This window comes from Limnohabitans sp. Bal53, from assembly GCF_003063355.1.
Classification (GTDB): Bacteria; Pseudomonadota; Gammaproteobacteria; order Burkholderiales; family Burkholderiaceae_C; genus Limnohabitans_A.
Genome location: NZ_NESH01000007.1, coordinates 1 through 57152, shown reverse-complemented (window position 1 = coordinate 57152; position 57152 = coordinate 1). Strand labels below are relative to the sequence as shown.

The 57152-nt window shown below is 60.8% G+C and carries 45 protein-coding genes, 1 pseudogene and 1 riboswitch (1 of these 47 running past the window's edge); of the genes and pseudogenes, 23 read left to right on the top strand and 23 right to left on the bottom strand.

Features of this window, described 5'->3' with window-relative positions:
• From B9Z50_RS15950 to B9Z50_RS15935, 4 genes are all read left to right on the top strand, one after another.
• A protein-coding gene (locus tag B9Z50_RS15950) for a DUF4212 domain-containing protein (RefSeq protein ID WP_108365743.1) crosses the window boundary here: on the top strand, nt 1-122 show its end. The gene continues 139 nt to the left of window position 1, outside the view; the window shows 122 of its 261 coding nt (coding positions 140-261); its start codon lies beyond the left edge, outside the window; the stop codon is at nt 120-122.
• 13 nt (nt 123-135) lie between these two features.
• Nucleotides 136-1941 carry a sodium:solute symporter family protein gene (locus B9Z50_RS15945; RefSeq protein ID WP_108365742.1) on the top strand — a complete coding sequence of 602 codons (1806 nt, stop codon included), beginning with the start codon at nt 136-138 and terminating at the stop codon, nt 1939-1941.
• A 118-nt stretch (nt 1942-2059) separates the two neighbouring features.
• Nucleotides 2060-2491: a hypothetical protein gene (locus tag B9Z50_RS15940; protein WP_108365823.1), complete on the top strand. Its 432-nt coding sequence runs from the start codon at nt 2060-2062 to the stop codon at nt 2489-2491.
• Between the two features lie 43 nt (nt 2492-2534).
• Nucleotides 2535-4715, top strand: a complete 2181-nt coding sequence (locus tag B9Z50_RS15935) for an exonuclease domain-containing protein (protein WP_108365741.1) — start codon at nt 2535-2537, stop codon at nt 4713-4715.
• Nucleotides 4716-4727: 12 nt separating this feature from the next.
• On the opposite strand, the gene B9Z50_RS15930 is transcribed toward B9Z50_RS15935, so the two are convergent.
• Nucleotides 4728-6590: a DUF294 nucleotidyltransferase-like domain-containing protein gene (locus tag B9Z50_RS15930; protein WP_108365740.1), complete on the bottom strand. Its 1863-nt coding sequence runs from the start codon at nt 6588-6590 to the stop codon at nt 4728-4730.
• Nucleotides 6591-6773: 183 nt separating this feature from the next.
• Here B9Z50_RS15930 and B9Z50_RS15925 point away from each other — a divergent pair, with 183 nt between their 5' ends.
• A complete protein-coding gene (locus tag B9Z50_RS15925) occupies nt 6774-13343 on the top strand; it encodes an excinuclease ABC subunit UvrA (RefSeq protein ID WP_108365739.1) in 6570 nt (2189 codons plus the stop codon).
• A 116-nt stretch (nt 13344-13459) separates the two neighbouring features.
• Here B9Z50_RS15925 and B9Z50_RS15920 read toward each other — a convergent pair whose 3' ends face one another.
• From B9Z50_RS15920 to B9Z50_RS15890, 7 genes are all read right to left on the bottom strand, one after another.
• Nucleotides 13460-14626 (bottom strand): class I SAM-dependent methyltransferase, encoded by a 1167-nt coding sequence (locus B9Z50_RS15920; RefSeq protein ID WP_108365822.1) that lies wholly within the window; start codon nt 14624-14626, stop codon nt 13460-13462.
• 69 nt (nt 14627-14695) lie between these two features.
• Complete coding sequence (locus tag B9Z50_RS15915; protein WP_108365738.1) at nt 14696-15484, bottom strand: HAD family hydrolase; 789 nt, start codon at nt 15482-15484, stop codon at nt 14696-14698.
• Nucleotides 15485-15493: 9 nt separating this feature from the next.
• A complete protein-coding gene (gene metF, locus B9Z50_RS15910; protein ID WP_108365821.1) occupies nt 15494-16339 on the bottom strand; it encodes a methylenetetrahydrofolate reductase [NAD(P)H] in 846 nt (281 codons plus the stop codon).
• Nucleotides 16340-16357: 18 nt separating this feature from the next.
• Nucleotides 16358-17206 (bottom strand): TlyA family RNA methyltransferase, encoded by an 849-nt coding sequence (locus B9Z50_RS15905; RefSeq protein ID WP_108365737.1) that lies wholly within the window; start codon nt 17204-17206, stop codon nt 16358-16360.
• Nucleotides 17207-17214: 8 nt separating this feature from the next.
• A complete protein-coding gene (gene ahcY / locus B9Z50_RS15900) occupies nt 17215-18648 on the bottom strand; it encodes an adenosylhomocysteinase (protein WP_108365736.1) in 1434 nt (477 codons plus the stop codon).
• Nucleotides 18649-18730: 82 nt separating this feature from the next.
• A riboswitch (S-adenosyl-L-homocysteine riboswitch) is annotated at nt 18731-18822 on the bottom strand.
• A gap of 75 nt (nt 18823-18897) precedes the next feature.
• Complete coding sequence (locus B9Z50_RS15895) at nt 18898-19611, bottom strand: 16S rRNA (uracil(1498)-N(3))-methyltransferase (protein WP_108365735.1); 714 nt, start codon at nt 19609-19611, stop codon at nt 18898-18900.
• A gap of 2 nt (nt 19612-19613) precedes the next feature.
• Nucleotides 19614-20729, bottom strand: a complete 1116-nt coding sequence (locus B9Z50_RS15890; protein WP_108365734.1) for an aminoglycoside phosphotransferase family protein — start codon at nt 20727-20729, stop codon at nt 19614-19616.
• A 77-nt stretch (nt 20730-20806) separates the two neighbouring features.
• On the opposite strand from B9Z50_RS15890, the gene B9Z50_RS15885 reads away from it, so the two are divergent.
• The 3 genes from B9Z50_RS15885 to rsmA are packed head-to-tail and all read left to right on the top strand — an operon-like array spanning nt 20807 to nt 25402.
• Entirely contained in the window at nt 20807-23272 is a 2466-nt protein-coding gene (locus B9Z50_RS15885) for an LPS-assembly protein LptD (RefSeq protein WP_233249912.1), read from the top strand.
• Nucleotides 23265-24626: a peptidylprolyl isomerase gene (locus B9Z50_RS15880; protein ID WP_108365733.1), complete on the top strand. Its 1362-nt coding sequence runs from the start codon at nt 23265-23267 to the stop codon at nt 24624-24626. The genes B9Z50_RS15885 and B9Z50_RS15880 overlap by 8 nt, the downstream gene beginning before the upstream one ends.
• Nucleotides 24623-25402, top strand: a complete 780-nt coding sequence (gene rsmA / locus B9Z50_RS15875; RefSeq protein WP_108365732.1) for a 16S rRNA (adenine(1518)-N(6)/adenine(1519)-N(6))-dimethyltransferase RsmA — start codon at nt 24623-24625, stop codon at nt 25400-25402. Before B9Z50_RS15880 ends, rsmA begins: the two co-directional genes overlap by 4 nt.
• A 268-nt stretch (nt 25403-25670) precedes the next feature.
• Here rsmA and B9Z50_RS15870 read toward each other — a convergent pair whose 3' ends face one another.
• The 6 genes from B9Z50_RS15870 to B9Z50_RS15845 all read right to left on the bottom strand — a co-directional run bounded on the left by B9Z50_RS15870 (nt 25671) and on the right by B9Z50_RS15845 (nt 32001).
• Entirely contained in the window at nt 25671-26096 is a 426-nt protein-coding gene (locus B9Z50_RS15870) for a barstar family protein (RefSeq protein WP_108365731.1), read from the bottom strand.
• A 28-nt stretch (nt 26097-26124) separates the two neighbouring features.
• Nucleotides 26125-26487 (bottom strand): ribonuclease domain-containing protein, encoded by a 363-nt coding sequence (locus B9Z50_RS15865; RefSeq protein WP_370463093.1) that lies wholly within the window; start codon nt 26485-26487, stop codon nt 26125-26127.
• Between the two features lie 206 nt (nt 26488-26693).
• Complete coding sequence (locus tag B9Z50_RS15860) at nt 26694-29063, bottom strand: NADP-dependent malic enzyme (protein WP_370463092.1); 2370 nt, start codon at nt 29061-29063, stop codon at nt 26694-26696.
• 109 nt (nt 29064-29172) lie between these two features.
• Nucleotides 29173-29799: an MOSC domain-containing protein gene (locus B9Z50_RS15855; RefSeq protein ID WP_108365729.1), complete on the bottom strand. Its 627-nt coding sequence runs from the start codon at nt 29797-29799 to the stop codon at nt 29173-29175.
• Between the two features lie 7 nt (nt 29800-29806).
• Complete coding sequence (locus tag B9Z50_RS15850) at nt 29807-31198, bottom strand: aminopeptidase P N-terminal domain-containing protein (protein WP_108365728.1); 1392 nt, start codon at nt 31196-31198, stop codon at nt 29807-29809.
• A gap of 83 nt (nt 31199-31281) precedes the next feature.
• Nucleotides 31282-32001 carry a nucleotidyltransferase family protein gene (locus B9Z50_RS15845; protein WP_108365818.1) on the bottom strand — a complete coding sequence of 240 codons (720 nt, stop codon included), beginning with the start codon at nt 31999-32001 and terminating at the stop codon, nt 31282-31284.
• A gap of 189 nt (nt 32002-32190) precedes the next feature.
• On the opposite strand from B9Z50_RS15845, the gene B9Z50_RS15840 reads away from it, so the two are divergent.
• A complete protein-coding gene (locus B9Z50_RS15840; protein ID WP_108365817.1) occupies nt 32191-33297 on the top strand; it encodes an aromatic ring-hydroxylating dioxygenase subunit alpha in 1107 nt (368 codons plus the stop codon).
• 2 nt (nt 33298-33299) lie between these two features.
• Here B9Z50_RS15840 and asd read toward each other — a convergent pair whose 3' ends face one another.
• Complete coding sequence (gene asd / locus B9Z50_RS15835; protein WP_108365727.1) at nt 33300-34175, bottom strand: archaetidylserine decarboxylase; 876 nt, start codon at nt 34173-34175, stop codon at nt 33300-33302.
• A gap of 93 nt (nt 34176-34268) precedes the next feature.
• On the opposite strand from asd, the gene B9Z50_RS15830 reads away from it, so the two are divergent.
• Together B9Z50_RS15830 and B9Z50_RS15825 are read left to right on the top strand one after the other, a co-directional pair.
• Entirely contained in the window at nt 34269-35198 is a 930-nt protein-coding gene (locus B9Z50_RS15830) for an ATP-binding cassette domain-containing protein (RefSeq protein WP_108365726.1), read from the top strand.
• Between the two features lie 2 nt (nt 35199-35200).
• Entirely contained in the window at nt 35201-36007 is an 807-nt protein-coding gene (locus tag B9Z50_RS15825) for an ABC transporter permease (protein WP_108365816.1), read from the top strand.
• 79 nt (nt 36008-36086) lie between these two features.
• Here B9Z50_RS15825 and B9Z50_RS15820 read toward each other — a convergent pair whose 3' ends face one another.
• Nucleotides 36087-37331 (bottom strand): glycosyltransferase family 4 protein, encoded by a 1245-nt coding sequence (locus B9Z50_RS15820; RefSeq protein ID WP_108365815.1) that lies wholly within the window; start codon nt 37329-37331, stop codon nt 36087-36089.
• Nucleotides 37332-37459: 128 nt separating this feature from the next.
• Between B9Z50_RS15820 and B9Z50_RS15815 the strand changes: the two genes are divergently transcribed.
• The 3 genes from B9Z50_RS15815 to B9Z50_RS15805 all read left to right on the top strand — a co-directional run bounded on the left by B9Z50_RS15815 (nt 37460) and on the right by B9Z50_RS15805 (nt 40256).
• On the top strand, nt 37460-38308 hold the full coding sequence (locus B9Z50_RS15815; protein WP_108365725.1) for a 3-hydroxybutyryl-CoA dehydrogenase: 849 nt from the start codon (nt 37460-37462) through the stop codon (nt 38306-38308).
• 94 nt (nt 38309-38402) lie between these two features.
• Nucleotides 38403-39209, top strand: a complete 807-nt coding sequence (locus B9Z50_RS15810; protein ID WP_108365724.1) for a crotonase/enoyl-CoA hydratase family protein — start codon at nt 38403-38405, stop codon at nt 39207-39209.
• A gap of 27 nt (nt 39210-39236) precedes the next feature.
• On the top strand, nt 39237-40256 hold the full coding sequence (locus tag B9Z50_RS15805; protein ID WP_108365723.1) for a serine/threonine protein kinase: 1020 nt from the start codon (nt 39237-39239) through the stop codon (nt 40254-40256).
• A gap of 2 nt (nt 40257-40258) precedes the next feature.
• Here B9Z50_RS15805 and B9Z50_RS15800 read toward each other — a convergent pair whose 3' ends face one another.
• From B9Z50_RS15800 to B9Z50_RS15775, 6 genes are all read right to left on the bottom strand, one after another.
• Nucleotides 40259-41242: a glucokinase gene (locus B9Z50_RS15800; RefSeq protein WP_108365814.1), complete on the bottom strand. Its 984-nt coding sequence runs from the start codon at nt 41240-41242 to the stop codon at nt 40259-40261.
• 79 nt (nt 41243-41321) lie between these two features.
• Nucleotides 41322-41525, bottom strand: coding sequence for an ATP-binding protein (locus B9Z50_RS15795; protein WP_233249910.1), 204 nt, complete (start codon nt 41523-41525; stop codon nt 41322-41324).
• 117 nt (nt 41526-41642) lie between these two features.
• On the bottom strand, nt 41643-41987 hold the full coding sequence (locus tag B9Z50_RS15790; RefSeq protein ID WP_146183229.1) for a hypothetical protein: 345 nt from the start codon (nt 41985-41987) through the stop codon (nt 41643-41645).
• A gap of 116 nt (nt 41988-42103) precedes the next feature.
• The gene (htpG, locus tag B9Z50_RS15785; RefSeq protein ID WP_108365720.1) at nt 42104-44071 is read right to left on the bottom strand and encodes a molecular chaperone HtpG; all 1968 of its coding nucleotides are present in this window, start codon (nt 44069-44071) and stop codon (nt 42104-42106) included.
• A 73-nt stretch (nt 44072-44144) separates the two neighbouring features.
• Complete coding sequence (locus B9Z50_RS15780) at nt 44145-45053, bottom strand: pseudouridine synthase (RefSeq protein WP_108365719.1); 909 nt, start codon at nt 45051-45053, stop codon at nt 44145-44147.
• Nucleotides 45054-45116: 63 nt separating this feature from the next.
• A complete protein-coding gene (locus B9Z50_RS15775) occupies nt 45117-45824 on the bottom strand; it encodes a Crp/Fnr family transcriptional regulator (protein WP_108365718.1) in 708 nt (235 codons plus the stop codon).
• A 156-nt stretch (nt 45825-45980) separates the two neighbouring features.
• On the opposite strand from B9Z50_RS15775, the gene B9Z50_RS15770 reads away from it, so the two are divergent.
• From B9Z50_RS15770 to B9Z50_RS15730, 9 genes and pseudogenes are all read left to right on the top strand, one after another.
• The gene (locus B9Z50_RS15770; RefSeq protein WP_108365717.1) at nt 45981-47927 is read left to right on the top strand and encodes a long-chain fatty acid--CoA ligase; all 1947 of its coding nucleotides are present in this window, start codon (nt 45981-45983) and stop codon (nt 47925-47927) included.
• Complete coding sequence (locus B9Z50_RS15765) at nt 47924-48706, top strand: ABC transporter ATP-binding protein (RefSeq protein WP_108365716.1); 783 nt, start codon at nt 47924-47926, stop codon at nt 48704-48706. The genes B9Z50_RS15770 and B9Z50_RS15765 overlap by 4 nt, the downstream gene beginning before the upstream one ends.
• A gap of 12 nt (nt 48707-48718) precedes the next feature.
• A complete protein-coding gene (locus tag B9Z50_RS15760) occupies nt 48719-49648 on the top strand; it encodes a branched-chain amino acid ABC transporter permease (RefSeq protein ID WP_108365715.1) in 930 nt (309 codons plus the stop codon).
• 11 nt (nt 49649-49659) lie between these two features.
• The gene (locus B9Z50_RS15755; protein WP_108365714.1) at nt 49660-50736 is read left to right on the top strand and encodes a branched-chain amino acid ABC transporter permease; all 1077 of its coding nucleotides are present in this window, start codon (nt 49660-49662) and stop codon (nt 50734-50736) included.
• 65 nt (nt 50737-50801) lie between these two features.
• Entirely contained in the window at nt 50802-52139 is a 1338-nt protein-coding gene (locus B9Z50_RS15750; RefSeq protein WP_108365713.1) for an ABC transporter substrate-binding protein, read from the top strand.
• A 134-nt stretch (nt 52140-52273) separates the two neighbouring features.
• The gene (locus B9Z50_RS15745; RefSeq protein ID WP_108365712.1) at nt 52274-53083 is read left to right on the top strand and encodes an ABC transporter ATP-binding protein; all 810 of its coding nucleotides are present in this window, start codon (nt 52274-52276) and stop codon (nt 53081-53083) included.
• Between the two features lie 54 nt (nt 53084-53137).
• Nucleotides 53138-54400 carry a phenylacetate--CoA ligase family protein gene (locus tag B9Z50_RS15740; RefSeq protein ID WP_108365711.1) on the top strand — a complete coding sequence of 421 codons (1263 nt, stop codon included), beginning with the start codon at nt 53138-53140 and terminating at the stop codon, nt 54398-54400.
• Between the two features lie 188 nt (nt 54401-54588).
• Entirely contained in the window at nt 54589-55575 is a 987-nt protein-coding gene (locus tag B9Z50_RS15735) for a tripartite tricarboxylate transporter substrate-binding protein (RefSeq protein ID WP_108365710.1), read from the top strand.
• Nucleotides 55576-55682: 107 nt separating this feature from the next.
• Nucleotides 55683-55871: pseudogene (locus tag B9Z50_RS15730) on the top strand (IS3 family transposase); the annotation flags it as partial.
• 188 nt (nt 55872-56059) lie between these two features.
• On the opposite strand, the gene B9Z50_RS15725 reads toward B9Z50_RS15730, so the two are convergent.
• A complete protein-coding gene (locus B9Z50_RS15725; protein ID WP_108365709.1) occupies nt 56060-57019 on the bottom strand; it encodes a glucokinase in 960 nt (319 codons plus the stop codon).
• Nucleotides 57020-57152 lie beyond the last annotated feature (133 nt).

The window sequence follows — 57152 nt, the reverse complement described above, 5'->3', positions numbered from 1 at the left end:
GTTATCCCCTGGGTTTCTGGTTTGCTCAACAAGGCTCGATTTACATCTTTATCGCTTTGATCTTCTGGTACGCCAAGAAGATGGGCGAGATCGATCGTCAATTCGGCATGCAAGAAGACTAAAAGGAAGACCAACATGGAACTCCAAACCACCATTTATCTGTTCGTGGGTTTGAGCTTTGCGCTCTACCTCGGCATCGCCTTCTGGGCACGCGCGGGCAGCACGTCCGAGTTTTACGTTGCTGGCGGCGGTGTTCACCCCATCACCAACGGTATGGCCACGGCCGCTGACTGGATGTCGGCTGCTTCGTTCATCTCCATGGCCGGTCTGATCTCCAACATGGGCTACGGCGGCGCCGTGTTCTTGATGGGCTGGACCGGCGGTTACGTGTTGCTGGCCATGTTGCTCGCACCGTACCTGCGCAAGTTCGGCAAGTTCACCGTGCCCGAGTTCATTGGCGACCGCTTCTACTCGAAGACCGCCCGTAACATCGCCGTGCTGTGCTTGTTGGTCGCTTCGCTGACCTACATCATTGGCCAAATGACCGGCGTGGGCGTGACCTTCGCTCGTTTCTTGGGCGTGACCAGCGAGCAAGGCATCTACATCGGCATGGCCATTGTGTTTGCTTACGCGGTGTTCGGCGGCATGAAGGGCATCACCTACACCCAAGTGGCTCAGTACTGCGTGCTGATCTCGGCTTACTTGGTGCCTGCCTTCTTCATCTCCTTGAACCTGACCGGCAACCCATTCCCTCAGCTGGGCTTGGGCTCTGACTTCATCGGCACCGACGTGTCCTTGTTGTCCAAGCTCGACCAAGTGGTGACCGATCTGGGCTTCAACCAGTACACCACCACGGCCGCAGGCTCCAAGCTGAACATGTTCGTGTACACCGTGTCCTTGATGATCGGTACCGCGGGTCTGCCCCACGTGATCGTTCGCTTCTTCACCGTGCCCAAGGTCGCTGATGCCCGCGCATCCGCTGGCTGGGCTTTGGTTTTCATCGCTTTGCTGTACACCACGGCTCCTGCGGTGGGCGCCATGGCCAAGTTCAACCTGCACGCCACTGTGAACACAGCCGCTGTGACCGGTGGTGACTTGTACGCTGCTGACGCCAGCTTGAAGTACGAAGCCCGTCCTGACTGGATGAAGCGCTGGGAAAAAACCGGTCTGCTGAAGTTTGAAGACAAGAACGGCGACGGCCGCATCCAGTACTACAACTCTGCCACCAAGAACGAAGCCGTGAAAGCCAAGGCCGACGCCGCTGGCTGGAAGGGCAACGAGTTGAGCGTGAACGCCGACATCATCGTGTTGGCCAACCCCGAAATCGCCTTGCTGCCCAACTGGGTGATCGCTTTGGTGGCCGCCGGTGGTTTGGCTGCTGCGCTGTCGACTGCTGCGGGCTTGCTCTTGGCCATCTCGTCGGCCGTGTCGCACGACCTGATCAAGGGTGCTATCAACCCCAACATCAGCGAAAAAGGCGAACTCATGGCCGGGAAGATCGCCATGGCTGCTGCCATTTTCGTGGCGGGCTGGTTGGGTCTGAACCCACCTGGCTTTGCGGCCGGTACCGTGGCCTTGGCCTTCGGTATTGCAGCTTCCACCATCTTCCCTGCGTTGATGATGGGTATTTTCAGCAAGACCATCTCCGACAAAGGCGCCAGCGCCGGTATGTTGGCTGGTTTGGCTGTGACGCTGTTCTATGTGTTCGCACACAAAGGCATCTTCTTCATCAAGGGCACCGCCTACCTGGATCTGATCGGTGGCGCCAACGCGTTCTTCACCATCACCCCCGAAGCCTTTGGCACCGTGGGCGCGATCGTGAACTTCGCTGTCGCTTACTTGGTCAGCAAGATGTCGGCACCTGTGCCACAGCACATCCAGGAATTGGTGGAGTCGGTTCGCGTGCCCAAGGGTGCGGGTTCTGCCGCCGCTGGTCACTGAGATCACGCTTCACTCAGTGCGGTAAAAGCCGCATTGATCTGAAATGCAAAAGCCCCGTCAGGCAGCTGACGGGGCTTTTTTGATGAGTGACAATACGTCACTAAACGAGGGAAATGCCATGGAAGTGTTGATTCAAGTGCCGATTTTTGATTGGTTCTTTTTACTGGCCCTGTTCCCAATCTCCTTTTTTTGGGTCAGGCGCTCGTATCGAATTTTGATCAAGCGTGATTTTTCAGAGGTGGCCCTTAAAAAAGGCATGCCACCCACGAACGCCGAGCACTATGCACCCTACGAGTTTGTGATCAACTTTGTGCCTGCCATTGTGTTGATTGGCGTGCTGGTGTCTTCGTTGTTGCCTCTGTTGTGGATGTTGGGGGATGTGAACTGGGACCTGGATGGCTTGATCTTGAGCCGCGACGACAGGCTCATGTTCGCGGGTGTGACGATCTGGCTCAAGGTGTTTGGCTCATTTGCCCTGAGCCGTCAGGCCCATGGACTGGGGCCAAAGACCAAAACCCGCAAGGGCGCGTCTTCCAAGTCCAACTACTGATGCCAATCCTTGGGCTGCCCCCATCAGCGGATGGTGCTTCGGCATGAATTGGAAGTTGCAATCAGCCCTGACGGTGGTGGTCGCTTTGGTCTTGGCCGTGTTGGGCGTCGGCCTGGTGTGGGCCGTGCTGACCCCTGAGCAGGCCGCGCAGCTGGGCAGCCTGCTGGCGGGTGTTTGGCCTGTGGCGCTGCTGGCGCTCTTGCCCGTGGTGGGGTTGTCGGTGTGGTTTTGGCGTGGGCACGATCGCCAATATGCACAAGGCCCGGACCGCTTGCTCGAAAGGGTCCAGCTGCTCAAGGCTGCGGCGCGAAGCCAAAGGATCGATGTCCGCGCGGAGTCGCCCGCGCTGCAGCGCTTGGGCGAGGCCATCAATGCATTGGCAGCAGAGCGTGACCGTTGGCGGGACGACGTGCAAACCCAAGTGGAACAGGCCAGCCAAAGCATCCAGCAAGAGCGCAACCGCCTGGCCGCGCTGATGTCCGAGCTGAACCAGAGCGTGGTGGTGTGCAACCTGGATGGCCGAATTGTGTTGTTCAACAACCGCGCGCGTTTGGCTTTCAAGCTGATGTCGGGCGCTTCTTCCGTGGCCGGCGGCGCAGAGTGGGTGGGCATTGGCCGGTCGATTTATGCCGTGCTTGACCGGCCCTTGGTGGCCCATGCGCTGGAAAACCTGCGTCAGCGCATGGCGCGTGGTGCCAGTCAGCCTTCTACACAGTTCCTGACCAGCACCACCTCTGGTCAGTTGTTGCGGGTGCACATGGCACCGGTTCGATCCGGCGAAGCCGTTGAAACCAGAGCCGAACCGGGTGGCGTGGACATCCACGGCTTTGTGTTGACACTCGACAACGTGACCCACAGTTTCGAGGAGGCTTCCCAGCGGGAACAACGGTTGCTGAGTTTGGCCGAGGCTACGCGTGCATCGCTGGCCAAGGTGCAGTCGTCCGTTGAGCTGTTGATTCTGGACAATTTGCCCCCTGAGGGGCGGCAGAAATCCCTGCATGCGGTGCGCGATGAAGTGGGTGCTATGGGCCAGCGCATCACCGACCTGGTGGCCCGCTCCACCGAAACCCTCAAGACCCGCTGGCCCCTTGAAGACATGCTGGGCGCGGACCTGGTGCTGGCCGCGCAGCAGCGCATTGCCGCGCATTGTGGGCGCGACATGGCCGATGTGGTGCTGGACACGGTGAACTCGCAGGTCTGGCTCAAGGTGGACAGCTTTGGGGTGCTGCAGGTGCTGACCTACCTGGCCAGCCGTTTGTTTGACGAGTTTGAGCTGCGTTTTGTGCAGCTGCGGCTGGCGCAGGCCGCTGACAAGGTGCACCTGGATTTGGTCTGGACCGGTCAGGCCATGAGCACAGAAACCGTGATGACCTGGGAGCTGGACCCGATGCACTTGGGGCAGGACCGCAGCCCCTTGACGGTGCGCGACGTGATGGACCGCCACGGCGGCGTGATGTGGTTCGAGCGCGAACGCACGCGCCACCAGGCCTTCTTCCGATTGGTCTTGCCCCGGGCCGGGGCGCAAGAAGGCATCGAGGCCGCGCATGTGCTGAGCCAAGACAGCCGCCCCGAGTACTACGACTTTGACCTGTTCCAGATGTCGGAGTCGCACCACAGCTTGGACGACCGCCCCCTCAAGAGCCTGAGCTACACGGTGTTCGACACCGAGACCACGGGCCTGAACCCCTCTCAAGGCGACGAGATCCTCCAGATCGGGGCCGCGCGCATCGTCAACGGCCGCTTGCTGCGCCAAGATGCGTTTGAGCAGCTGATTGACCCGGGCCGCAGCATTCCGGCTGCGTCCATCCCGATCCATGGCATCAGCCCCGCCATGGTGCAGGGCCAGCCGCGCATTGGGCAGGTGCTGCCCACTTTCCATGCCTATGCCCACGACACGGTGCTGGTGGCGCACAACGCCGCTTTTGACATGAAGTTTTTGCAGCTCAAAGAGGCCAGCACCGGCCTGCGCTTTGACCAACCGGTGCTAGACACCTTGCTGCTGTCGGCGGTTGTTCACCCCAACCAGGAGTCGCACCGCCTGGAGGCGATTGCCGAGCGCATGAACATCACCGTGTTGGGGCGGCACACCGCCTTGGGCGACGCGATGGTCACGGCCGAGGTGTTTTTGCGCATGATTCCGCTCTTGGCCGAGATGGGCATCCACACCCTGGGCCAGGCCCGCGAAGCGGCGCAAAAAACCTATTACGCACGTTTGAAATACTGAGCCACCGGGGCCTTAAAAACGCCCCGACTGGTAGCGCTGGCCCAGCACGTTTTGCAGCGACTGGATGACCGAAAACGCATCGCGCAGGTGGCCGCGCTCGAAGTTCGACAGCTCTTGCAGGTGCAGGTAGTTGTCGGGCTCCAGGCCTTGCTGCATGCGCTGGGTCTGGTGCGTGATGCGCTGGCTGGAGACGAACTCCAGCGCGTCGCGCAAGTCGCGTGAGCCTTGCTCCGACAGCTCACCCATTTGGGCGGCTTGCTCGATGCGGTCGCTGGTGTTGACCTCGTGCAGGCCTGCAGCCAGCGCGTAAATGCGCCCCAGGTCCACGATGGGCGCAATCGCCTGGTGTTTCAAGTCCACGGTGCCCGCGTGTTCTCCGCCTCGGATCAGCGAGATCTGGCCAAACAGGTTGAGCGGCGGGCGTTGCTTTTGTGCGTTGTTCACCACATGCGCCAAAAACAGGCTTTGCTTGGGTGTCTGTGCCAGCACTTCACTGCGCAAGCTGTGCAACAGTGCGTGCTGGCCGTGTACAGCACGCAGGTCAAAAAACACCGTCACCAGCATCAAGGCCTTGGGGTCTGGGGTGTGCGTCCACTTCTCAAAATACTGCCGCCAAACATGCAGCGGCTGACGCCACTGGTCGGTCATGGCCATCATCTCGCCCGGGCAGTGGATGTAGCCGCAAGCGGCCAAGCCATCACACACGCGGCGGGCCAGGGCCTTGAAATAGTCGCCGTGTTGGGCCGGGTCGTAGGCGTCATGGAGCACCATGCAGTTGTCTTGGTCCGACTTGGCGGTTTGCTCGCAACGCCCTTGTGAGCCGGCTGCCACCCACACATAGTCCACTGGCGGCGGGCCGAGTTCGGCTTCGGCCAGGTGAATCAGGCGGCTGGTCAGCGCGTCGGTGATGGTGGTGATGACGTGGCCGGTGTTGTAGGCGCTGGTGTGCGCTGCGCTCAGGTTTTGTTGCAGGGCTTTGACACGTTGGCTGATGGCCACCAACCCGTCCAGCCTATTTTGCTGGTGGATGTCGCCTGCCAAATACACCGCCGAGGTGCTTTGCTGCTGGGTCAGGTCGGTGGCGGTCACCATGCCGGCGATGCGATGGCCGTCCATGATGGGCACATGGTGGATGTTGTGCCGTGTCATCAGCAGCAGGGCCTCAAAAGCGGGGCTGCGCTGGTCCAGCGTCAAGGGTGCGAGGGTGGCGATGTCGGCGGCCGGGCGCGACAGGTCCAGCCCTTCGGCCACCACCTGGTTGCGCAAGTCGCGGTCGGTGACCAGGCCGAACAGGTGGCCCTGCTCGACCAACATGACCGAGGAAACACCGCGCTCGCGCATGGTGCGGGCCACCTCCAGCACGCTGGCCTGAGGCGGCAAGGTGATGGGCGGGTGCTTGATCAAGTCTTGCAAGCGCATGCTGAGCAAGTTGGTGTCGTTGCTGGGTGCGGTTGCAGTCGCTGGGGCGCCAGGCTGTCGGCCATCCAGGGGTATAGGCAAGAAGGGGGTGAGCGCTGGTTCGCGGGCCAGCAGGGCTTTCAGGCAGGCCTCGGGCACTTGCAGCAAGCGGGTGTCTTGGGTGCAGGTCACGTGGCAGCTTTGTTGCAGCGTCCAAGGCGTCACGCCAGCACCAAAAAACTCGCCCGACAGCAGCGTGTGGGTGCGCGCCAGTTCCGGGTCGTCCAGGTCCACACGGCCCTGCAAAATCAGCCACAAATGGGCACGCCATTGGCCCGCATGGGCCAGCCGATCGCCTGCGTGCAAATCCAGCACTTCACTTTGTGTCAACAGGTCTTGCCGGGCCGAAGCGCTGAGCAAACCCCAAACGCGGTGTTGGGCCAGGCTGTCCGAGCAGTCGGTGGGTGAGGATGACATGCGCTAAATCCGTTCTTTCGGGGGTGATGACCGAATTTCATTGTGGCAGACGCCGCGTGCGCCAGGCCACACGGGCCCGTGTTTTTCCTGATCCCGGTCAAGAAAAAGGGGCAAGCGCAGCATCCCCGAGGGACAAGGGGTGCGGCCCTAGAATGTTTGGCCTCCACCCCATAAAGCCCGTCCATGTCCCAAGGTCTCATCCGTATCCGTGGTGCCCGTCAGCACAACCTCAAAAACATCGATCTGGACATCCGCACGGGTGAGCTGACGGTGGTCACCGGGCCCAGCGGCTCGGGCAAGTCGAGTCTGGTGTTTGACACGCTGTACGCCGAAGGCCAGCGCCGTTATGTGGAGACCTTCAGCGCCTACGCCCGCCAGTTTTTGGACCGCATGGACAAACCGGCAGTGGACAAGGTCGAAGGCGTGCCCCCGGCGATTGCGATTGACCAGACCAACCCGGTGCGCAGCTCACGCTCCACCGTGGGCACCATGACCGAGCTGAACGACCACCTGAAGTTGTTGTTCGCCCGCCTGGGTCAGTTGTTTGACAAAGACACCGCGCAGCCGGTGCGCCACGACAACCCCGACACGATTTACGCCGAACTGGCCCAGCGTGCCGCGCAAGCGGGCGACCCGCGCCTGTACCTGACCTTCCCGGTCGAGCTGCCCGCCAACACCAGCGCCGAGCAGGTTGAGCAGTGGCTGTCCGCCAGCGGCTTCACCAAGGTGCAGGCTGAACGCGAAGTGGCCACACCCACCGGACCACGCAAGGTGCTGGACGTGATCGCCGATCGCTTTCGCATCGGCAACGCCGAAAAAGCCCGCGTGGTCGAAGCCATCGAAGTGGCCCTCAAACGCGGTGGCCGCCTGAATGTGTACGTGGAGAAATCGGGGTCAGATCCCAATTTGCCCTCCGCTGTGGCGAGCAGTGTCCCTTCATCCATGGATCGCTTCGTGCCTCGCGATGACGCTGGTTTTGTTTTGGAGAGCGAAGCGCGGTCATCCATAGATGCTGGTTTTGTCGTGGCGAGCGAGGCGCAGCTACCCATGGACGCGGGTCTTGTCATGGCGAGCGAAGCGCGGCCATCCATCTCTGAGCCGGCCAGCGGCTTCGACATCTGGCGCTTTTCAACTGGCCTGCATTGCCCAGACAGCGACCAGCGTTACACCGACCCGATCCCGTCGATGTTTTCGTTCAACTCCGCAGTGGGCGCGTGTGAAACCTGCCGGGGTTTTGGGCGGGTGATCGGGGTCGATTACGGCTTGGTCATTCCCAACCCCAAGCTCACGCTGCGGGCTGGGGCCATCAAGACGCTGCAAACACCGGCTTGGCAAGAAAACCAAGACGACCTGATGCGCCACGCCGAGGCCGCCGGCATTCCGCGTGACACGCCTTGGGACAAACTGACGAAGGCGCAGCAAGATTGGGTGATCAACGGTTCACCCGAGTGGAAGGGCCGCTGGAACCACCAGTGGTATGGCGTGAAGCGCTTTTTTGAGTACCTGGAGAGCAAGGCCTACAAGATGCACATCCGGGTGCTCTTGTCCAAGTACCGCAGTTATACCGAGTGCCCAACCTGCCAAGGGGCTCGTTTGAAGACCGAGAGTTTGCTCTGGCGCATCGGCAGCCACTCGGATGCGGATGGGGTTTTGCCAGTGGAAAAGCGTTTCATGCCAGCGGGGGTGAAGTGGTCGCGGGCGCAGTTGGAGTCGTTGCCGGGTTTGAGCCTGCACGACATGATGATCATGCCGCTCGATCGGTTGCGATTGTTCTTTGACCGGTTGTCGGCTTCAGGTCATTTGGGGCAGGCTGCCGTGGGCATGGCAGGGGAGGCTTCGGCCGGGGATGGGCTGGGCTCCTCATACGGCGGGGGTACACCGAAATCGTCGCCCAGCCCATCCCCGGGCGAAGCCGTAGGGGCGGGTGCACAAGCAGCAGCACAGGCATCGACAGAGACAGAGGCAGCGACAAAGACAGAGAAGGCACAGGACGATCGATCCACCACAAGGTCTGCGTCAGAGCGGGGGGCGGGCGACGATTTTGGCGTACCCCCGCCTCATGAGGAGCCCGCCCCCCGCTCTGATGCAGACCGAACCTCCGCAGAAACCACAGAGGCAACAGCACAGGGCACAACAAAAGGCCCAAGCGCCGAACAAAAAGCCCTGCAGTTGCTGCTGGAAGAAATCACCACCCGCCTCAAATACCTGTGCGACGTGGGCATTGGCTACCTCACCCTCGACCGCCAAAGCCGCACACTCAGCGGCGGCGAAGTCCAGCGCATCAACCTCACCACCGCTCTCGGCACCAGCCTCGTCAACACCCTGTTCGTGCTCGACGAGCCCAGCATCGGACTGCACCCGCGTGACATGCACCGCATCACCTTGGCCATGCACCGCCTGCGTGACGCGGGCAACACCCTGGTGGTGGTCGAGCACGACCCGGCCGTGATGATGGCTGCCGACCGCATGATCGACATGGGGCCGGGCCCCGGCGAGCGCGGTGGGCAAATCGTGTTTGACGGCACCACCGCCGACCTGCGCAATGCCGACACGCTCACGGGCGCGTACTTGGGCGGGCGCAAACAAGTGGGCCTGGGCTTCAAGCGCATGGTGAGCGACAGCACGCCGCGTTTGATTTTGGAAGGCGCACGCGAGCACAACCTGCAAAACATCAGTGTGGACTTCCCGCTGCAGCGCTTGGTCACCATCACCGGCGTGAGCGGTTCGGGCAAGTCAAGCTTGATACAAGACGTGCTGGCCCCGGCGCTCATGCGTCACTTTGGCAAAGCCACCGAAACACCCGGCGCGCACGACCGCCTGTTGGGCGCAGATCACCTGAGCGATGTGGTGTTTGTCGACCAGTCGCCGATCGGCAAAACCGCCCGTTCCAACCCGGTGAGTTATGTGGGCGCGTGGGACGCGATCCGCGAGATTTTTGCCACCGCACCACTCTCGCGCCAGCGCGGCTACACCGCGAGCAAGTTCAGCTTCAACGGCGGCGACGGCCGCTGCCCCACCTGCGGCGGCTCGGGCTTTGAGCATGTTGAGATGCAGTTCTTGAGCGACGTGTATTTGCGTTGCCCAGACTGCGACGGCAAGCGTTACCGTCCTGAAATTCTGGAGATCACCATCGAGCGCCAGGCTCTGGGTGGATCGCCACGCTTCGCTCGCGATGACGGCCAGGTTTCAAGCGACGTCACTGCGAGCGCAGCGCGGCAGTCCATCCCTGTGGGGTCTGGTGTCAGGCATCTGAACGTGGCCGATGTGCTGGACTTGACGGTGAGCGAAGCCGCCGCCTTGTTCGCGCAAGACCGCGACGTGATCCGCGCGTTGCAGCCCATCGTGGACGTGGGCCTGGAATACGTGAAGCTGGGCCAACCTGTGCCCACCTTGTCGGGCGGTGAGGCGCAGCGCCTCAAGCTCGCGGGCTTTTTGGCCGAGGCCGCCAAGAGTGCGTCCAAGAGCCGCCAGAGTCTGGCGCGCAAAGGCACCTTGTTTCTGTTTGACGAGCCGACCACCGGTTTGCACTTTGACGACATCGCCAAGCTCATGCGGGCTTTGCGCAAGTTGCTTGAAGCGGGGCACTCGCTCATCGTCATCGAGCACAACCTGGATGTGATCCGTGCCAGTGACTGGCTGATCGATTTGGGCCCCGAGGGTGGCTATGCCGGGGGCTTGATCGTGGCCGAAGGCACGCCGGAAGATGTGCGTCAGCATGCGACGTCGCACACGGGCTTGGCGTTGCGTGAGTACGCTGAGTCGATGGGCGAGGTGTTGGGTGTGGCTGAGCGGTTGAGTGCGGATGTGTACGCTCGTGGGGGCGAGGCTGCGGTGTCAGCGGGTTCCTCATACGGCGGGGGTACACCGAAATCGTCACCCTCTGACACCGCAGCCTCGCTCGCGAGCGTTCGAAGTCAGGGCGGTGTTAAGGGCTCGACCCCGCAACGCCGCGCGCCTGTTTTGAACAACAACATCCAGATCGTCAATGCCAAAGAGCACAACCTCAAAAACCTGAGCGTCAACATCCCGCGTGGCAGCTTCAACGTGGTCACCGGCGTGAGTGGTTCTGGCAAGTCCACGCTGGCGTTTGACATCCTGTTCAACGAAGGCCAGCGCCGCTATTTGGAAAGCCTGAACGCCTACGCCCGAAGCATCGTGCAGCCCGCAGGCCGCCCCGAAGTGGATGCGGTGTATGGCATTCCGCCCACCGTGGCGATTGAGCAGCGCCTGTCGCGTGGCGGGCGCAAATCCACCGTGGGCACCACCACCGAGGTCTGGCACTTTTTGCGTTTGCTTTACGTCAAGCTGGGCATCCAGCATTGCGTGCACGACAACACCCCCGTGCAGCCGCAAACGCCCGACAGCATCATCGCCCAGTTGATGACGCAGTTCCGGGGTCAGCACATTGGCCTGCTGGCCCCGCTGGTCGTCAACCGCAAAGGCGTTTACACCGAACTGGCCGATTGGGCGCGGCCGCGTGGCTACACCCACCTGCGTGTGGATGGCGACTTTTTGCCCACGCAAGGTTTTCCGCGCATTGACCGGTTCAAAGAACACAACATCGAGCTGCCTGTGGCCAGCCTCGATGTGTTGCCCACCAACGAGACCGCGTTGCGCCAAGCCCTGACCAAAACCCTGGAGCACGGCAAAGGCGTGGTGCATGTGCTGAGCGATCTGGACGGTCTGCGCGAAGCCATGTTCAGCGGCGAGTCCACCGCCCGCATTGGCCAGCACCGCGTGTTCTCGACCCTGCGGGCTTGCCCGGCTTGCGATACCTCGTATGCCGAACTCGATCCGCGCTTGTTCTCGTACAACAGCAAACACGGCTGGTGCCCCGACTGCGTGGGCACGGGCGTCAAGCTGAGCAAGGACGAGCGCTTGGTGTTTGACGATTCGGTGCAAGACGACAAGAACAAAGGCCGCGAGCAAAGCTTTGCAGAGCCCGAGATCGAAGACTTGGCCCATGTGGCCTGCCCCACTTGCGAAGGCACCCGCCTGAACGCCACGGCGCGTGCGGTGCGTCTGGGCGCCGCGCCGGGTCAAGGCTGGCGCATCACCGACATTGCCAGCCTGTCCGTCACCGATGTGCGGCACTGGGTTGACAAGTTGCAGCTCACCGGCCGTGACGCCGACATCGCCCGTGACCTGGTGCCCGAGATCAAGAGCCGCTTGGAATTTTTGGAAGAAGTGGGCCTGGGTTACCTCACGCTGGATCGGGGCGCGCCCACGCTCTCGGGCGGCGAGGCGCAGCGCATCCGCTTGGCCGCGCAGTTGGGGAGCAACTTGCAGGGTGTGTGCTATGTGCTGGATGAGCCGACCATTGGCTTGCACGCGCGAGACAACCGGATTTTGCTCAATGCCTTGCAGAGCCTGAGCGACAAGGGCAATACGCTGGTGGTGGTGGAGCATGACGAAGACACGATCCGCCGCGCCGACCACATCATCGACATCGGCCCGAGCGCGGGCAAACGCGGTGGCCGCTTGGTGGCTGAGGGCTCGGTTGCCGACATCACGGCCTCTGCCGATTCACAAACCGGGCGCTATTTGTTGCACGCGATGAAGCATCCAATGCAGATGCGCAGGTTGGTGGATGCCTCGCCACGCTCCGCTCGCGATGACGAAAAGTCCGTCATTGCGAGGAGCGCAGCGACGCGGCAATCCATGCCGGATGCACCACCTGCGCCTGAATTGCAGTGGCTCACTTTGAACGGCGCCAACCTGCACAACCTGCGCCAAGTCGATGTGCAAGTGCCGCTCAAACGTTTGGTGGCCGTCACGGGCGTCAGCGGTTCCGGCAAGTCCACCCTGGCCCGCGATGTGCTGCTGGCCAATGTGCAGGCGCTGGTCAGCCAGCGTTCCACCTTGGCGGGCCGAACCGCGCAAGACGCCGGCCAGCGCGTGGCCTTGAATGCGTGCAGCGACGTGCAAGGCTTTGAGACGATTGACCGGGTACTTGAAGTCGATCAAACGCCGATTGGCAAAACACCGCGCTCCTGCCCTGCCACCTACATCGGCTTTTGGGACACGGTGCGCAAGCTGTTTGCCGAAACGCTGGAGGCCAAAGCGCGGGGTTATGCCGCCGGGCGCTTCAGCTTCAACACCGGTGAAGGCCGCTGCCCCAGCTGTGAAGGCCAGGGCATGCGCACCATCGAGATGAGCTTTTTGCCCGACGTGAAAGTGCACTGCGAAACCTGCCGCGGCGCGCGCTTCAACCCCGAGACCTTGGCCGTGACTTGGCGTGGCAAAAGCATTGGCGATGTGCTGCAGATGGAAGTGGACGAAGCGGTGGACTTTTTTGCCAGCATGCCGGCGATCGCGCACCCGCTGCAGTTGCTCAAAGATGTGGGGCTGGGTTACCTCACGCTGGGTCAGCCCTCACCCACCCTCAGTGGCGGCGAAGCCCAGCGCATCAAGCTGGTGACCGAGCTGACCAAGGTGCGCGACGAAGTGGGCAAGCGCGGCAACAAGGCGCCCCATACGCTGTATGTGTTGGACGAGCCTACGGTGGGTCTTCACATGGCCGACGTGGACAAACTCATCAGCGTGTTGCACCGCTTGGTGAATGCTGGCCACAGCGTGGTCGTGATTGAACATGACCTGGATGTGATTGCCGAAGCCGACTGGGTGATTGATCTGGGACCGGAAGGCGGCAACGCGGGTGGCCGCATCGTGGCCGCTGCCACGCCCGAAGCCCTGGTTCGCCTGGGCACCCACACGGGGGTGGCGCTCGGGCCGGTGTTGGCGCGGGTGTGAGCCCCAGCCTTCAAGGGTGGGGCTGGAGGCGTGGCTGCTGCTGGGTCAAATGTCGGATGCCAGGCTTTCGGTCATGCCACTTGGGGCCCTTGCAACGGCTTTGAACCTTGGCCAACTCAGGCGGCTGTTGCGCCCAGCCGCCACAAGGAGGTGACTTCGGCGGCCCGGGCGGCGTGGAGCGCATCCGTTTTGTCGCTGGCTTTGGCGTGAACAGGTTTCACGTCAATGCGGCCCAGCACCTGCAGGCCCGCATCGGCTATCCAGCCCAGCAGGGCGTCGCGTGAGCGAAGGCCCAAGTGTTCGGCCAAATCGGACAAGATCAACCAACCCTCGCCGCCTTCGCACAGGTGTGAGGCCAGGCCGCTCAAAAAGCCTTTGAGCATCTGACTGCCCTCGTCGTAGACGGCTTGCTCCAACAAAGAGGTTGCGCGTGCGGGCAGCCAGGGCGGGTTGCACACGATCACAGCCGCCTGCCCTGGTGGGAATAAATCGGTGTGCAGCAATTGCACCTGGTTTTGAAGGCCCAAGCGCTGGAGGTTGTCTCGGGCGCAGGCCAAAGCGCGTTCCGACATGTCGGTGCCCACGATCTGCGCGACCCCGCGTCGGGCCAGCACGGCAGACAAGACACCGGTACCGACACCCACGTCAAAAGCCACAGCGTGTGACTTGAGCGCCTCGGGCATTGGCGCTTTGGCCACCAGTTCTACATACTCACCCCGTACCGGTGAGAACACGCCGTAGTGCGGGTAAATGCGCAAGGCCTCACCCATGTCGGGCACCTCAACCCCGTTCTTGCGCCATTCAAAAGCACCAATCACACCTTGCAGACTGCGCAGCGAGATCACCGAGGCTTGCCCGTTGGTCACGCCAAAGGCTTGTACGCAGGCGGCTTTGACGTCGGGTGCACGGCGCAGGTCAATCCCGTAGTCACCGTTCAACTCAATCAAGACTTGGCTCAGGATGCGGGTGCGTTGGGCTTGTGCCTGTCGATGGGTGTGGAAGGCCGCACCGGGCAGGGTGGGCGCATCTGGCGCTTGCTTTTTGGCCCGGATTTTTTTGGGTTTGTCGATGCGCCGTGTCAGTGCTTGCAGCATTTGCCGTGCATTCTGAAAATCGCTTCGCCAGAGCAAGCCTGTGCCCGCGCAAGCGAGGCGGTAGGCGGTGTCCGCCGTCATGGTGTCGTCTGCCAGCACCACCTGTTTGGGCAGCACTTGGTCGGAGCGCCAAATGGCGGAGCGTGTCGTGTCTTTTTCAGACCAGGTCAAAAGAGAAGGGGCGGTCATGCGCATGTCCAGTCAGTGGGTGGTGTATCGCGCACAGCGCCGCGAAAAAGGTGTCGGGGACCCATGTTTTCAGGTCAGATGTTGAAGCACATGGCGGGCCAGTTCAGCAAATCCGGCGCCGCGTTCACTGGGTGTGATGTAGCGGGGTCGGTGAGACAGTTGCGATTCAAAGCGACGGATATTGGCGACGCCTGCACTGAACGCAAAGTGTTCGAACATCACTTGATCATTCGTGGAGTCTCCCACATAAACCCAGCGGGCCCATTCGGCATCCAGGTCGCGTCCCCACAAGGCCTTGAGGATCCACCGGGCACCGCTGAGTTTGTTGTGCGATCCAAACCATCCGTTGATGTGAATGCTGCTGACGGTGGCAGTCATCCCCTCGCTTTGCATGAGGTGGACCACTCTCGCGATGGCGTCTGTGGGCAAATGCGTGAATTCGCTGTGGTCGATCGCGATGTCGGTTTCCCGGCCGGCACTGTCCTGGGCCAGCGCGGCGCCGGGCACCTCGCGCACGATGCGAGCGGCCACCTCTTGCATGCGTGCCCAGTTGGCGCAGCGCTCGGCAGCGCTTTGCTGGTAAATGGCCTGGGGCGTGTCGTTGGCTTGGGGCAGCCAGGCCGCCGCACCGTTTTCGGCCACCAGCGCATCCACGGGCCAGGCTTGGGCGAAATCGCGGCTCCAGCCCATGGGCCGCCCGGTGATGGGAATGACCATGAGACCCGCCTGCTTGAGCGCGGCCAGCGACTGCAAGGCGTCGGTTGTGATCACGCCCTCGGTGGTCAGGGTGTCATCGATGTCGGTGAACACGCCCAACCAAGGCTGGGGTGGGCGCTGCCATTGCGACAGGTCCAGCATCAAAGTGGGTCAGTAGGTCAAAGAGTTCAGGCGCTGCATGATGGCCAGTGTGGCCGCGCTCTGGTTCATGGTGTAGAAGTGGATGGCAGGCACGCCGCCGTTGATGAGTTGCTCGCACAGGTCACTGACCACATCCAGACCAAAGGCTTTGATTGACTCCACATCGTCGCCATAGGCCTGCAGGCGCAGCCTGATCCAGCGCGGTATTTCGGCCCCGCAGGCGTCCGAAAAGCGCAGCAACTGCGAGGAGCTGGTGATCGGCATGATGCCCGGCACCACAGGCACATCCACGCCCAGTTTGTAGGCGTCGTCCACGAAGCGGAAATACGCGTCGCTGTTGTAGAAGTATTGGGTGATGGCCGAATTGGCCCCGGCTTTGACCTTGGTGGCAAAAGCCTGCAAGTCGGCTTCTGGCGACTTGGCTTGTGGGTGGATTTCGGGGTAGGCGGCCACTTCGATGTGGAAGTCGTCACCGGTCTCGGCGCGGATGAAGCTCACCAGGTCGCTGGCGTAGTGGAATTCGCCACCTGCGCCGTAGCCGCTGGGCAAGTCGCCGCGCAATGCCACCAGGCGCTGCACGCCCATGGTCTTGAGCGTGGCCAGCTCGGCACGCACCGAGGCTTTGGTCGCGCCAATGCAGGAAAAGTGCGAGGCCGCGGCCACGCCTTCGGCCTGGATCGCGCCCACCGTGGCAAACGTGCCCTCTTGGGTGGAGCCGCCAGCGCCGTAAGTCACCGAGCAAAACTCGGGCTTCAAGCTGTACAGCTTCTCGCGCACGCCGCGCAATTTTTCAGCGCCTTCGGGCGTTTTGGGCGGAAAAAATTCCAGGCTGATGGGCAACTTCAAACCAGACATCACAACACCTTCAAACATTCAATAGTCGTTGGCCTTGGCATAGGCCTTGGCGGCCAGATCGGCCTCGTGCGCCACACGTGTGGCCTCCCTGGCGGGTAAAACTGCCGCCGGGTCAGGCCAGCAGGCCTGCACAAAAAATTCACGGTTGCCGTCGCCGCCTTCGATCGTGCTGTTCAGCCAGGCGGTGACTTTCATGCCCAATTCCGTCAAGGCCGTGCGCACACGGTTTTCGATGAATGGGAAATGTGTGTCGTCTTTCACGATACCGCCCTTGCCCACCTGGCCCGGTTGCAGCTCAAACTGGGGTTTGACCAGCATGAGCAACTGGCCCGTGGGTTTGAGCAAATGCACCACACCCGGCAAGACCAGCGTGAGCGAGATGAACGACACATCGCCCACCATCAAGTCAAAGCCTTCCAACGCATCGGGGATGCGCTCGTCGCCGGGCTCGAGCTCGCGGGCGTTCACGCCTTCGATGCAGACCACCCGCTCGTCACCCTGGATGCGCGGGTGCACTTGGGCGTGGCCCACGTCAATGCCCACCACCTCGGCCGCGCCGTGCTGCAGCAAACAGTCGGTGAAGCCACCTGTGCTCTGGCCCACGTCGAGGCAGCGCAAGCCGTCCACCTGCACGCCCGTGGCTTTTAAGGCCCCTTCGAGTTTCAAGCCACCGCGTGAGACGTAGCGCGACTCGGCATCGTCGAGCAACTGCAGCGCAGCGCTTTCAGGCACCTCGTCGCGGTTTTTGACAATCGCACGCCAAGTCCCGTCGGGTCGCTGCCACTGCACGCCCCCGGCGATCAGTCGCTGGGCCTGGGAGCGAGAAGCGGCCAGGCCGCGCTCGACGAGAAGTTGGTCAATGCGCATGCGTGTTCTTAATAACGGTAAGTGTCGGCTTTGTAAGGACCGTTCTTGGACACGCCGATGTAAGACGCTTGCTCGTCGCTGAGTTCGGTCAGCATGGCGCCGACTTTCTTCAGGTGCAAACGTGCGACCTTTTCATCGAGGTGCTTGGGCAACACATAGACCTTGCCCGACTCGTACTGGTCTTGTTTGGTGAACAGTTCGATCTGGGCGATGGTCTGGTTGGCAAACGAAGACGACATGACAAAGCTGGGGTGGCCGGTGGCGCAACCCAGGTTCACCAAGCGGCCTTTGGCCAACAAAGTGATCTTCTTGCCATCGGGGAAGATGACGTGGTCGACTTGGGGCTTGATCTCGTCCCACTGCAGCTTTTCCAAGGAAGCAACGTCGATCTCGTTGTCGAAGTGACCGATGTTGCAAACGATGGCTTCGTCTTTCATGGCGGCCATGTGCTCGTAACGGATCACGTTCTTGTTGCCGGTGGCGGACACGAAGATGTCGCACTTGTCGGCGGCGTACTCCATGGTCACAACCTTGAAGCCTTCCATCGCGGCTTGCAAGGCGTTGATCGGATCGATCTCGGTCACCCAGACTTGGGCAGACAAAGCGCGCAGGGCTTGGGCCGAGCCCTTGCCCACGTCACCGTAACCGGCAACCACGGCCACTTTGCCGGCGATCATCACGTCGGTGGCGCGCTTGATCGAATCGACCAAGGATTCGCGGCAGCCGTACAGGTTGTCGAACTTGCTCTTGGTCACCGAGTCGTTCACGTTGATGGCGCGGAACATCAGGCTGCCCTTGGCGGCCATTTCGTTCAGACGCAGCACGCCGGTGGTGGTCTCTTCGGTCACGCCGATGATGTGTGCACCTTTGCGGCTGTACCAGGTGGGGTCCACGGCCAGCTTGGCTTTGATGGCGTTGAACAGGCAGGTCTCTTCTTCGCTGGTGGGGTTGGCGATCAAAGACGCGTCTTTTTCGGCGCGCTTGCCCAGGTGCATGAGCAGCGTGGCGTCGCCGCCGTCGTCCAGGATCATGTTGGGGCCTTCGCCCTCGGTGCCGGCGGGGCCGAAGTCAAAAATGCGGTGGGTGTAGTCCCAGTAATCGGCCAAGGTTTCGCCCTTGATGGCGAACACGGGTGTGCCCTTGGCAGCGATGGCGGCTGCCGCGTGGTCTTGGGTCGAGAAGATGTTGCAAGAGGCCCAACGCACATCGGCGCCCAAGGCTTGCAGGGTCTCGATCAGCACGGCCGTTTGGATGGTCATGTGCAAGGACCCAGTGATGCGCGCGCCCTTCAAGGGCTGGGCCTTGTTGAACTCTTCGCGGATGGCCATCAGGCCTGGCATTTCGGTCTCGGCGATTTTGATTTCTTTGCGGCCCCAATCGGCCAAGCCGATGTCGGCGATCACGCAGTCAGCGTTAACGGTGGAAGGCATACGTGCATTCATGAGAAAAGCTCCAAAGCAATGTGAATAAGCCACATGCGTGGAAGTAAGCACTGAATGGAAGGTACAGGCTCACCACACGTCAAGTGGATGAGCGTCGTTGCTGTTGGAAGGTTCCGAGCCTCACGCCTGCTGCCAGCCGGGTGGCTGGTGGGCGCTGCAACGCTCCTCGGAATGGCGCATTCTACAGCAGCCTGTCGATTCCCAAGGAGCGATGAGGACTTTTACGCAGCGGTTGTTGAAGCCTCGGGCTCAGGCGCACAGGGCCAACACCGCCAAGGGCGCGGTTTCGGCCCGCAGCACCCGTGGCCCCAGGCTGACCGGCACAAAGCCTGCGGCCAGCGCCGCCGACTCCTCAGCAGGGCTCAGGCCGCCCTCGGGGCCGCTGAGCACGGTGACCGGGGTGGGGCCTTGCGCGGCGTTCTGTACTTGTGCCAGGGGCTGTGTGCCTTCGGACAGTGACAGCACCCATCGCTCGCCGGGCGGGGCCTTTTTCAGCCACTCATTCAATGTGACGGCCGCGTGCACTGTGGGCACCCTGTTGCGGCCGCACTGCTCGGCTGCGGCTACGGCCACGCCTTGCCAGTGCGCCAGTTTTTTTTCAGCGCGCTCACCTTTGAGCTTGAGCACACTGCGCTCGGCCACCAGGGGCGTGATGCTGGCCACACCCAGCTCGGTGGCTTTTTCGACCAACCAATCCATGCGCTCGTTGGCGGTGATGCCGGCCAGCAGGTGCACGGGGCGAGAGGCTTCGCGCTCAACCGCGAGGTGTGCGCCCACTTCCACTTCTACATCGCTGCGGCCCATGCGGGTGACGGTGGCGTCAAACTCGCCGCCCTCACCATTGAACAAAGTGATGACATCTCCCGGCTGCATGCGCAGCACCTGCACATGGCGGGCGGCACCCGCAGGCAGGCTGAGCGGCAGGCCTGTGGCCAAAGGTGTGGGGCAGAAAAAGCGCGGCATGCTCACATGCGCCCGTAGGCAAATCCGACCTGGGGCGTGGTGCCTTCGATCTCGTCGATCAATTTCAGCAGCGGGCCCAACTCGCGGTAACGGTCGCAGGTGCTGCGGATGTAATGGAGGAAGCGCGGCGCATCGGCCAGGTACTTGGGCTTGCCGTCGCGCAGGGTCAGGCGGGCAAAGATGCCGGCCACTTTCAGGTGGCGCTGCAGGCCCATCCACTCGACGGCGCGGTAAAACGCGCCAAAGTCGCTGTGCCAGTCTTCAAAGTCCATCAACCCGGCTTTGCGGGCTTTTTCCCAATAGCGGATGGTGATGTCGAGTACAAAGTCTTCGTCCCAGGTGAGGAAGGCGTCGCGCATCAGGCTGGCAATGTCGTAGCTGATGGGGCCGTAGACCGCGTCCTGGAAGTCCAAAACGCCGAGTTGGGGAGTGGCGCCAAAGGGCATCATCAAATTGCGCGGCATGAAGTCGCGGTGCACATACACGCTGGGCGCGGCCAGGTTGCGTTGCACGATGAGGGCAAAGGCCTTGTCGAACACCTCGCGTTGTGCACCTTGCAGTTGCACGCCCCGGTGCTGGGCCAAATACCAATCGGGGAACAGACTCAGTTCTCGGTTCAGCAAAGCTTCGTCATAGGGGGGCAGCACGCCCGGGCGCGAGGCCAGTTGCCACTGCACCAGCGTATCCACCGCCTGCATGTACAGGCCATGGTTGGCCTGGGGGCGCTCGGTATCGATGGCTGACATCATGGTGGCGTCGCCCAGGTCGCTCAGCAGCATGAAGCCGTGGGCTTCATGCCAGTCCAGCACTTCAGGGGCATTCAGACCTGCGGCCTTCATCAAGGCGGCAATGCGCACAAAGGGCTCGGAGTTTTCCTTATCGGGCGGTGCGTCCATGACGATGCGGCTGTCGCCCTGCACGGTGTCGACGCGCAGGTAGCGGCGAAAGCTGGCATCGGCCGAGGCCACGCGCAAACTGTCGGGCAAAAGACCCTTCTGGTCGGCCAAACCGGACATCCAGTGGTCAAAAAGCGCCTGCCGGGCCGGATCGGTCCAGCTCACGCTGTTGGCTGGGTTGGGGCTGGGGGCTGAAGTGGGGGGCTGGGTGGGGTGGCTCATGGATAATCACATTTTACAAAGCCCGCATCAGGCGCTTTGCCCTTAGCTCCCGCGTGTCCCAACCCTGTCCCTTCGCCGTGCCCCTTTTTCCCGTCTCTTGCTCGCAGCCCCCAGTGGCCCATGTCCCTTTGCGGGCGGTGGTGTGGGCGGTGTTGTTCGTGTTGCAAGTGGGCGCACTGGGCGGTCCGATGGGGTTGGCGCAAGCCCAAACTCAGACGCCCACGCAGGCAGCAGCCCCTTTGCCGGAGCTGGTCTTGCGCAGCAGCCCCCTGCTGGAAGAGACCATCTCCAATCGCCAGGCGCAAGAGGGTGCGGTTTACATCCAAGGCCAAAGTTTGCGCGTGCGGCCCGATCTGGACATGGTCATTGAGGGGGAGTCCAGCCTGCGAAAGCCGGGGCTGAGCATCCAGGCTGGGCAATTGTCGTTTGACCAAAGCCAGGACGTTGTGGAAGCCACAGGCCAAGTGCGCCTGAGCCGCCCTGGCAGCTTGTTGACCGGCCCCAAGCTCAAGCTGCAGGTCGACAGTTTTCAGGGAACCCTCACTCAGCCCGAATTTGAGTTGTACAACAGCGGCGCCTATGGACAAGCCGACCAGATGGAATTTCTGGACAATAACCGCGTCATCCTTCGCCAAGCCAGTTACACCACCTGCAGACGCACGCCCGGGCCGGAATGGTTGCCGGCATGGGTACTCAAAGCCACACGCTTGAGCCTGGACGAAGAAGAGTCGACCGTTCAGGCGCAGGGGGTGCAGTTGCGTTTCCAAGACGTTCCGGTGCTGGGCATTCCCGCCGTCACGTTCCCAATGACCACAGGGCGCAAATCGGGGCTGCTGCCGCCAGTGGTCGGTATCACGACCAACAGTGGTTTTGAAGTGGCACAGCCTTACTACTTTGACATTGCCCCCAACCGCGATGCCACCGTGACCACCCACCTCATGAGCAAACGCGGCGTGGCGGTGGACACCGAATTCCGTTATTTGGAGCGGGACTACAGCGGTCAGGCCCGGCTGAACCTCATGCCCACGGACAAACAGCGCGAGCAGGCCCGCTGGGGCTGGTCCAGCCAGCACAACGGCAGTCTGGACACGGGCTTGGACAGCGTGGGGCGCATCGGCCTGGGACTGAACCTGAACCGGGTCAGCGACGACAACTATTGGCGGGATTTTCCGCGCGCTGGGCTGGTGCTGACCCAGCGCTTGTTGCCGTCCACAGGGGTGTTGAGTTGGGGTCGCGGCAACCTGAGTATGAGCGCTCAGGTCCAGCGCTGGCAAACCCTGCAAGACATCAGCGCCCCCATCACCCCGCCCTATGACCGAGCACCCCAAATCGGGCTGCGCTATGGTCAGTGGCATGCCGAAGGCCTGGACTGGTCGGTGCAGGCTGACACCACGCGCTTTGAGGCCAACTACGACCGCATCCCTTTGGCGAGCTCGGCGCAGCGCCCTGTGCTTCGCAACGGTGAGCGCAGCTTTGTGTTGGCGCAAGTCAGCCGCCCCTTTATTCGCCCGTGGGGATTTGTGACACCCAAGCTGCAACTGCATGCGACCCGTTACCAACTTGACCAGCCGCTTGATTCGGGTGAGCGCTCGGCCAACCGGGTATTGCCCACCTTCTCGCTGGACTCGGGCCTGGTTTTTGAGCGCGAGACCCAGTGGTTTGGCCGAGGCGTGACACAAACTTTGGAGCCACGCGCTTTTTATACGCGCACGCCGTTTCGGGACCAAAACCGTTTGCCGGTCTACGACAGCGGGGCCACCGATTTCAATTTGTCCACCATTTACAGCGAAGCCACCTATGTGGGCCATGATCGTTTGGCCGACAACGATGCTTTGACGCTGGGCGTGACCAGCCGGTTTTTTGATGCCAACAACGGCGCTGAAATGCTGCGTGTCGGCATGGCCCAGCGCATCCGTTTTTCGGACCAACAAGTGGTCTTGCCTAACCAGAGCGCTGTGACTGCGGGTCTGAGCGACTTGTTGCTGGGTGCGGGGGTCAGATGGGATGACCGCTGGGCGCTTGATGGCACGGTGCAGGTGAACAGTCAGACTGACCGCGTCAGTCGAACCACCTTGCAAGCACGCTACAGCCCCAGCCCGTACCGTGTTTTGAATGTGGCCTATCGTCTCAACCAAGGGGTGAGTGAACAGGTGGACTTGGGCTGGCAATGGCCGCTGAGTGACTTGCTGGGGCCGCGCGATGAGGCCACTGAAAGCGCTTGGACCCGCACAACGGGTCAAGGCCTGGGCCCGGACCGCTGGTACGGCGTGGGCCGCATGAATTTCAGCATGACCGACAAACGCTTTGTAGACAGTTTGCTGGGTCTTGAATACGACGGCGGCTGCTGGATTGGCCGCATTGCGTTTGAGCGAAACCAGAAAACCGTGGATGCGGCCACCAGCCGATTGTTGTTCCAACTCGAATTCATTGGCCTGGCCCGTGTAGGCGCTAGCCCTTTGGAAAGTTTGCGAAAAAACATCCCTCGTTACCAGAACTTGCGAGAATCCTTCATTGAACCGAGCCGTTTCCAGCACTATGAATAAACACCTGTTTCCTGTTCGCGCTTTATGGGCCGTCTGCGCTTCGGTCTGCTTGGCTGCGGCCTGGTTGCCGCTGAGTGTGTCCGCCCAAAGTACGGCACCTTCTGTACCGAGTCCGGTGGCCATTCGCTCGGCTGACTTCATCGTCGCCGTGGTCAATTCCGAACCGGTGACCAACCGGGAAGTGCAAACCTTGGCCTTGCGCCTGCAGCGCGAAGTGCAGGCGCAAGGCCGCCCGCTGGATGCCGCCGAGGCCAAGCGGCTGGCTTTGGAGCAACTCATCACCGACAAGGCCCAAATCCAACAAGCTCGCGATGCGGGCATCGTGATCGACGAAGAGGCTTTGGACCAAGCCGAGGCGGGTGTGGCCAGCAACAACCAACTCACGCGAGAAGCCCTGCGCCAGCGTTTGCAGCAAGATGGCGTGGCCTTGACCACTTTCCGCGAACAACTGCGCAACCAACTCTTGTTGAGCCGTGTGCGCGAGCGCGAGGTCGAAGCGCGCATCCGCATCAGTGACATCGAGGTTGAGCAGTTCTTGCAAGAACAACTCAAGACCCTGGCGGCGCGGGCTCAGGTTGAGTTGAACCTGGCCATGATCCTGATCGCCGTGCCGGAAAACAGTTCCGAAGCTCAAATCCAGCCGCTGGAGGCTCGGGCGCGTGATGTGGCGCGTCGCGCACGCAGTGGCGAGAATTTTGCCGAGTTGGCCAAGTCCTTCTCGCAAGCTGCGGACCGGGGGGCCAATGGCGGCACCATGGGCTTGCGCCCTACCGACCGTTACCCGGAACTGTTTGTACAGGCCACCGCTGCTGTGCCGGTGGGCGGTGTGGCCGATGTATTGCGCTCAGGTGCCGGTTTTCATGTGCTCAAAGTGCTCGAGCGCCAGCAGGCCCCTGCCACTTTGACGGTCACGCAAACCCGTGCGCGGCACATTTTGCTGCGCCTGAGTCCGCAGCTGACCCAGGCTCAGGCGCTGGCGCAGCTGAGCGCCTTGCGCCAGGACATCGTTTCGGGCAAGGCCGATTTTGCGGATGCGGCCAAACGTCTGTCGCAAGACGGCAGCGCTGCGCAGGGCGGTGACCTGGGCTGGGCAAGTCCGGGCATGTTTGTGCCCGAGTTCGAGCAGGTCATGAACCGCTTGCGCCCCGGCCAGGTGGCTGAGCCGCTGGTTTCGCGCTTTGGGGTGCACCTGATTGAGGTGACCGAACGGCGCGATGCCCCCATGAGCGATGCCGAGCAGCGTGCGCTGGCGCGCAACGTTTTGCGAGAAAAGAAACTCGACGAGGCCTATGTGGCCTGGGCTGAGGATGTGCGTGGGCGCGCCTACGTCGAGATGCGCGAGCCTGTCCAATGAAGCACATTGCCCGCAAACGCTTTGGCCAACACTTTCTGACGGATGGCGGCATCATCGATGCCATCGTCGACGCCATTGCGCCGGTGGCCGGTCAGCCGATGGTCGAAATCGGCCCTGGTCTGGCCGCGCTCACACAGCCCTTGGTCGAGCGCCTGGGCCATCTGACGGTGATCGAGCTCGATCGCGACCTGGCCGTTCGCTTGCGTGAACACCCGCAGTTGTCGGTGGTCGAGTCGGACGTGCTCAAGGTCGATTTTCGGGCGCTGGCCGCACAAATGCTGGCCAAGGCCACGGCGGCTCCTTTGGGCAAAATTCGCGTGGTCGGTAACCTGCCCTACAACATATCCACACCCATCTTGTTCCATTTGTTGGCGCAGGTTGACGTGATCGAAGACCAGCATTTCATGCTGCAAAAGGAAGTGATCGATCGGATGGTGGCCCAACCGTCGACCTCGGACTACAGCCGTTTGTCGGTCATGCTGCAATGGCGCTACGACATGGCCAATGTGCTGTTTGTGCCGCCTGAGAGTTTTGATCCGCCCCCGCGTGTGGACAGTGCTGTGGTGCGCATGGTGCCGCTGGCCCAGCCACCCGTGCTGAACGTCAAAACCCTGGAAACCCTGGTGCAGGTGGCCTTCAGCCAGCGTCGCAAAATCTTGCGCAACACCTTGGGCAAATGGCTCGACGAAAAGGGCTTTGCCGGGCAGTTCGATCTGCAGCGTCGCGCCGAAGAGGTGCCCGTGGCCGAGTTCGTGGCTTTGGCCCAAGCTGTCTGACGCGTCGGGGCATTGCCGCCCCAAAGAAAAAGCCCGTCAAAGACGGGCTTTTTTGTGACTTGCCGCGGGCGCGGCTCAACGCGGCATCAGGCGGCTGCGAGCCAATAACCTGCGTTGAATGGGCTGCTCATGCGCAGCGCCAAAGGCGAGACGTCCACCAGTTTGTCGGTGGGCATTTTTTCGCCTTCTTCCATCGATTCGGCCATCACGGCGTCCTCGGTTTGTGCCTCATTCGCCCGTCCTGCTTGGCTGTTTTGCGCAGAACGGGCTACAGAAAAGAATAGAAGCATCGGAAGGGTATCTTCCGGTCTCCCCAGTAATCGGCCGTGTCGCGGAAGATGTCGAGCAGTTGCTCGCGGGCTTCCTTGTCAAATTTGACATGTGCGGGAATTTGCTCCAGCACCACAATGAAGCCAGGCTGTGGGCCCGACTTGTGCAAAGGGTCGGTCATGCAGTCGTACAAGGCATCAAAGTTCTTGCCAAAGTGCGAGGGCAATGTGAATTGCGCGCCAATCAAGTCCAGCACATCTTGTTTGCTCTGGGCTTCGGCCAGGTTGGCATACAAAAAGTGGTGGCCCAGTCCTTGGGCGGCTTCTTGCAAATCGCTCACGCGGTAGGCGCGAATCGACTGCACGATGTTCGACCGCACGCCCTTCAGGGGCGGCTCTTGGTCTTGACGTGTCGGGATGTCCATCTCCGTGGTCTTTCTTGAAAACTAAAAATCAGGGTCTGTCGACAATCAAGCGAAAGCTCGCGTAATGGTCTTCGGTGTAATAACAGGCTTTCGGTTCTGACGGCACTGGGCCACCGCAGACAATGCGACGGGCTCCACGGTGACGCACGCCGGGTGTCCTGACGGTGTATTCGCGGTAAAAACCCCTTGCCTCGCGTGGCAAGAGCCGCTCGCGATTGCCAAAAACCGTACCGTCCTTTTCGTAAGGAAAAGGACCGCCCTTGCGGATTTTTTGGTAGGTTGTCTGGCCTTCACGGGGCAGTTCAGTGACCAACAATGTGGACTGAGTTTGTGCCGCTTGGGGTGAGCGCGCTTGCACCAAAAATGTGCATGCCAGCAAAATAAAGCCCATCAGCATGGCGAACCACCACCGACGGGCTACAGATCTTTGTGACACCCTCATGAATACACCTTTCAGGAGCATCCGGGTTTACCCGAAAACTCGAAGGCGTTAGTGTGTATCAAATGCGATAAAAATGCAAGTGATTGCCCATTAAACAGGCAAAGACAATTTGTTCATTTTTGCCTGCATGTGAGTGCACACACCTGCGGTGTGGTTCAGCGGGCTGCGTTTGCATCGGCCACGGTAAGCGCCGTCATGTTCACAATCCGCCGAACCGTGGTGCTGGGCGTCAAAATGTGCACCGGCTTGGCCGCGCCCAACAAGACTGGGCCTACAGCGATGTTGCCGCCCGCAGCTGTTTTGAGCAGGTTGTAGGCAATGTTGGCCGCATCGATGTTGGGCAGAACCAACAAGTTGGCATCTCCCACAAGCGTGCTGTTGGGCATGAGTGACTGCCGAGCGGCGGCGTCCAAGGCTACATCGCCGTGCATTTCACCGTCTACTTCTAGCCAAGGTGCATTTTGGCGCAGCAAGTCCAGCACATCGCGCATCTTCACGGCGCTGGGTTGGTCAGACGAGCCGAAATTGGAGTGTGAGAGCAACGCCGCCTTGGGTTGGATGCCGAAACGGCGCATTTCTTCTGCGGCCATGATGGTGAACTCGGCCAACTGCTGGGCCGTTGGGTCGTAGTTGACATGGGTGTCCACCATGAACACTTGGCGGCCCGGTAGCATCAAACCGTTCATGCAAGCGTAGGTGTTCACACCTTTGCGCTTGCCCACCACCTGGTCGATGTAATTCAGGTGCATCGGGTTGGTGCCCCAAGTGCCGCAAATCATGCCGTCCACGTCACCTTTGTGCAGCAACATGGCGCCAATGAGTGACAAGCGTCGGCGCATCTCGATCTTGGCGATCTGCTGGGTGATGCCCTTGCGTTCGGTCAAGCGGTGGTAGGTCTGCCAGAAATCGCGGTAGCGGTGGTCGTCTTCCACGTTCACGATGTCGTAATCCAGCTCTTCTTTCAGACGCAGGCCGAATTTTTCGATGCGCTCGGCAATCACGGCCGGGCGACCAATCAGGGTCGGGCGGGCAATGCCTTCGTCCACCACGATCTGGGCCGCACGCAGCACGCGCTCTTCTTCGCCCTCGCTGTAGGCGATGCGCTTTTTCAGGGCGCGTTTGGCGGCTGTGAAGATGGGCTTCATCATGGTGCCGGATGCATACACAAAGCCCTGCAGCTTTTCTCGGTAGGCATCCATGTCGGTGATGGGGCGGGAGGCGACGCCGGAGTCGGCCGCAGCTTGTGCAACCGCTGGCGCGATCATCATCATCAGGCGCGGGTCGAAAGGTTTTGGAATCAGGTACTCAGGGCCAAAAGCCAAGGGTTCGCCTACATAAGCGGCCGCCACCACTTCGCTTTGCTCGGCTTGCGCGAGCTCGGCAATCGCGTGCACAGCGGCGATTTCCATCTCCAGCGTGATGGTGGTGGCACCGCAGTCGAGTGCGCCCCGGAAAATATAGGGGAAGCACAGAACGTTGTTGACCTGGTTGGGGTAGTCGGTGCGGCCCGTGGCCATGATGGCGTCGTCGCGCACGGCTTTGACGTCTTCGGGGTTGATTTCCGGGTTGGGGTTGGCCAACGCAAAGATCAAAGGCTTGGCCGCCATTTTCTTGACCATGTCTTGCTTGAGCACGCCGCCTGCCGACAGGCCCAGGAACACATCGGCCCCTTCAATCACTTCGGACAGGGTGCGCTGGTCCGTCTTTTGCACGAACTGGATTTTGTCCTCGTCCATCAGCTCGGTGCGGCCTTCGTAGACCACGCCGGCCAGGTCGGTGACCCAAATGTTTTCACGGGGGATGCCCAGCTTGACCAACAGGCCCAGGCAAGCCAAGGCCGCAGCGCCGGCGCCCGAAGTGACCAGCTTGATCTGTTGGGGGTCCTTGCCCACGACCTTGAGGCCGTTCAAGATGGCCGCGCCCACCACGATGGCGGTGCCGTGCTGGTCGTCATGAAAGACCGGGATCTTCATGCGCTCGCGCAGCTTGCGCTCGATGTAGAAGCAATCGGGTGCCTTGATGTCTTCGAGGTTGATGCCGCCAAAGGTCGGCTCCAGCGACGCGATGATTTCGACCAGCTTGTCCGGGTCTTTCTCGTTGATTTCGATGTCGAACACATCGATGCCCGAGAACTTTTTGAACAGCACGCCCTTGCCTTCCATGACCGGCTTGCTGGCCAGCGGGCCAATGTCACCCAGGCCCAGCACAGCGGTGCCGTTGGTCACCACCCCCACCAAGTTGCCCCGGCTGGTGTACTTGAAGGCATTGGCTGGGTCTTTGACGATTTCTTCGCAGGGGGCTGCCACGCCAGGCGAGTAGGCCAAGGCCAGATCGTGCTGGTTGACCAGCTGCTTGGTGGCCGCAATGGCCACTTTCCCTGGGGTGGGGAACTGGTGGTATTCCAGGGCGGCTTTGCGCAACTGGGCACGTTTTTCTTCGGCTTGGACCTTGTTGGTCATGGTGGGGCTCCGTTGTAGGGAAGTGCTGTCAGGTGGGCAGGGGTTTGGCCACCTGGGGGTGTTGATGAATGGATGGTTCTGAAGTCAGCCAATGGCCAATATTTTCATTGTAGGCGTGGCAATGAACCACTGGGGGTGAGGTAATGCCCCTCTCAAGTGAGTTGGCTTTTGACTTTTACGCACAAATCGAGCCGTTCCAGCGCAGGTGCTTCCAAGCCTTGTGTTGCAAAGCCTGCGCCACGCTGACCGAGCGTTGCCCTGGGATGATTTGAAAAGACGCACCGGCTTGCAAACGGCCCGTTTGGTCCACCGCCAAATAAAAGCCGCAGCGCCCGCTTTGCACCATGTCTTTGGCGGCCAAGGCATAACCCATGACAGCGTTGAATTTGCCGCAAGGCTCGCGCGGCTGGGTCACGCGCAAAACCACGTCGCCAAAGTCCAGGCGGTCACCCACATAAAGGTCTTGTTCGAGAATGCCTTGCAGGCTCAGGTTCTCACCCAAGTAACCCGGCGCCAAAGCTTCTTCAAACATGGTTGCGCCCCGAGCTTGGCGCTGCGCCTGCCACCAAAGCAGGTGTTCTGAAGGCAAGGCATAAACCGCCTTGCTCAGGCCCCCATGCACCGACAAGTCGGCCTGTTCGTCACCGGCCAGCCCCAAAACCCCGACCTCGATGGGGCACGAGACCGTGGTTTTGCCAATGGCCGACACCAGCTTGCGCCCACCGACAAGGAGGGGGCGAACCTGACCTGTCTGTAGGGAGCGCAGCGTGCCCGAACCAGTGGGCAGCGAACTCGGCTGCATGGGCGCTTCAGCCTCGCATCAGGGCTTCGATCTCGTCGGCCTTGACCGGCACACCCCGTGTGATCAGCTCGCAACCGGTTTCGGTCACGATGGCATCGTCTTCGATGCGGATGCCGATGTTGTGGAATTGATCGGGCACACCGGGTGCAGGTCGGACATACAAGCCCGGCTCGATGGTCAGCACCATGCCCGGCTGCAGGATGCGGCTGGGGCGGTCCTTGATCAGCTCGCCACTGAGTGGGTCCTTGCGCTCACTGACCTGGCCCACCTGCGAGGGCTCCACATAGCTGCCGCAGTCGTGCACGTCCATGCCCAACCAGTGGCCGGTGCGGTGCATGTAAAACTGGAAATAACTGCGGTTGGCGATCACGTCTTGTGCGTTGCCGACCTTGTTCTTGTCAAGCAAGCCCACATCGAGCAGGCCCTGCGCCAAGACCGCTACGGTGGCTTCGTGTGGGTCGACAAAACGGGCACCCGCCTTGGTGGCGGCCACAGCCGCGTCTTGTGAAGCCAGCACCAAGTCGTACAAAGCGCGTTGCGGCCCGGTGAATGTGCCGTTGGCGGGGAAGGTGCGGGTGATGTCGCTGGCGTAGCCATCGAGCTCGCACCCTGCGTCGATCAGCACCAAGTCGCCGTTTTGGATCAAGGCGGTGTCGGCGCGGTAATGCAGCACGCAGGCATTGGCCCCGCCCGCCACGATGGAGCCGTAAGCCGGGTACTGCGAACCGCTTTGGCGGAACTCGTGCAGCAATTCGGCATCCAGGTGGTATTCACGCACCTCTTGGCCCGCACGCAGCATGGCCGCGCTGCGCTGCATGGCGCGAATATGGGCGCGGGCGCTGATGGTGCTGGCGCGGCGCATGATGTCTTGCTCGTGCGCATCTTTGACCAGGCGCATCTCGTCGAGCAAGCTGCACAAGTCACGCTGCTGCTCCGGGCACAAAGCGCCGTAACGCACCCGCGCACGCACCGACTGCAACCAGCCGTTCACCAGGCTCTCCAACCCATGGTGGATGGCAAAGGGGTACCAAACGGTGCTGCGGTTTTCGAGCAGTTTGGGCATGTGCGCGGCCATTTCCCCAATGGGCAAAGCCCGGTTCACGCCCAAAGCAGCGGGTGCCGCGTCTGGCCCCAAACGGATGCCGTCCCAAATTTCGCGCTCCAGGTCTTTGGGCTGGCAAAACAGCGTGCACTCACCCTCGGCGGTGATCACCAAACTGGCATGCGGCTCGGTGAAGCCGGTCAGGTAATAAAAGTAGCTGTCGTGCCGGTACAGGTAATCGCTGTCGCGGTTGCGCTGGCGCTCGGGCGCGGTGGGGATGATGGCGATACCGCCTGCGCCCAGTTGGGCGGCCAGGCGAGCACGGCGTTGGGCGTAAAGCAGGGTGGTGTCGGTCATTTGGAGAACAGTCCCATAAGAAGATGCCATTATGTTCGTTGCCCTTGGGTGGCGAATGGCCACACAGTCACCCGGGTGCCTGATCAGGCGCTGCTGCCGTTGAGCTGAGCCAGCCGCTCAGGTGTGCCCACGTCGGTCCAGTCGCCCTCATACACCTCGCCTGACACCAAACCCCGGTCCATGGCCGCACGCAGCAACGGGGCCAGCGCCAGCGCCACGCCTTCGGGATTGCCAGTGGGCAGACCGCAGTCGGCAAAAAAAGCCTTTTTGTACAGGGCCACGGTGCTGAAGGTGTACGCGCAACCGGGGCTGCCTTTGGGCAAGTTGAGCACCTGGCCCGTCGCTGACAGGCCAAAGTCGCCGCCCGGGTTGTGCCTGGGGTTGGGCACCAGCCACAGGTGGGCCAGCGCAGCGCTGGCGGCAAAGCGCTGCATGGCCTGCTGTGTGAACATCAAATCAGGGGCAAACACGTCGCCTGCCACCACCCAAAACACCTCATCGAGCTGGGGCAGGGCCCGCACGATGCCGCCTGCGGTCTCCAATGCGCGGCCAAAATCCTGGCCTTCGTGCGAATAGCGGATGTGAATCTCTGACACGCCGGGCCACTGGATGTGCTCACCCAAGTGCGCCGGGAACTGCTCACCCAGCCAGGCGGTGTTGACCAGCTGCTGCACAAAGCCGCCCCGGGCCAGGGCCTGCATGGGCCAGTGCATGAGCGGCTGGCCGCGCACGCGCAGCAAAGGTTTGGGGGTCTGGTCGGTCAGGGGGCGCATGCGCTCGCCGCGACCGGCGGCCAACACCATGGCCTGGGCGGGCGCCCAGGTGCACAGCGATGGCGCTTGAGAGGGGTGGTTCAATGAAGTCGGCATCCCCGGATGTTGCCACGGCTGCAGGCGCTCCCGGGACAGCCCATGCCAAATGCCACGCCCTAAACTGCAGCGTACATGCCATTCGCAGCCGATGCGCCAGGCCGACCCCAGGAGACAGACCCCATGACACGCCCCCACATCAGCGTCATCACCGCAGCGCAAAACGCCTCACAGCGCCTGGCCGATCGCCACACACCTTTTGTCATGAACGACTGGTACGTGGCCGCCTTTGGCGAAGAGATCAAGGACCAGTTGTTGGCCCGCACGCTGCTGGGTCGGCGGTTGGTGTTTTACCGTGCCGGTGACGGCCGCGTGGTGGCGCTGGAAGACCGCTGCCCGCACCGCTCGATGCCGCTGTCAGCCGGCACGCTGGAGCAAGACACCATCGTGTGCGGCTACCACGGCCTGCGGTTCAACACCGAGGGCGACTGCATCGAAGTGCCTTCGCAGTCGACCTGCCCGCCCAACATGGGCATTCGGGCCTACCGCACCATCGAACGCGGCGCGGTGGTCTGGATCTGGATGGGTGAGGCCGATCAGGCCGATGCGTCCAAACTCCCTGCGCAAGATTGGATGGCCGATGTCCAGTGGGAGCGCTCGCAAGGCTATTTGAGTTTGCAAGCGAACTACGTGCGACTGCACGAAAACTTGCTGGACCTGACGCATTTGAGTTTTTTGCACGCCAAAAGTTTTGGCACGCCCGATTACGCCAAGGCGGCCTTTGAAAGCGTCATCGGCGATGGCCAATTTGCTTTGCTGCGCAACGTGGTGCCCACCACCTTGCCGCCTGTGTGGGGCATCCCGACCGGGTTGACGGGCCAAGGCCAAGCCGCCCGCATCGTGCGCTCCGAGTTCCGCAGCCTGGGGCTGCACGAGGTCTCGGTCACTTTTTACGATTGCCACCTGCCGGAAAATGGGCCAGAAGGTGCGCGCCCGCAGTTTCGCATCCGCACCGCCCACATGCCCACCCCTGAGACGGCCACCAGCACGCATTACTTCATCGTGCACGGGCGCGACTTTGCGCAAGATGACCCCCAAACCACCCGCTTCATGCACGACCAGTTGTTTGTGGCTTTTCAGGAAGACGTGGACGGCCTGGCCCTGCAGGAGATGGCCTTGGCCAGCACCCCGGCCGAGGATTTGTACGAGTTTTCTGTGGCTGCGGACGCCCCGGCAGTGGCCATGCGCCGCTACGTGTTGGCGCGCCAGCTAAAAGAAGCCAAGGCCTGACCTTACCCCGCTGTTGAGCGCAACGCCCCCATGGCCTCGCCCATGACGATGGGGCGGGTCGGGGTCCAGTCGGACTTGAACTGCATCACTCCCTTAGGGAACAGCATCACCACGGTGGAGCCGAGCAAAAAGCGCCCCATCTCCTCGCCTTGTGCCAGGGTGATGTTGCCCATCTCGTAGGTCCATTCGCGCACTGTGCCCGGGCGCGGCGGGTTGACCACGCCGTGCCACACGGTGGCCATGCTGCCCACAATGGTCGCGCCCACCAGCACCATCACGAAGGGGCCGTGGGCGCTGTCAAACACGCACACCACCCGCTCGTTGCGGGCAAACAAACCCGGCACGCCGCGTGCCGTGGTCGGGTTGACCGAGAACAAATCGCCTGGGACGTAAATCATGCGCGTCAGGCGCCCCGCGCAAGGCATGTGGATGCGGTGGTAGTCGCGGGGGCTCAGGTAAAGCGTGGCAAATTCGCCGTTCTCAAACTGAGCCGCCAGCGCCGCATCGCCGCCCACCAGGGCGCGGGTGCTGTAGCCGTGGCCCTTGGCCTGGAAGACCTGGTCGCCCACCACCGGGCCGCACTGGCTGATGGCCCCGTCCACCGGGCTCACAAAAGCCTCTGCCGCGATGGGCCGGGCGTCGCCCCGCAGAGGGCGGGTGAAGAATTCGTTGAAGCTCTTGTAGCTGACCGTGTCCGGGTTGGCGGCTTCTGCCATGTTCACGTTGTAGCGCTTGACAAACCAGTTGATGATGGCCGTGGTCGCGCCGCCCCACTGACTGCCCGCCACCCAGCCGGCAAAGGCGGTCAGGGCTTGCTTGGGAATCAGGTACTGGGGCAAGACCGCCAGGCGGTCCGAAAAAGAAGGGGAACTTGACATGAAGGGGCCGCAGGCGCGGTACAGAAGAAGGCCCTGATTTTATCGGTCACCTGCCCAGCTGCTCAGGCATGCAGTCAAGGGCACAATCCGGGCATGAATACCCCCTTGCTTTCGGTCGATCATTTGGTCAAATGCTACGGCGATGCCACGGTGGTCAACGACCTGTCATTTCACATCAACCCTGGCGAATGCCTGGGCGTCATCGGCCCCAACGGTGCGGGCAAAACCACCACGCTGCGCATGTGCTTGGGTTTGTCCGAGCCTGACAGCGGCGACATCCGCTATTTCGATGGCTTGCAAATGCCCCGTGATGCGCTGGCCATCAAAGCCCGTTTGGGCGTGGTGGCCCAATCGGACACGCTGGACCCGGACTTCACGGCGCAAGAGAATCTGCTGGTCTTTGGCCGCTATTTCGGCTTGCCCGATGCTGTGATTCGCGAGCGCATTCCGCAGCTGCTCGAATTTGGCGCCCTCAGTCACAAAGCCAAGGCCAAGCCCGGCGAGTTGTCTGGCGGCATGAAGCGGCGCCTGAGTCTGTCACGAGCCCTGATCAACCACCCGCAGCTCTTGATGCTGGACGAGCCCACCACGGGCCTGGACCCTCAGGCGCGCCACCTCATGTGGGAGCGCCTGCAGGTGCTGCTGCAAGAAGGCAAATCCATCTTGCTGACCACCCATTTCATGGACGAAGCCGAGCGCCTGTGCAGTCGCCTCTTGGTACTGGACCAAGGTCGCAAGATCGCCGAAGGCAAGCCCCGCGACCTGATCGCCGAGCACCTGGAGCCCGAGGTGGTCGAAGTGTTTGGCCAAGGCGCTGTGGCGCTGGCGCAAGAGGCCAGCTTGAAAGCCCTGGCGGGCCGGGTCGAGGTGAGTGGGGAAACCGTTTTCTTCTACACCCAAGACAGCCGCGCCCTGATGAATGCGCTGCAGGCCTGGCCCGCGCTGCGCACCTTGCACCGACCTTCCAACCTGGAAGACTTGTTTTTGAAATTGACCGGACGCCAGATCCGAGAGGAAGGCTGATGATGAGTCAAATTCAAAACAACATCTGGGCCGCGCCCCGCCTGTCCATGCGCTGGTGGCCCGTGTTTCAGCGCAACTGGCTGGTCTGGAAAAAGCTGGCCATCCCCAGCCTGGTGGGCAACATCGCCGAGCCGCTCATGTGGTTGGTGGCCTTTGGTTATGGGCTGGGGGCCCTGGTGGGCCAGATCGAGATCGGCGGCGAGAAGGTGCCCTACATCCTGTTTTTGGCCAGTGGCAGCATCTGCATGAGCGCGATGAACGCGGCGACCTTTGAGGCGCTTTACTCGGCGTTCTCGCGCATGCATGTGCAAAAAACCTGGGACGGCATCATGAACGCCCCGGTGCGGCTCGATGACGTGGTGCTGGCCGAAATGCTCTGGGCCGCGTTCAAGTCATTGTTCAGCGTCACGGCCATTTTGGTGGTGATGCTCGCTTTGGGCATCAGCCACAGCTGGAAGCTGCTGGTGGCCTGGCCTGTGCTGCTGGGCGTGGGCATCACCTTCAGCTGCATGGCGCTGATCTTCAACGCGCTGGCCAAAGGTTACGACTTCTTCACCTACTACTTCACCCTGTTCCTCACGCCCATGATGTTCCTTTCGGGCATCTTCTTCCCGCGCGAGCAACTGCCCAGCTTTGTGCGCGCGATCGCCGACTGGCTGCCGCTGTCGGTGGCGGTCGATTTGGTTCGCCCGCTGTTCTTGGACCGCTGGCCTGACCAAGCGTTGCACCATGTGTTGGTGCTGGCGGGGTTTGCAGTGGTGTCGTTCTGGATTGCGCTGGCGTTGACCCGGAAGCGGTTTCGGAGTTAAAGCGAAAGGCTATTGACTTCGGCAGCAACTGGTTGTGGACTCAATTTTGTCAACGATGTCGACAAAATTTTGTGAGATGTTAATTCCTTGTTAATCCCTCTACCCACGCCATCTGCCCTGGCAAACACCGGGTTTCTAAATCGTAGTGTTCCACGGCAAATGAACGAGCCTGCGCGCCCAGCCGCGCCCGCTCTGCGGGGTTCTTGCACAAGTCGATCACCTGCTGTGCCAGTGCCGCCGGGTCAAAGAAGTCCACCAGTTGCCCGGTCTCGCCGTGGCGAATCGCTTCGCGCACAGGGGCGGTGTTGCTGGCCACGATGGCGCAGCCTGCGCTCATGGCTTCGAGCAAGCTCCAGCTCAGCACAAAGGGGTAGGTCAGGTACACATGCACCGTGGACACCTGCAACACGCGCAAAAAGTCTGCATAGGGCACCTTGCCCACAAAGTGCACGCGTGACAGATCCAGCTCGTCCTTGACCTCGTTCAAAAAGATATCGCGCCAGGTGCGCGCTTTGCCATCGGGCCCGGGCGGTGGTGCAGCGCCGTAGCTGACCTCGTTGCCGCCGATGATGACCACACGGGCCAGGGGTCGTGCTTTCAGGATGGCAGGCAGAGCCCGCATGAACTGGTGGTATCCGCGATAGGGCTCCAAGTTACGGTTGATGAAGGTGATGACTTCGTTGCTGCGGTCCAACTGCAAAACGCCTTGCTGCGTTTGCACGCGGATGCTGGCCTTCGCATCGGGCTTGACCAGATCGGTGCAGATGCCATCGTGGATCACGGAGATGCGCGAGGTAAAAGGCTCAGGGAACAACGACGCCTGCCAGTGCGTGGGCGCAATGCCCGCGTGCGCACGCGCAAAGTGCAGCTCGTAGTTGGCGTTTTTCATCTGTAGGCGGCACGCGTTGTCGGTGTCTGGGTTGCCGAACTCCGGGTCAAAGCCCACGTCCGCTCCTTGGTGCTGGTAGAAAAATTCGCAATAAATGCCCAGCCGTGCTTGGGGCCAGACTTGCAGCAAAAAAAGGCTTTCGCCCCAACCGGGGTGGGCCACGATCACATCGGGCACAAAGCCTTGTTCGCGAAGTTTCATGGCGGCTTGCCAAGTGGCTTCGCCACGCAGGGTTTTGGTGTCCAAGTCGGCCAGCCAGCGGTGCGTGCCTTGTCCGGTGCGTCCCGTGACGGCATATCGCACCAGTTCTACGCCAGGCACCGGCGGGCAGGCGTTGATGTGCAAGGCCACCACGCGGTGGCCTTGGCTTGCCATGGCAGGGGCCAGGTGTTTGAACTGGCCAGGGAAATTTTGGTGGACAAAAAGGATGTTCATGGGGTGGCTCTTGGGCTTGAATGATCGCATGTCCACAGGTTGTCAGGGAGCAGTGGAGTCGGCCCGGTAAGATGGCAGCTGAACCCCATTTATTCCGTTCTTTACCCCGTTTTCAAGGAAGTACAGCGATGAGCATTCAAACCGTAGGCATCATTGGCGCAGGCACCATGGGCAATGGCATTGCACAGGCGTGTGCGGTGTCGGGCATTCAGGTGGTGATGGTCGATATCTCGGACGCGGCCGTGGCCAAGGGCGTGGCCACGGTGGGCAAAAGCCTGGACCGCTTGGTCAACAAAGAAAAGATCACCGAAGCCGACAAGGCTGCAGCGCTGGCCCGTATCCAAGGCTCCAGCAACTACGATGACTTGAAAAGCGCTCAGTTGGTGATCGAAGCTGCCACCGAAAACCACGAGCTCAAGGTCAAAATCTTGAAGCAACTCGACGCCCTGCTGGCCCCCGACGTGATCATCGCGTCCAACACCTCGTCGATCTCGATCACGCAACTGGCTGCCGCCACGCAACGTGCCGACCGTTTCATCGGCATGCACTTTTTCAACCCCGTGCCGATGATGGCACTGGTGGAAATCATCCGTGGCCTGCAGACGAGTGACGCCACGCACGACGCGGTGCACGACATGGCGCTGGCGCTGGGCAAGACCCCCATCACCGTGAAGAACGCCCCCGGCTTTGTGGTCAACCGCATTTTGGTGCCCATGATCAACGAGGCCTTCTTTGTTCTGGGCGAGGGCCTGGCCGAAGCCGAAGCCATTGACGCGGGCATGAAGCTCGGCTGCAACCAGCCCATTGGCCCGCTGGCGCTGGCCGACATGATCGGTCTGGACGTGTGCCTGGCCGTGATGGAGGTCTACCTCAAGGAGTTCGGTGACAGCAAGTACCGCCCCAGCCCTCTGCTCAAAGAAATGGTGGCCGCTGGCCGCCTGGGCCGCAAGACCGGCCAGGGCGTTTACAAGTACTGAGTGTCAGCGGATGAATCGGGGCTGGCCAAGCCAGACTCCGAGACTGTCGCGTTCGTGAACGCGAAACGGCCAGTCCGACCTCTAACATGGTGTCATGAACACCACCCCCCATCCCGAAGGCCAGATCGACTGCACCGTGCACGGCGCAGTCCTTCAAATTTGCATCAACCGCCCTGCCAAGCGCAATGGCTTCACGCCCAAAATGTTCCGCGAATTGGGTGAGGCGTACTCCCGGCTCGACGACGACCCCGCCTTGCGGGTGGGCGTGCTGTATGCGGCGGGTGCGCATTTCACGGCCGGGCTGGATTTGCCCACCATCGCGCCGCTCATGCAGCGTGGCGAAAAGGCGGTGCCGCTGGGATTGGTCGATCCGCTCAACCTGGGCATGGACGGCTACCGCCGGCGCACCAAACCCATGGTGGTGGCGGTGCAGGGCATCACCTACACGCTGGGCATCGAGCTGATGCTGGCGGCTGACATCGTGGTCGCGGCCGATGACTGCCGGTTTTCTCAGCTGGAGGTGCAGCGCGGCATCATGGCCACGGGCGGGGCCACGCTGCGCATGGCCGAGCGCGCTGGCATGGGCAATGCGCTGTTGCATTTGCTCACGGCCGATGTGTTTGACAGCGCCGAAGCCCTGCGCCTGAACTTTGTGCAAAAGGTGGTAACCGCTGATGGCCTGTTGGCCGAGGCCATGCGCATTGCCGCGCAAATCGCCGCCCAGGCGCCGCTGGCGGTGGTGGCCACACGGCAAAACGTGCTCAAAGCGGTGGAGCATGGTCCGCTGGTGGCCATGCACGACTTTTTGCCGGTGCAGCAGCGCTTGTCGCGCAGCGAAGATGCGGCCGAGGGCGTGCGCTCATTTGTGGAAAAACGCGCGGCTCGTTTTACCGGCAAGTAGGCGTCGGGCGTGCGCCACAATCGGTGCATGACCGAACCCCACGCCTTGCACCCTTACGCCGAACTCACCCCCGACCGGGTGATGGACGCCCTGACCGAGCTGGGCCTGTGGCCCGACGGCCGTTTGCTGGCGCTCAGCTCTTACGAAAACCGCGTGTACCGTGCGCACCTGGACGAACCCGTGCAAGGCAGCGCGGCGGTGGTGCTCAAGTTTTACCGGCCCGGCCGCTGGAGCCGGGCACAAATTCAGGAAGAACACGACTTTGCCGCCGAACTGCTGGCAGCCGAAGTCCCTGTGGTGCCGCCCCTGGTTTTGAACGGCCAGACCCTGCACCAAAGTGCGGGCTTTGATTTTTCAGTGAGCCCTTTGCGCGGCGGCCGAACGCCCGAGTTGGATGATTTTGAAGTGCTCGAATGGATCGGCCGTTTTTTGGCCCGCATCCACACCGTGGGCGCGGCCAAGCCTTTTGCGCACCGGCCCACACTCGATGTGCAGACCTTTGCCCTCGAGCCTGCCGAGTGGCTGCAAACGCACCAGATGATCCCACTGGAGGTCGAGCGCGAATGGCGCGAAACCTTTGCTGAGGCACTGGCCTTGGTGCAAGAAAAAATGGCGCAGGGTGCAGCAGACCGTCGCCTGATTCGCCTGCACGGCGACTGTCACCCGGGCAATATTTTGTGGACCCCGACCGACTTGCCCGGCGGTGGACCGCACTTTGTGGACTTGGACGACGCCCGCATGGGCCCGGCGGTGCAAGACCTGTGGATGCTGCTGTCGGGTGACCGTGCGCAGCGCACGCAGCAACTGTCGGCCTTGCTCGATGGGTACGAGCAAGTGCGCGACTTTGACCGCGCCGAGTTGCGCCTGATTGAGCCCTTGCGCACGTTGCGCTTGATCCATTACAGCGCCTGGCTGGCGCGGCGTTGGGAAGACCCGATTTTTCCGGTCAACTTTCCGTGGTTTGGCACGCCTGACTATTGGCGCGGCCAGGTGTTGATGCTGCAAGAGCAAATCGAGCAGATGCAGGAAGAGCCACTCAGCGTGTGAGCTCAGCGCCGCGCAGGCTGTACGCCCAGCGCCATGGCGCAGCCAATCAAAGCGGGTTGTTCGACGCGGATCACGTAGGTTGGGATGCGTTTCATGTAGTTTTCAAAGCGGCCTTTGGCTTCAAAAGCAGCGCGAAAACCCGACTGCGCAAAGTAGTCGCCCAGTCGGCCAATGACGCCGCCCCCAATGAAGATGCCACCACGAGCGCCCAGCGTCACGGCCAAGTTGGCCGCCGCGTTGCCCAGCAAGCGGCACATGCGGTCCAGGGCTTCTTCGCAGGCCACATCGCTGGCGGCCAGGGCACGTTCGGTCACTTGCGCAGCCACCAGGCTTTCGGCCTCGGTGCCATTGAGAACGCAAATGGCGCGGTACAAATTCTCCAGGCCCATGCCCGAGATGGCGCGCTCAGCAGACACGTGGGTATGGTTGCGCCACAAGATGCGCAGGATGTCGGCTTCGCGTTCGCAGGTCGGGGCCAGGCTCACATGCCCGCCTTCTCCGGCAATGGGCACCCAGTCGCCGCGGCGCGAGCGCACCAAAGACGACACGCCCAAACCCGTGCCCGGGCCGATGAGGCCCTTGGGAGCATTGGGCACGGGCTCGCCCGAGCCAATTTGTTCCAAATCGTCCCCGCTTAAAGCTGGTGCGGCCATGGCCATGGCTTCCCAGTCGTTGAGCATGAGCAATTGCTCCAGGCCCAACGCTTGGCGCGTGGCCTCGATGGAGAACTGCCAGTGGTTGTTGGTCATCTTCAGCGCATCGCTGTCGATGGGGTTGGCAATGGCAATGCAAGCCTGACTGACCGCAGGCTGGCCCACGCGTGCCAGATAGGCTTGGGCGGCTCCTGCCAAGTCGGCAAATTGCCCTGTGGGCAACGTGATGTCGTGAGTGATGGGCGAGCCGTCGCCGTGCACCAAGGCAAAGCGGGCATTGGTGCCGCCAATATCGCCCAGAAGGCAGGGGGTAGAGATGTGCAAGGTGTTCATGGTCATGAGGGGGTGGGCTGCAAGCGTATCAGTGCGTCAGCGACCTGCGTGCCGAAAAGTTACCAACTTGTTTCAAGTTTCAGGCGGGCCATCGGGGCGTTGTGGGTCTTGACGCTGCCAGTGGCAATTCAATGCGCACGCACAGGCCTTGGGGTTGGGCTTGGGTCAAACTGACATGCCCCGCGTGGCGCTCGACAATTTCTTTGACGATGGCCAAACCCAAGCCGCAGCCGTTGCCCGTGTCCCAGGGGTCCTGCAAGCCGCGGTGGGTGATGCGGTGCACCTGCAATGGTCAGCACAAAGCGCGCATTTGTTTGACCGGGTGACTGGCGGCAGAGTGGGCTGAGGTGGGTGAGCGCTGAGTCAGCTGTTGGTGTGAAGGGGGTCAATGTTTGGCCGCTTATTTTTTCGGATCGTAGAGCACCCCGCCCACGCCCACGCCTGCGCCCACACTCACCGGCCCGGGTGTGCTGGCCCCAACGCCTGCCCGGCCGGTGACCTTGCCGGAGCCGTTGACCCCGACCCCCACACCCACCGGTCCGGATTGGGCCTTCACGCCCGCATTCACGCCGCCCGTGCCCATATTCACGCCGATTGAGACACCGGGCAAGACGGGCACATTCATGCCGATGCCCGCGCCCGTGTGGACGTTGCTGCAGCCGCTCAGGCCCAGAGTCAGGGTCAACCAAGCCAGAATTGTGTTCAGGCGGGGGCGCACGGCCAAAGGTGTTTGCAGGGATGTCATGCCCTGATTGGACCACCGTTCAGCCGCAGATGTGTCAGCCATTGTGAGCCCCGGCCAAACTGGTTTTGCGCTCAAAAATGACGTCCCGGATCGGGTCCGATGTGCCAAGGTGTGGATCAGCTCAGCAGCGCATTGACGCGTTTGACATAAGCTGCTGGGTCTTCGGGCAAACCGCCTTCGGCCAGCAGGGCCTGGTCAAACAGGATGTGGGCCAAGTCGTGGAAGTGGACCGAGCCATCGAGCTTTTTGACCAGCGCGTGCTCAGGGTTGACTTCGAGCACGGGCTTGACTTCAGGGGCTTGTTGACCGGCTTGCTTGAGCATGCGGGCCAGTTGCATGCTCATGCCGTCGTCGGTGACCACCAGGCAGGCAGGGCTGTCCACCAGGCGGCTGGTCACACGCACATCTTCGGCTTTGTCTTTCAGCGCTTCTTTCAGTTTGGCCAGCACGGGCTTGAAGGTTTCGGCCGCGTCTTCGGCGGCTTTCTTCTCTTCTTCGTCTTGCAGCTTGCCCAGGTCAAACGCGCCTTTGGCCACACTTTGCAGCGGGGTGCCGTCAAACTCGTGCACAAAGTTGAGCGCCCACTCGTCCACGCGGTCGGTCATCAACAAAACTTCGATGCCCTTTTTCTTGAATACTTCGAGCTGCGGGCTGTTCTTGGCGGCGGCCAAGGTGTCGGCGGTGATGTAGTAAATCGCGTCCTGGCCTTCTTTTATGCGGGCTTTGTAATCTGCAAAGCTCACACTCACGGTGTCGCTGGTGGTGGACGCAAAACGCAGCAGCTTGGACAGGCGGTCTTTGTTGCCAAAGTCTTCGCCCAAGCCTTCTTTGAGCACCGCGCCAAACTCGGCGTAGAACTTGGAATATTGGCCCAACTTGGCTTTGTCTTCGTCACTCAACACGTCGGTGACTTCATCAGAAGACTCGGGTGCTTTGTCGTGTTTCGCCAAGTCTTCCAGCATCGACAACACGCGCTTGGTGCAGCCTTCGCGGATGGCTTTCACGTCGCGGCTTTCTTGCAGCAGCTCGCGGCTCACATTCAATGGCAGATCGGCGGAGTCCACCACGCCCTTCACAAAGCGCAGGTAGCTGGGCATCAGCGCTTCGGCCTCGTCCATGATGAAGACGCGCTTGACATACAGCTTGATGCCCGCTTTTTTGTCGCGGTTCCACAGGTCTTGCGGCGCTTTGCCTGGGATGTAGAGCAGCTGGGTGTATTCGGTGCTGCCTTCCACGCGGTTGTGCGTCCAGGTCAGCGGGGCTTCAAAGTCGCGGCTGATCTGCTTGTAGAAGTCGGCGTATTGCTCGTCGGTGATGTCTTTCTTGGGGCGGGTCCACAAGGCGCTGGCCTTGTTGATGGTTTCCCACTCGCCGGTCTTGACCATGCCGCCGGGTTTACGGCCAGCTTCTTCGTTGCTCGGGTCAATCAGCTCGCCGTCTTGCCACTCTTCCTTTTCCATCAAGATGGGCAGGCTGATGTGGTCGGAGTATTTGCCGACGATTTCTTTGAGCTTCCAGGTGTTGGCGTATTCCAGCGCCTCTTCGCGCAGGTGCAAGATCACGCTGGTGCCGCGTTCGGCGCGGTGGATGGTCTCGACCTCGAAGTCGCCCGTGCCACCGCTGATCCAGCGCACGCCTTCTGCCGCTGCTGCGCCTGCGCGGCGGGTTTCGACGGTGATTTTTTCAGCGACGATGAAGCCTGAATAAAAGCCCACACCGAACTGGCCGATGAGTTGTGCGTCCGATTTCTGGTCGCCGCTCAACTTGCTCATGAAGTCTTTGGTGCCGCTCTTAGCGATCGTGCCCAGGTGGTCAATGGCTTCTTGCGCCGTCATGCCGATGCCGTTGTCGGTGATGGTCAGCGTCTTGGCGGCTTTGTCGAAAGACAGGCGCACTTGCAGCTCAGGTGCGTCTTCGTACAGCGCGTTGTTGTTCAGCGCTTCAAAGCGCAGCTTGTCGCAAGCGTCCGAGGCGTTCGAGATCAGCTCGCGCAAAAAGATCTCTTGGTTGGAATACAGCGAGTGGGTGACCAGGTGCAGCAGTTGCGCGACTTCGGCCTGAAAGGCATGGGTTTGTTTGCTCATAGTGGTTCAGTAGAAAAAGTCAGAAAACAAGAACGCCCCACAGCTTGGGGCGTCGTGGGTGGATTTCAAGAGGTCAAAACGACTCGTTCGGCCCCAAATACCGCCAAGTCCCCGCTGGCATTTGGCCCAGTTGCACCCCGCCCATGCGGATGCGTTTGAGGCCCACGACTTTCAGGCCCACTTGTTCACACATGCGGCGGATCTGGCGCTTTTTGCCTTCGGTCAGCACAAAGCGCAATTGCTCGGGGTTTTGCCAGTCCACTTTGGCGGGCTTGAGGGGTTTGCCGTCCAGGCTCAGGCCGTGGCGCAGGCGCTCTAGCAACGCCTTGGGGAATACGGCTTGCACGTTGGCACTCACGCGGTCGAAGTCGCCAATGACGGTGAGTTGGTTGGCTTTGCCGCCATAGGTGGCCGATGCGGCTGTGGCGGCAGCGGTGTTTTCGTGGCCGGTATAGGCCACCCGCACCAGGTATTCCTTTTCCATCTCCGAGTCTTCGCCGATCAACTGACGCGCCACGCGGCCGTCTTGTGTCAGCACCAGCAAGCCGGTGGAGTCGATGTCCAGGCGTCCGGCTGGGGCCAAGCCGCGCAGGTGGGGCGGCGTGAAGCGCAGCTTGGACGGGTCGCCGCCCCAGTGGCTGCGCGGGTTGATCAGGGTGATGGCCGGTTCGTGTCCGTCCTCGGCCTGGCCGCTCACATAGCCCATGGGCTTGTGCAGCAAGATGGTCACTTGTCGGTCTTGTTGCTGCTCGGCGGCTTTGTCGATGGTGATGCGGTCGGACAGGGTGACCTGCTGGCCCATGGTGGCGGGCAGACCGTTGACGAATACCCAACCTTGTTCGATCCAGGCATCGGCCTCTCGGCGCGAGCACATGCGCAGCTCGGCCATGCGTTTGTTCAGGCGAGAGGTGCCGCTGGGCGCGGCTGCTTCGCCCTTGCCTTCGGGGCGGGGGGCGCGTTTGAAAGCGGGGGGCTGGGTCATGGGGCTTGAGGGGTGCAGAAATGGACCGAATCGGCAGGGTGCCCATTGTCCCTCTTTTGCAACTCAAAATTGCGCCGTGCGCAGCCCCAGCAAATCCAGAATGCGCAACCCGCCGTATTCGATGCGGATGAGTTGGCGCGCTTCGAGCACACGCAGCGCTTCGTTCACGCGCTGGCGCGACAGGCCCACCAAATAGGCCAGCTCTTGCTGTGTGATGCGCAGCACCTCGCCCACGCCAGAAAACAGCACCGGGTTGAACAAGGTGGCCAGGTGCCGGGCCAGGCGCAGTTCGGGATTGGTCATGCGGTCGAGTTCGCGAGCCGCAATGAACTGGCCCAGCCGCTCGTTGAGCTGCTGCATGATGAAGCGGTTAAAACCCAGCGAGTGGTCGATCAGCCAGTGAAACGTCTCCAGCGGCAGGCCGGCCACCACGCTGGGGCGCAGGGGCTGGATGTTGTAGCGGTAGACCTCGCGCTTGAGCGCTGTGCCCTCGCCAAACCAGCCGCCTGGGGGCACGCCGGTGAAGGTCACGGTCTGGCCGCTTTCGTTGTCGCTGCTCATTTTGAGCAGGCCCGAGATCACACCGAACCAGTAGGTCACGGGGCGGCCCACGCGGCACACATAGTCGCCCACCTGCGGGTCGCTCACCACCAGTTGCGGCACGATTTCTTGCCGCTCCTGGTCTTGCAGAAGATGCAGCCACGGAATCATCTGAAGTTCCGCTTCGTTGGGCGCGCGGCGGCGCTGGTAGACGCTGTTTTCTGGGGTCATGTCCAATTCGGTGCTTGTCAGGAAACGGTCAGGAGGGCTAGGGGTCTTCCCTGAATTGTCGTCCAAACGACAACTTGGCGTCAAATGAGTGCCTAACATCCGCCAAAGTTCAGTTGCATTGTGTTCGATGCACCGTTTTTGGAGACAGGTCAGGTCATGCAAACAACGTTTCCCCGTTTGATGCTCAAGCACGCTGCCGAGCGCCCCGCGGCGCCCGCTCTGCGCGAGAAGGAATATGGCATTTGGCAAACCACCAGCTGGTCAGATCTGGCCCGCTTGGTCCAATCGGTGGCCTGCGGTTTACACCAGGCTGGCTTGCAACGCGGCGAGCACCTGATCGTGGTGGGCTCCAACCGTCCGCGTCTGTACGCCACCATGCTGGCCGCGCAGTCGCTGGGTGCGATTCCTGTGCCGCTGTACCAAGATGCGGCCGCAGCCGAATGCGTGTTCCCCATCACCAACGCCGAAGTGCGTTTTGCCGTGGTGGAAGACCAGGAGCAGGTGGACAAGATGCTGGAAGTGCGCGAGCAGTGCCCGCAGCTGACCCACATTTATTTCGACGATCCACGCGGCCTGCGCAAGTACACCGAAGACGGCCTGGGCTCGCTCGAAGAGCTGATCGCTGCGGGCGGGGTGTTTGCACAGCAGCATCCGCAGTTCTTCAAAGAAGAAGTTGAAAAAGCCACTTACACCGATGTGGCGGCGATGTTCTTCACCTCCGGCACCACGGGCAACCCCAAAGGTGTGGTGCACACGCACAGCTCCTTGATCGACCGCGCCGATGCAGGCGCTGAGTTTGACAAGCTGACCAGTGCCGAAGACGTGCTGGCCTACATGCCACCGGCCTGGATCGGTCAGAACATCTTCAGCTATGCGCAGTGGCTGGTGTGTGGCTACGTGGTCAACTGCCCAGAATCATCGGCCACGGTGACCATCGACTTGAAAGAAATTGGCCCCACGTATTACTTTGCCCCGCCTCGCGTGTTCGAGGGCATGCTGACCAGCGTGATGATCCGCATGGAAGACGCGGGCAGCTTCAAGCGCAAGCTGTTCCACCACTTCATGGGTGTGGCCAAAAAGGTCGGCCCCGCCTTGATGGACGGCCAATCGGTGGGCCTGATGGACCGCTTGCTGTACGGCTTGGGCAACCTCATGGTCTATGGCCCTTTGCGCAACAACATGGGTTTCAGCCGCGTGCGTGTGGCCTACACCGCCGGCGAGGCGATTGGCCCCGACCTGTTCACCTTCTTCCGCTCGATCGGCGTGAACATCAAGCAGCTGTATGGTTCGACCGAAACGGCTGTATTTGTGTGCCTGCAGCCCGACAACGAGGCGCGTGCTGACACCGTGGGCGTGCCATGCAAGGGTGTGGAAATCAAGGTCGCCGACAACGGCGAGATCATGGTCAAGTCGCCGGGTTTGCTCAAGGGGTACTACAAAAACCAAAAGGCCACCGACGAAGTGTTGACGGCCGATGGTTGGTACCACACCAGCGACGCGGGTTTCATCGACGGCCATGGTCACCTCAAGATCATCGACCGCGTCAAAGACGTGGGCCGCATTCAGGGCGGTGCCAACGACGGCGCGATGTTTGCGCCCAAGTATGTCGAGAACAAGCTCAAGTTTTTCCCGCACATCAAAGAAGTGGTGGCCTACGGCGACCAGCGCGAAAAAGTGTGCGTGATGATCAACATCGACTTTGACGCCGTGGGCAACTGGGCCGAGCGCCGCAATTTGCCTTATGCCGGTTACACCGACTTGGCGCAAAAGCCCGAGGTGTACCAGCTCATCCAAGAGTGTGTGGAAAAGGTCAACGCCGACCTGGCTGAAGACGCCATGCTGGCAGGCAGCCAAGTCTCGCGTTTCTTGATTTTGCACAAAGAGCTGGACGCTGACGACGGCGAGTTGACCCGCACCAACAAGGTCCGCCGTGGCTTCATCGCCGACAAATACAAACCGCTGGTTGACGGCCTGTATGAGGGCAAAGCCGAGCAGTTCATCGAGACCGTGGTGAAGTTCGAAGACGGCCGCACCGGCAGCGTCAGCGCCACGCTCAAGATTTCCGACGCCAAAACATTCACACCCGTGAAGGCAGCAGCATGACCAAAAAAATCGGCGACGTCATTCTGGACGTCAGCAACATCAGTTTGCGCTTCGGCGGCGTGAAGGCGCTGACCGACATTTCATTCAACGTGCGCGAGCACGAAGTGCGGGCCATCATCGGCCCCAACGGTGCAGGCAAAAGCTCGATGCTCAACTGCATCAATGGTGTGTACACCCCTCAAGAGGGCAGCATCACCTTCCGTGGCCAAAAGTTTGACCACATGAACAGCCGCCAAGTGGCCGAGATGGGCATTGCCCGCACCTTCCAAAACTTGGCTTTGTTCAAGGGTATGAGCGTGATCGACAACATCATGACCGGCCGCAACCTGCACATCAAAAGCAACCTGTTCATGCAGGCTTTGCGTATTGGCCCGGCTCAGCGCGAGGAAGAAAAACACCGCGAATTCGTCGAGCACATCATCGACTTTCTGGAAATCCAAGCCTTCCGCAAAACGCCTGTGGGCCAGTTGCCTTACGGCTTGCAAAAGCGGGTCGACCTGGGTCGCGCTTTGGCCATGGAGCCGCAGGTTTTGCTGCTGGATGAGCCTATGGCGGGCATGAACATGGAAGAAAAGCAGGACATGTGCCGCTTTATTCTGGACGTGAACGACGAGTTCGGCACCACCATCGTGTTGATCGAGCACGATATGGGTGTGGTGATGGACATCTCTGACCGCGTGGTGGTGCTGGACTACGGCAAAAAAATCGGCGACGGGACCCCCGAAGAAGTGCGCAACAACGAAGAAGTGATCAGTGCCTATCTGGGCACCAGCCACTGAGGAGAATAAGACATGGCATTTTTTCTGGAAGCTCTGTTGGGTGGCCTGATGGCCGGCATGCTCTATGCGCTGGTGGCGCTGGGCTTTGTGCTGATTTTCAAAGCCTCGGGCGTGTTCAACTTCGCGCAAGGCGCGATGGTCTTGTTCGCGGCTTTGGCCATGGCCCGTTTTTCCGAATGGATCCCTGGCTGGCTGGGCATCGAAGACAAGTTCCTCGGCAACCTGATCGCCTTCATCTTGGCAGCTGCCATCATGTATGTGCTGGCCTGGCTGATTGAGCGCCTGGTGCTGCGCCACTTGGTCAACCAAGAAGGCGTGACGTTGTTGATGGCCACCTTGGGTATCACCTATTTCCTGGACGGTATGGGTCAGACCATTTTCGGCAGCGACATTTACAAGATCGATGTGGGCATGCCCAAAGATCCGATTTTCCTATTGGAGTCGGTATTCCCCGGCGGTGTGCTGGTCAACCTTGAAGACGTGTACGCGGCCTGTATCGCGGCTTTGCTGGTGGTGGTCTTGTCGCTGTTCTTCCAAAAAACTGGCACTGGCCGCGCCTTGCGTGCGGTGGCCGATGACCACCAAGCTGCGCAATCGATCGGTATTCCGCTCAACCGCATTTGGGTGATCGTCTGGTTTGTGGCGGGCCTGACCGCCTTGGTGGCCGGCATCATCTGGGGCTCCAAGATGGGCGTGCAGTTCTCGCTGACCACGGTGGCTTTGCGTGCTTTGCCGGTGATCATTTTGGGCGGACTGACTTCAGTGCCTGGCGCCATCATCGGCGGCCTGATCATTGGCGTGGGTGAGAAATTGTCTGAGGTGTACCTGGGCCCCTATGTGGGCGGCGGCATCGAGATTTGGTTTGCTTATGTGCTGGCGCTGGTGTTCTTGCTGTTCCGTCCGCAAGGCTTGTTCGGCGAAAAAATCATCGACCGCGTGTAAGGAGAGAAAACATGTTTTACAGAGAAAACGGTCAGTACAAGACCTCTTACCGCAGCGACCAGCAGATCTTTGCGATTGCGCAAGACCGCTGGGCCATCTTGGCGCTGATTGCCTTTGCGTTCATCGGTGTGCCCTTCATCGCCGATGAATACATGTTCCGCGCCATTTTGATCCCGTTCCTGATTCTGTCTTTGGCGGCTTTGGGGGTGAACATCCTGGTCGGGTACTGCGGTCAGATTTCGCTGGGTTCGGGCGCTTTCATGGCGGTGGGCGCTTACATGGCCTACAACACCTACATCCGCATCGAGGGCATGCCCCTGATCGTCGCGCTGCTGGCCGGGGGCTTCTTTGCCACCTTGGTGGGCATGTTCTTTGGAATTCCCAGCTTGCGCGTCAAGGGCCTGTATTTGGCGGTGGCCACGCTGGCCGCGCAGTTCTTTTGCGACTGGGCTTTCCTGCGCGTGGGCTGGTTCACCAACAACAACGCCTCGGGCTCGGTCTCGGTGGCCAACCTCAATGTGTTCGGTTTGCCGATTGACACGCCACTGCAAAAGTACATCTTCTGCCTGATCTTTCTGGTGGTCTTTGGTTTGCTGGCCAAAAACCTCGTGCGCTCGGCCATTGGCCGCGAGTGGATGGCCATTCGCGACATGGACGTGGCCGCTGCCGTGATCGGTATCCGTCCCATGTACGCCAAGCTCAGCGCTTTTGCTGTGAGCTCATTCATCGTCGGTGTGGCGGGCGGCCTCTGGGGCTTTGTGCACCTGGGATCCTGGGAGCCTGCGGCCTTCTCGATTGACCGCTCCTTCCAGCTGTTGTTCATGGTCATCATCGGCGGCATGGGCTCCATCATGGGCAGCTTCTTTGGCGCGGCTTTCATCGTGATCTTGCCGATTTTCCTGAACCAGTTCCTGCCAGCAGTGGGCGATCTGGTCGGTGTCAGCATCTCAACAGCGGCTGTGTCGCACACCGAATTCATGATCTTTGGTGCCCTGATTGTGTGGTTCCTGATCGTGGAGCCGCATGGCCTGGCCAAGCTGTGGTCGGTGGCCAAGCAAAAGCTGCGTCTGTGGCCCTTCCCGCACTGATGTGCAGCGTTTTTCCCGAGTGTTTTTACCCCAAGTGCTTCCCTTTTTTTAACAGGAGACAAACCATGAAGCTTCGTCAACTCGTCCTTGCCACCACGGTGGCTGCTGCAGGTCTTGCCAGTGCGCTGGTCAGCACTGTGGCCACGGCCCAAACCAAAGAGCAGTTCTTCCCCGTGCTGGTCTACCGCACAGGCGCTTACGCCCCTAACGGCGTGCCCTTTGCCAACGGCTATGTCGACTACCTCAAGCTGGTCAATGCGCGCGGCGGCATCAACGGCGTCAAAGTCAGCTATGAAGAGTGCGAAACAGGCTACGCCACCGACCGTGGTGTGGAGTGCTACGAGCGCCTGAAAGGCAAGAACGGCGGCGCGACCGTGTTCCAGCCTTTGTCGACCGGCATCACCTTCGCCCTGACTGAAAAAGCCCCTGGCGACAAGATCCCTTTGATCACCGCAGGTTACGGCCGCAGCGAATCGGCTGACGGTGGCGTGTTCAAGTGGAACTTCCCCTTGGCCGGCACTTACTGGGTGGCCGGTGACGTCATCATCCAAGACATCGCGAAAAAAGCCGGTGGCGCTGACAAGCTCAAGGGCAAGCACATCGCGCTGGTCTACCACGACAGCCCATTCGGCAAAGAAGCCATCCCAATTTTGCAAGAGCGTGCGGCCATGCACGGCTTCAAGCTGAGCTTGCTGCCGGTGACCCACCCTGGTGTGGAACAAAAATCGACTTGGCTGCAAATTCGCCGCGACCGTCCTGACTACGTGGTCAACTGGGGCTGGGGCGTGATGAACTCCACCTTGCTCAAAGAAGCACAAGCCACCGGCTACCCCCGCGAGAAAATCTATGGCGTGTGGTGGGCCGGTGCCGAGCCTGACGTCAAAGACGTGGGCATGGGCGCCAAGGGCTACAACGCCATCACCATGCAGCACGGCACCGAAAAGGGCTCTGCGATCGTGAAGGAAGTTCTGCAGAAGTTGCACGCCAAGAACCAAGGCACAGGCCCCAAGGATGAAGTGGGCGAAGTGTTGTACATGCGCGGTTTGTTCAGCGCCATGTTCGCGGTGGAAGGTGTGCGCCAAGCCCAAGAGAAGTACGGCAAGGGCAAAGTCATGACCGGCGAGCAAGCTCGCTGGGGTTATGAAAACCTGAACCTGACCCAGCCTAAGCTGGATGCCCTGGGCTTCAAGGGTGTGTTGCGTCCCGTCTCCACCTCTTGCGCTGACCACATGGGTTCCAACTGGGCCCGTATCCACACATGGAACGGCAGCAAGTGGGAGTTCTCCAGCGACTGGTACCAAGCCGATGAGCAGATCATCAAGCCCATGGTCAAAGCCGCTGCTAACAAGTACGCCGCCGAGAAGAAGATCACACGCCGCACTCCTGCGGATTGCCAGTCCTGATCGGTGAACAGCCCGCTGCGCAAGCGGCGGGCTGCATCTGCCGATGGCTTGCGCCAGCGGCAGATGCCACATGAAACCCTTGCGTGCAGCGGTTTCATTTGGCTTGAACCCCAGAATTTGAAAAGGCACAGTCCATGAGCGACAAAAACATTGTTCTGAACGTCAACGGCATCGAGGTCATTTACAACCACGTCATCTTGGTGCTCAAGGGCGTGTCCCTGCAGGTGCCCGAGCAAGGCATCGTGTCTTTGCTGGGCGGCAATGGCGCGGGCAAGACCACCACACTGCGGGCCATCTCCAATTTGCTGCAAGGAGAGCGTGGCGCGGTGACCAAGGGCTCCATTGAGTTGCGTGGCGAGCGCATCGAAAACCTCACACCGGCTGACCTCGTCAACCGTGGCGTGGTCCAGGTGATGGAAGGCCGCCACTGCTTTGCCCACTTGACCATCGAAGAAAACCTGATGACCGGCAGCTACACCCGCACCGACAAGGGCGAAATCGCGGCCAACTTGGACAAGGTCTACACCTACTTTCCGCGCCTGAAAACCCGCCGCACTTCGCAAGCGGCCTACACCTCGGGCGGTGAGCAGCAGATGTGCGCCATTGGCCGCGCCCTGATGACCAACCCCAGTGTGATGCTGCTCGATGAGCCCTCCATGGGCTTGGCCCCTCAAATCGTGGAAGAGGTGTTCAACATCGTCAAGGACTTGAACGACAAGGAAAAAGTCACCTTCCTGATTGCTGAGCAAAACACCAACATGGCGCTGAAGTATTCGGATTACGGCTACATCATGGAGTCGGGCCGCATCGTGATGGACGGCGCGGCCGAAGACCTGCGCACCAACGAAGACGTGAAAGAGTTTTACCTCGGGATGGGTGGCGGTGAGCGCAAGAGCTTCAAGGACGTGAAGAGTTACAAGCGGCGCAAGCGCTGGTTGGCTTGATGCATTGGGCATCGATCGCGCATTCCTTACCCAGCAGTCTCCTGAAAGAATCTCATGGCCCATCACCTCGATGCGTTGGAAACCCGTGCCCCTGAAGCCCGCGAAGCCGCGCTCATGGCGGCTTTGCCTGCGCAAATTGCGCAGGCCCAGAAAAACAGCGCCGCTTTGGCTGAAATCCTGCAAGGCATCGATGCTGCCCAAGTGATTAGCCGCGCAGCACTGGCCCGATTGCCCGTTACCCGTAAGTACCAATTGCTGGAGCGCCAGCAGGCCTTGCGGGCTCAGGATCCCTTTGGTGGTTTTGCCACCATTGGCTGGAAGGGCATGGTTCGCTCTGCAGGTGTGCGGCGTGTCTACCAGTCACCTGGCCCGATTTATGAACCCGAAGGCCATGCGCCCGACTATTGGCGAGCAGCGCGAGCCATGGCGGCAGCTGGTTTTGAGGCGGGGGACCTGGTGCATAACTGCTTTAGCTACCACTTGACGCCAGGCGCCTGGATCATGGAGAGTGGTGCCCATGCCTTGGGCTGTGCGGTGATCCCTGGCGGCGTGGGCAATACCGAGCAGCAACTGGCAGCGGTGGCCGACCTGCGTCCTGTGGCCTATTCGGGCACGCCCAGTTTTCTGAAGATCCTGATTGAAAAAGCTGCCGAGGCGGGCCAAAAGTTGTCGATCACCAAAGCCCTGGTGTCCGGCGAAGCCTGCCCGCCTTCTCTGCGTGATTGGTTCATTCAGCAAGGCGTGGCGGCTTACCAATGCTATGCCACCGCCGACGTGGGATTGATTGCCTACGAAACGGTTGCGCGTGAAGGCTTGGTGATCGATGAGGGTGTGATTGTCGAAATCGTGCGACCAGGCACGGGTGATCCGGTGCCCGACGGCGAAGTCGGTGAGGTGGTGGTCACGGTACTCAACCCCGATTACCCCTTGATTCGTTTCGGTACGGGTGATTTGTCAGCCATTATGCCCGGCACCTGCCCCACAGGGCGTACGGCTCAGCGCATCAAGGGCTGGATGGGCCGCGCCGACCAGACCACCAAAATCCGCGGCATGTTTGTGCACCCCGGCCAGGTGGCCGAGATCGTCAAACGCTTCCCGGAAGTGGGCAAAGCCCGGTTGGTCGTGACCGGCGAGATGGCCAACGACCAGATGGCTTTGCATGTCGAGACTGGCTTGCTGGCCGACGAAGGCCTTAAAAGCCGCGTGGCCGATGCGGTGCGCGATGTGACCAAATTGCGAGGTGAAGTCCATTTGGTGGCCCAAGGCAGCCTGGCCAACGATGGCAAGGTGATTGAGGACGCCCGCAGTTACCAATGAGGGGAGCGGCTTTACAGCGGGTGAGTGTCCCCTGCCAATGGCCGTGATGCACTGTTTTGGCGCAGCGCTGAAACGGTCAATTCCTTCATGAAAACAAGGTCTTACAAGGGTTAGCAGCTAGGTACTTTCCGCGATTTCACGACACTCTGATGGTTTTAAAATAATCAGTCATTTTTAGGAGTTTCTCAATGAAGCAATGGATCGCACTCGCCACTCTGGCTGCAGTTTCTGTGGGCGCTTATGCCCAAACCTTTCCCGGTAACAAGCCGGTGGCCATCGTGGTCCCGTTCTCCGCTGGCGGACCGACCGATCGCGTGGCGCGCGACTTGGCTGAAGCCATGCGCAAGCAGATCCCCGGCAGCAACTTTGTGGTAGAAAACACCGTCGGCGCTGGCGGCACCATTGGTGCGAACCGCGTCGCCAAAGCGGCTCCGAATGGCCACACCCTGTTGTTGTTCCATATCGGCATGGCCTCAACGCCTGCTTTGTACCGCAAGCTCGCGTACAAGCCAATGGAGGATTTTGAGTACTTGGGCATGGTCAACGATGTGCCCATGACTTTGATTGGCAAGCCCCAGTTGCCCGCCAACACTTACCGCGACTTTGAGAACTACATCCGCGCCAATGCGGGCAAGCTGAACATCGCTCACGCAGGCTTAGGTTCCGCATCACACCTGTGTGGCCTGCTGTGGCAAACCAACGTGCAGACCAAAGAAGCCATGACCACCATTCCATTTGGCGGTACTGGCCCAGCCATGACCGCCCTGATCGGTGGGCAGGTGGACATGATGTGCGACCAGACGACCAACACGGTTGGCCAAATTGAGGGTGGTCGCGTGAAGGCCTTTGCTGTGACCACAGCCAAGCCTTTGAGCAATCACCCCGTGCTCAAGCATTACCCCAGCTTGCAAGAGATGGGCATGAAAAATTTCAACCTGACGATCTGGCATGGCCTGTATGCCCCCAAAGGCACGCCTGCCGCCATCACCAAGACGCTCAACGACGCCTTGAAGAAAGCCCTGAAAGACCCTGAATTCATCAAGAAGAACGAAGGCTTGGGCGCTTTGGTGGTGACCGACAACCGCACCGACCCGGCCGAGCACAAGAAGTTCGTGGCTGCTGAGATGGTGAAGATCAAGGCCGCTGTGGACGCTGCTGGCAAGTACGCCGACTGATCGTTGATCAAACCTAACAACAAAAGCCGCTTTGAGCGGCTTTTGTTTTTTGGGTGACCCGTCTTGCCAGAGCTTGACGCCTTTTCTTGAAGTAAAAGGCAAGTCAAATGGAATCAGGCATCAAGAGAACTCAGAAGGACTACATGCTGGCTTTTAAACTGGCTGTGGTGGAGCAAGTAGAAAAAGGCGAGCTGGCCGATAAAGAGACGCAGCATCGGTATGGCATTCAAGGGCGCTCGACGGTGCTCCTGTGGATGCGAAAGCATGGACGCCAAAGCTGGGGGATTCGGGCATCATCGACAGCCATCACCGGTTTCACCGCCACCCGAACCTGCTCAAGGCGAAGGAATAGCAACTGTGCGCTCCAGCGAGCGAGCAGGTTTGGGTGGTACCCCCTGAGTTTTGACATCATTATTTGTCGACTGATTTGGGGGAATGCCAGTTTGCGGATTTCTGAGTGAGTTATGTTGAAACCAGATTCAGCTCAATCTGCATCAAGTGCTCGTGCTGCACCCAGTAAGGCCGGTGATTCGTCTGACTGTATGACCCATACGGGAATGCTGTTCAGATAGTTGGCGAAGCGACCTTTTGCCTCAAACTGTTGACGAAACCGCGAAGTTTGGAACCATCCTAGAAGGCGTGGCACGATGCCGCCACCGATGTAGACGCCACCGCGAGCACCCAGCGTTAAGGCCAGGTCGCCTGCAACAGATCCTAGAAATCCCGCAAACATATCGAGGCAAGCAAGGCAAAGCGGATCATGGTTTTCTAAGGCAAGTTGAGAAATCTCACCTGCATGCAGCAACCTAGGTGAATTTTCGTGGTCTTGAGACAGGATCTGATAAAGATCAACCAAGCCTTGTCCAGACAGTAAACGCTCTGCGGAGGCGTGACCGTATTTTTCTTGGATGCACTCAATTACACGAAACTCTTCAGCTGTTTGTGCCGCCAATGTGACGTGCCCTCCCTCACCAGAGATGGCCAACCAATGAGGGCCCACCGGTATCAAACCGGAAACCCCGAGACCGGTTCCTGCGCCCAACAAAGCCATCGGGGCCTGCTGTTGCGCCACTCCGCCACCAATTTTGATTTTTTGGTTCTCTGTCAACGAAGGCAGAGCAAGTGCAAGTGCGGTGAAATCGTTGATGACTTTCAACTTTTCGAGTGAGAGGCGGTGCTTTAAGGCTTCTATAGAAAAGGACCAATGATGGTTGGTCATGACGATCTGATCGCCCGTGATTGGGTTGGCGATACCAATGCCCGCCGCTAAAGGGTTCGGTAGTCCAGCGATAGATAAGTAAGCCTCAATCGCTTCGGCAAGGCCGGTGTAGTCGGCACAGGCCAAAACATGACAGTGCTGCAGTGGCGCTTGCGCATTCGCTTGCCATGCAAATCGCGCATTGGTCCCTCCTACATCACCGAGTAAACGAGGAAAAAAGGACATGACTTTAATTGACAAACTGCTCAGAGCCAACGATGCCCAATTTGGTCAAGCCCACTCTCTGTGCATTGGCCATCACGGCCGCAGCCGCTTCGTACTTCGCCTTCGCATGCGAGCGAATGTGCAACTCAGGCTG

What these genes read in the sequence shown, in the direction of transcription:
- B9Z50_RS15945 (WP_108365742.1), top strand. Translation starts at nt 136, where the DNA reads ATGGAACTCCAAACCACCATTTATCTGTTCGTGGGTTTGAGCTTTGCG.
- B9Z50_RS15940 (WP_108365823.1), top strand. Translation starts at nt 2,060, where the DNA reads ATGGAAGTGTTGATTCAAGTGCCGATTTTTGATTGGTTCTTTTTACTG.
- B9Z50_RS15935 (WP_108365741.1), top strand. Translation starts at nt 2,535, where the DNA reads ATGAATTGGAAGTTGCAATCAGCCCTGACGGTGGTGGTCGCTTTGGTC.
- B9Z50_RS15930 (WP_108365740.1), bottom strand. Translation starts at nt 6,590, where the DNA reads ATGTCATCCTCACCCACCGACTGCTCGGACAGCCTGGCCCAACACCGC.
- B9Z50_RS15925 (WP_108365739.1), top strand. Translation starts at nt 6,774, where the DNA reads ATGTCCCAAGGTCTCATCCGTATCCGTGGTGCCCGTCAGCACAACCTC.
- B9Z50_RS15920 (WP_108365822.1), bottom strand. Translation starts at nt 14,626, where the DNA reads ATGACCGCCCCTTCTCTTTTGACCTGGTCTGAAAAAGACACGACACGC.
- B9Z50_RS15915 (WP_108365738.1), bottom strand. Translation starts at nt 15,484, where the DNA reads ATGCTGGACCTGTCGCAATGGCAGCGCCCACCCCAGCCTTGGTTGGGC.
- metF (WP_108365821.1), bottom strand. Translation starts at nt 16,339, where the DNA reads ATGTCTGGTTTGAAGTTGCCCATCAGCCTGGAATTTTTTCCGCCCAAA.
- B9Z50_RS15905 (WP_108365737.1), bottom strand. Translation starts at nt 17,206, where the DNA reads ATGCGCATTGACCAACTTCTCGTCGAGCGCGGCCTGGCCGCTTCTCGC.
- ahcY (WP_108365736.1), bottom strand. Translation starts at nt 18,648, where the DNA reads ATGAATGCACGTATGCCTTCCACCGTTAACGCTGACTGCGTGATCGCC.
- B9Z50_RS15895 (WP_108365735.1), bottom strand. Translation starts at nt 19,611, where the DNA reads ATGCCGCGCTTTTTCTGCCCCACACCTTTGGCCACAGGCCTGCCGCTC.
- B9Z50_RS15890 (WP_108365734.1), bottom strand. Translation starts at nt 20,729, where the DNA reads ATGAGCCACCCCACCCAGCCCCCCACTTCAGCCCCCAGCCCCAACCCA.
- B9Z50_RS15880 (WP_108365733.1), top strand. Translation starts at nt 23,265, where the DNA reads ATGAATAAACACCTGTTTCCTGTTCGCGCTTTATGGGCCGTCTGCGCT.
- rsmA (WP_108365732.1), top strand. Translation starts at nt 24,623, where the DNA reads ATGAAGCACATTGCCCGCAAACGCTTTGGCCAACACTTTCTGACGGAT.
- B9Z50_RS15870 (WP_108365731.1), bottom strand. Translation starts at nt 26,096, where the DNA reads ATGGACATCCCGACACGTCAAGACCAAGAGCCGCCCCTGAAGGGCGTG.
- B9Z50_RS15865 (WP_370463093.1), bottom strand. Translation starts at nt 26,487, where the DNA reads ATGGGCTTTATTTTGCTGGCATGCACATTTTTGGTGCAAGCGCGCTCA.
- B9Z50_RS15855 (WP_108365729.1), bottom strand. Translation starts at nt 29,799, where the DNA reads ATGCAGCCGAGTTCGCTGCCCACTGGTTCGGGCACGCTGCGCTCCCTA.
- B9Z50_RS15850 (WP_108365728.1), bottom strand. Translation starts at nt 31,198, where the DNA reads ATGACCGACACCACCCTGCTTTACGCCCAACGCCGTGCTCGCCTGGCC.
- B9Z50_RS15845 (WP_108365818.1), bottom strand. Translation starts at nt 32,001, where the DNA reads ATGGTGTTGGCCGCCGGTCGCGGCGAGCGCATGCGCCCCCTGACCGAC.
- B9Z50_RS15840 (WP_108365817.1), top strand. Translation starts at nt 32,191, where the DNA reads ATGACACGCCCCCACATCAGCGTCATCACCGCAGCGCAAAACGCCTCA.
- asd (WP_108365727.1), bottom strand. Translation starts at nt 34,175, where the DNA reads ATGTCAAGTTCCCCTTCTTTTTCGGACCGCCTGGCGGTCTTGCCCCAG.
- B9Z50_RS15830 (WP_108365726.1), top strand. Translation starts at nt 34,269, where the DNA reads ATGAATACCCCCTTGCTTTCGGTCGATCATTTGGTCAAATGCTACGGC.
- B9Z50_RS15825 (WP_108365816.1), top strand. Translation starts at nt 35,201, where the DNA reads ATGAGTCAAATTCAAAACAACATCTGGGCCGCGCCCCGCCTGTCCATG.
- B9Z50_RS15820 (WP_108365815.1), bottom strand. Translation starts at nt 37,331, where the DNA reads ATGAACATCCTTTTTGTCCACCAAAATTTCCCTGGCCAGTTCAAACAC.
- B9Z50_RS15815 (WP_108365725.1), top strand. Translation starts at nt 37,460, where the DNA reads ATGAGCATTCAAACCGTAGGCATCATTGGCGCAGGCACCATGGGCAAT.
- B9Z50_RS15810 (WP_108365724.1), top strand. Translation starts at nt 38,403, where the DNA reads ATGAACACCACCCCCCATCCCGAAGGCCAGATCGACTGCACCGTGCAC.
- B9Z50_RS15805 (WP_108365723.1), top strand. Translation starts at nt 39,237, where the DNA reads ATGACCGAACCCCACGCCTTGCACCCTTACGCCGAACTCACCCCCGAC.
- B9Z50_RS15800 (WP_108365814.1), bottom strand. Translation starts at nt 41,242, where the DNA reads ATGAACACCTTGCACATCTCTACCCCCTGCCTTCTGGGCGATATTGGC.
- B9Z50_RS15790 (WP_146183229.1), bottom strand. Translation starts at nt 41,987, where the DNA reads ATGACATCCCTGCAAACACCTTTGGCCGTGCGCCCCCGCCTGAACACA.
- htpG (WP_108365720.1), bottom strand. Translation starts at nt 44,071, where the DNA reads ATGAGCAAACAAACCCATGCCTTTCAGGCCGAAGTCGCGCAACTGCTG.
- B9Z50_RS15780 (WP_108365719.1), bottom strand. Translation starts at nt 45,053, where the DNA reads ATGACCCAGCCCCCCGCTTTCAAACGCGCCCCCCGCCCCGAAGGCAAG.
- B9Z50_RS15775 (WP_108365718.1), bottom strand. Translation starts at nt 45,824, where the DNA reads ATGACCCCAGAAAACAGCGTCTACCAGCGCCGCCGCGCGCCCAACGAA.
- B9Z50_RS15770 (WP_108365717.1), top strand. Translation starts at nt 45,981, where the DNA reads ATGCAAACAACGTTTCCCCGTTTGATGCTCAAGCACGCTGCCGAGCGC.
- B9Z50_RS15765 (WP_108365716.1), top strand. Translation starts at nt 47,924, where the DNA reads ATGACCAAAAAAATCGGCGACGTCATTCTGGACGTCAGCAACATCAGT.
- B9Z50_RS15760 (WP_108365715.1), top strand. Translation starts at nt 48,719, where the DNA reads ATGGCATTTTTTCTGGAAGCTCTGTTGGGTGGCCTGATGGCCGGCATG.
- B9Z50_RS15755 (WP_108365714.1), top strand. Translation starts at nt 49,660, where the DNA reads ATGTTTTACAGAGAAAACGGTCAGTACAAGACCTCTTACCGCAGCGAC.
- B9Z50_RS15750 (WP_108365713.1), top strand. Translation starts at nt 50,802, where the DNA reads ATGAAGCTTCGTCAACTCGTCCTTGCCACCACGGTGGCTGCTGCAGGT.
- B9Z50_RS15745 (WP_108365712.1), top strand. Translation starts at nt 52,274, where the DNA reads ATGAGCGACAAAAACATTGTTCTGAACGTCAACGGCATCGAGGTCATT.
- B9Z50_RS15740 (WP_108365711.1), top strand. Translation starts at nt 53,138, where the DNA reads ATGGCCCATCACCTCGATGCGTTGGAAACCCGTGCCCCTGAAGCCCGC.
- B9Z50_RS15735 (WP_108365710.1), top strand. Translation starts at nt 54,589, where the DNA reads ATGAAGCAATGGATCGCACTCGCCACTCTGGCTGCAGTTTCTGTGGGC.
- B9Z50_RS15725 (WP_108365709.1), bottom strand. Translation starts at nt 57,019, where the DNA reads ATGTCCTTTTTTCCTCGTTTACTCGGTGATGTAGGAGGGACCAATGCG.